This is a genomic window from Hoeflea marina, from assembly GCF_003182275.1.
Classification (GTDB): Bacteria; Pseudomonadota; Alphaproteobacteria; order Rhizobiales; family Rhizobiaceae; genus Hoeflea; species Hoeflea marina.
Window position 1 is genome coordinate 1 of record NZ_QGTR01000008.1, and the last position, 57,671, is coordinate 57,671.

Here is a 57,671-nt window from a genome sequence, read left to right on the forward strand (position 1 = left end):
AAAATTGCCCTGGGACATACCGGCCTGGATCCGGTGACGGTGATCACGCTTCATGCATCCCGGTCTAATGGCATTGCCCGCCGACCGGTTCACCGCTGGTTACTGAGTTCTAAAGATCTATGGTTAATCCATGGTTAATGCAAACACCAATCATTCGCAGTCCGCCTGTGTGACATTTCGCCCACCTCTGGTTCTGGGCGGATGGAGCGAGGCTGGAACATTTCCGGACGAAGTGAATTTCACTTCGCCGCAGGACAGCGCGACCAAGCAGAAGCTTTGGGCGCGTCTGCGATTCAATGAATGGCAGGAGCGCTCTGAGCGGCCGCCGCATCGGCCCGTGACGGGCAGCGGCGGCGCGGCGCGCATCGTCGGGCCGCAAGGCGGCGGGCTCGGGTAAGGGGACCGGCGCCGAGCGTCGGGGACCGCGGGCAATCGGTTCCGGGAGCGTCGACCGCAGCGGCTGGCCGGTTGCTCAACGCAGAAGCCCCGCCGTGATGGGCGGGGCTCGATTGGCGGGCGGTGCGGATCCTGCGCCGGGATTACCGGCGAAGGATGGACCGGTTACAGATTTTCGAGGTTGATGCCAATGGTGATGGCGCCGATGGCCTCGCCGGTGGCCGGATCGACGATGGTCTCGCTGACCTGCGACTGCAGCGCCTGGGTCGATTCGTCCGTCTCCACCTCATCGACGAAGACTGCACCGGGACCCATGGCGAAGGTCTTCTGCCATTTGGCTTCGTCGCCCTGCCAATAGTCCGAGGTCACATCGCTCTGGCCCACATTGAGACCGTGCGCATCGGTCACGAACACTTCGGTGATCATGTCGCCGGACGCCGCCTTCTTCTCGCTGAGGAACTTCGACAGCGCATTTCCGAGGACCGCATCGACCATCGGCTTGCTGCCGGCTGTCGCCTGGGCGCGCCAGTCCTGGTCGAGCTTGTCGATGTCGGCCTGGGTGATGCTGGCATTGGCGGCATTCTGGGCCTTGATGGCGTCAACGACGGTCGCGTCCGAGAGCCACGGATCGATGTTGGCGGCGACATACTCCTTGATCGGCGCGACATGCGCCTCTTCGGCGAGCGCCACACCCGCTGTGAAACAGTAAAGGCCGGCAGCGGCGATGGATGTGGCAAGCTTCATGTTCAGCATAGTGATATGTCCTTTTGATAGGTTTCTAGGGAGTTCGGCATGCTTGTAGAGTTCAGAATTCGCTCCATGCGTTGCTGTCCTCGGCCAGCGCGGTGTTGCCCGCGACCGACAGCCTGGGCGCGGCGGCGCGGCGTGTTGCCGGCGTCGCTGCGGACGCCGTCGCGACTGCAGCGGGTCGCACCGGTGCGGTGGCGACGACCGGCCTAGGAGCGTTGGAGGATGCAACGGTGAAGCTCTGGACGATCTGCGACAGGCGCTGGCATTCGGCGCCCAGACCCTGGGAGGCGCGGTGGCTTTCCTGAACCATCCCGGCATTCTGCTGGGTCATCACATCCATCTGGTTGATGGCCGTGTTGATGTGGGAGAGGGCCACGGCCTGTTCACGGGCCGAGGTGCTGATGGCATCGATCGTCGAGGAGACCTCGATCACCTGTGTATCGATCAGGGTAATGGCCTCGCCGGTCCGGTTGACCAGCGACACGCCGTTCTTCACCTGCTTGTCGGATTCCTCGATCAGCTGCTTGATTTCCTTGGCGGCATTGGCGGAGCGGCCGGCAAGTTCGCGGACTTCCTGCGCCACCACGGCGAAGCCACGGCCGGCCTCTCCGGCGCGGGCCGCCTCGACCCCGGCATTGAGCGCCAGAAGGTTGGTCTGGAAGGCGATCTCGTCGATGACATTGAGGATCTGCGCGATCTTGATCGAGGACTGCTCGATGCGGCTCATCGCATCGATGGCCTGCCGCACCACGTCGCTCGACATCTCGGTGCTCTTGCGGGTCGACCCGACCAGTCCGCCGGCTTCGACTGCCTTGGTGCTGGCAGCCTGCACCGTGGCGGTGATCTGGTCCAGCGCGGCGGCGGTCTCCTCGAGCGACGCGGCCTGCTGTTCGGTGCGCCTTGCCAGCTGGTCCGTGGATTGTTCGATGTCGCTCGACGAGCGGGAAACCGAGCGCTGCGCGTCGTCGATGGTGGCAACGGTGTCGGAAAGGGCGACGATGGCCCGGTTGAAATCGTCGCTCAGCTTCTGGAAGTCCGCGCCGAGATCCGGCACGCGCACCGTCAGGTCGCCCGAAGCCAGGCCTTCGAGGGCCCGGCCCAGTTCGGCCACGACGGACTGCTGCGCCCGCATCGCGCCCTGGGTCGATTCGGCGTTCGAGAGCCGTTCGCTGTCGAGCTGCACGCGCTGATGCTCCATCTCGATGTCTGCCTGCTCCTTGGCCTTGGCCGCATCGCAGAAACCGGTGAGAGCACGGGCGATGACGCCGACCTCGTCCCCTTTGCCGGCATGCGGAACAGCGCTGTCAAAGTCGCCCTGCTGCAGGCCGATGATGCGGCGATTGATGTCGGCCAGCGGCCTGCCGACGAAGCGGCTCATGGCAAACAGCAGCAGCGCCACGGACACGGCAAGAATGGCGACCTGGAAGCCGATGCTCTTGAAGGCGAATGTCATTGCCGAGGCTGAAATCGCATCGGTTGTCCAGACGGTGCGGATCTGGCCGAGCGAGGCGCCGTCCTTGTCGGCCGGAAGCGGGGCGGCAACGTGAATGTGCCCGTCAAGCTCGCTCACCTCGGCGGCCTCGCCGGCGAGTGCCGCGGGCGCGGCGATCGAGCCGGAGACTTGCTCGCGGAAATCCCCGTCCCGCGCCCAGCTGTCGACCAGCACCCCGTCCTTGTTGAAGGCGGAAAATCCGATCAGGGCCAGTCGTGGATCGCTTTCATAGACCTGATAGGCGGCGCGGATCGCATCGACTTTGCCCCACTTGACGCCGCCGGACGCCTGCGCGCCTATCAGCACGGTGTCCTTCGACCAGTTGCGGATCGCGGTGGTCTTCTGCAGCGACTCCGACATCCCGCTGGTCACCAGCCCCATCACCAGCAGGCCGATGAAATTCACCACCACGATGGCGATGGCCACCTTCTTGGTGATGCTGATGCTGCTGCCGGCTCCCGCCGCCTGTGTCGAAACTTTCTTGGTCATCTGTCAGTCCCTGGAATATAGGCCGGAACCCCGACCTGTCGCCTCTTGCAAGCCCCTCGCCCGCGGGTTGGATTTCCCGCGGCTTGAACAGAACGGCCATCTTTTCGCGTTCAGGTTCACATCGGGTTGCTTAAGGAACTCATAAAGGCCGATGGCGAGATCGAACCACCAATTCATCTGTCGGACAGCAGGGTGCATCGGGTGACGTGTCAGCCACCCTTTGGTCGTTGATCGACAGGACTTTTCATCCTAATGTTTTAATTGATGATTTTCGAGCGGTGAGGGGAAAGGTCGACGCCGCCTCAGCGGCAGGCGGCCGTGCGGGATCACCGCAGGAAACGACTCCGGAGCCGCCATGCGGCTCCTCGATGGCAGGACGCAATCACTGGAATCGGGGTGCCCTCATCATGAGGCGACCACCGATCTCACCTTGAAGAGCGGCCAGCTGCCGCTTCAGGCATGCGCCGAAACCGTCATGTCGGCGAGAATGTCGGCGGCGATCCGGAACGATCTGAGCCTTGCGTCGTGATCATGGATCTGGCCTGTGAGGATGAGCTCGTCGGGCGAATACCGGTCGATCAGCTGCGCCAGTTGGGTCCGCACTGTGCCCGGGGACCCGACCGCCGAAATCCGCAGCGCCTCGTTGACGCCGGCGCGCATATGCGGCCCGATCTCCGCATCGATGTCATCGACCGGGCGCGGCAGCTTGCCGGGCATTCCGCTGCGTAGCCGCGCGAAGGCGAGCTGCATGGTTGTGCGCAGATAGGCGCCCTCCGCGTCCGTGTCGGCGGCGAAGACATTGACCGCCAGCATGAAGTGCGGCTGGTCGAGATGCACCGACGGCTTGAAATAGCGCCGGTAGATCTCGGAGGCTTCCTCCAGCGCCGCCGGAGCGAAATGCGAGGCGAACGCGTAAGGCAGGCCGAGATGGGCGGCCAGTTGCGCCCCATAGAGCGACGAGCCGAGGATCCAGATCGGAACCTTGGTACCTTCGCCGGGATGGGCGCGGACAGCCGCGCCCGGCTGCCGGTCACCGAGGTAGCCCATCAGTTCCACCACGTCCTGCGGAAAGCCGTCCGCCTCCTGCAGACCGCGGCGGAGAGCCCGCGCCACCGCCATGTCGCCGCCGGGCGCCCGGCCGAGACCGAGATCGATGCGTCCCGGATGGATGGTGGCAAGCGTCCCGAACTGCTCGGCGATCACATAGGGCGAATGGTTGGGCAGCATGACGCCGCCGGCGCCGACGCGGATCGTTCTGGTGGCAGAGGCGATGTGGCCGATGAGCACCGATGTGGCGGCGCTGGCAATTCCAGGCATGTTGTGGTGCTCCGCCAGCCAGTAGCGGAAATAGCCCCATTCCTCGGCGTGGCGGGCCAGATCGACCGAATTGGCGATCGCGCCGCCGGCATCGGTACCTTCCGGCACCGGGGCCAGATCGAGAATGGAATAGCGCATCGGAATGTCCTCACTGGGCCGCGCGAGCCACGCCCGGCCTGACATGCCGGGGTGACATGCCGGGGGGCGCCTGCGGTTGATGATCCTGGCGGCGGAGATGCCGGGCCGGCCTCCGTCGCGTCTCGGTCATAGATAAGATGCCGCGCGCCGATTGAAAGACCCGGTTGCCGCGCGGCTGGATTTATCCGTTGATCATCATGGATTTGCCCCGGTGCCGCCCACCGGCGCCAACGGGAGGGGTGCTGGGCGGCTCCGCTCCGGCCGACCGCGGTCGCGGCTGCAGGGCGCCCTCTCAGGCGCCGCCGGCATATTGATCGTCGTTGACCTGCTCGAGCCAGTCGACGGGCTTTCCGTCCAGTGCCTCCTGGATGGCGATGTGGGTCATGGCCGTGTTGGGCGACGCGCCGTGCCAGTGCTTTTCGTGCGGCGGAATCCAGATCACGTCGCCGGGATTGATGGCCACCAGCGGTCCGCCCCAGGTCTGCGCCAGACCCGACCCCCCAGTGACGATCAGGGTCTGGCCCAGCGGATGCGTGTGCCAGGCGGTGCGGGCGCCCGGCTCGAAGCTGACGCTCGCCGCGCGCACGCGCGCCGGCTCCGGCGCCTCGATCAGCGGATCCTGGCGCACCTGCCCGGTGAAGTATTCCGCCGGCGGCGTCACCGACGCGCGCGAACCGTTGCGCTTGATATCCATGGGGGCTCCTCCGTGTCTGGGCGCGGGGTCCATCCTCCGCGCCAGGCCCATCCTGTCACATCCGGAGCCGTCCTCAACCCCTCAACCGTACCAGGCGGTCCGCGGCGCGGACGCCGCGATCGCTGGAGCATCCGGACGAAGTGAATGCCACGTCGTCGCGAGACAATGCGACAGATCAGGAACGCGGAGCGCCTCTGCGATTTCAGCGAGAATCAGAGCCGCTCAGGTTCCTAGATCGCCAGGTAATCATGCCTGAGCTGCTCGTTGTGCAGCACCTCGTCGGCGGTGCCGTCGAAAACCACTTCGCCCGATTCCAGAATCACCGCGCGATCTGCAAGCTTGAGGGCCCGAACCGCATTCTGCTCCACCAGGATGGTGGTGATGCCCTGTCGCTTGATGATGTTGAGCGTCTTTTCGATCTCGTCGACGATGACCGGGGCAAGACCCTCGTAGGGCTCGTCGAGAAGCAGGACCTTGATGTCCCGCGCCAATGCCCGGCCGATCGACAGCATCTGCTGTTCGCCCCCCGAAAGGGTGACGCCTTCCTGCTTGCGGCGCTCTCCCAGCCGCGGGAACAACTCGTAGATCCGCTCCACCGACCAGCCGATCGGCGGGGCGATCTGCGCCAGCTGGATGTTTTCCTCCACCGTCAGCCCGGGGATGATGCGGCGGTCCTCCGGCACCAGCGCCAGGCCGGCGCGGGAGGCCTCGTGCGAGCTCATCAGGTGAAGCGCCTGATGATCGAGCCAGACTTCGCCGCTGGTCATCAGCGGCGAGCCGATCTGCGCGATGGCGCGCAGCGTCGAGGTCTTGCCGGCGCCGTTTCGTCCGAGCAGCGCCAGGATCTCGCCCTCGTGCACGTTAAAGCTGACGCCCTGGACGATGTAGCTCTCGCCGTAATAGGCGTGAATGTCATGGACCGACAGAAACGCCGGCGCGGTAGCCGCATGGTTGGCGTCCCTGGAAAAGTCCGGACGCGCAGTCTGCTTGCTCTTGTCGAGTTCGATCTGGCTCATGCTGCGGCCTCTCCCAGATAGGCTTCCTTCACTTTCGGATGACCCTTGATGTTCTCGGGCGTGTCCTCGACCAGCGGCGAGCCCTGCGCCAGCACCGTGATCCGCTTGGCCAGCGAGAACACCACATGCATGTCGTGCTCGATGATCACCATGGTGATGTCGCGGCTTTCGTGGATGTGGTTGAGCAATTCGATCGTGTTGTTGGTGTCCGCCCTGGCCATCCCGGCGGTCGGCTCGTCGAGCAACAGGAGCTTCGGCTCCTGGACAAGGCACATGGCCATCTCCAGGCGCCGCTTGTCGCCGCGCGAAAGCGAACTGGCCGTCATGCCGCGCTTGTCGATCATCGCCACATCGGAGAGCATCTGCTCCGCCTTTTCGATGATGCCTTTTTCGCTGGCGATCGATTCAAGCGCATGCAGCCGGAACGTCCCGTCGCGCTTGGCAAAGCAGGGAATCAGCATGTTCTCGAAGACAGTGAGATCGCCGAAGATCTCCGGCGTCTGGAACACCCGTGAAATCCCCATCTGGTTGATTTCGTAGGGCTTGCGGCCGAGCACCGACTTGCCGTCGAACATCACGGTTCCCGTGTCGGGGACCAGCTTGCCGATCAGCACGTTCAACAGGGTCGACTTGCCGGCGCCGTTGGGGCCGATGATCGCATGCACCGTGCCCTGGGCGATATCGAGATTGACGTCGCCCAGCGCCTGCAGGCCGCCGAACCGCTTGTTGACATTAGAGACTTCGAGAATTCCCATATCTGATATCTCCGCCGATCAGTTGACGTGCGCTGTCGGCTTCGGATGATGCTGCGCATCCTTGCCGGGCGTGTTGCGGTTCCTGCTCCTGCCGGTGACCAGCCGCCAGATCCGGTTGCCGCCTTCGATCAGCCCGCCGGGCAGGAAGATCACCACCATCATGAACAGCAGGCCGAGCGTCAGCGACCAGCCCTTGCCGATGAAGGGGTGCACCATGAAGACGATCGCGTCTTCCAGCCCGTCCGGCAGGGCCGCGAACCATGTGTGCAGGATGTCATCGTTGATCTTGGAGAAGATGTTCTCGAAATACTTGATGAAGCCCGCTCCCAGGATCGGCCCCATCAGCGTGCCGGCGCCGCCGAGGATGGTCATCAGCACCACTTCGCCCGATGCCGTCCACTGCATGCGTTCGGCGCCGGCGAGCGGGTCCATCGAGGCCAGCAGTCCGCCGGCGAGCCCGGCATACATGCCCGAGATCACGAAGGCGGCCAGCGTGTAGGGACGCGGGTTGAGTCCGGTATAGGTCATCCGCGTCTGGTTGGTCTTGATCGCCCGCAGCATGATGCCGAAGGGTGACCGGAAGATCCTCAGCGACAGGTAGAACACGATGATGGCGATGATGGCGCAGAAATAATAGCCGTTGTTGAAGGTGAACTGCCAGCCGCCGACATCGATCTTGGCGCTCTCGTTCATGACGATGCCGAAGAAGTGCGGGCTGTTGGGGCTGCCGGCGCCCATCAGGATCTGCGGATCGTCGGTGTAGACCTGCAGGCCGGTCTCGCCGTTGGTCAGCGGCGTGAGCACGGAATAGGCCAGATTGAATGACATCTGGGCGAAAGCCAGCGTCAGGATCGAGAAGTAGATGCCCGACCGGCGCAGCGAGATGTAGCCTATGAGAAGTGCGAACAGCCCCGCCGTGACCACCGCGAGCAGCAGGCCGGGCACCACGTTGTAGCCGAGCAGCTTGTACATCCACACGACGGAGTAGGAGCCGACGCCGAGGAAGGCTGCGTGGCCGAAGGAGAGGTATCCGGTCAGTCCGAACAGGATGTTGAAGCCGATCGCGAAGATTCCGTAGATCGCGAAGCGCTGCATGAGGTCCGGATAGCCGGCGTTGAACTGCGCCAGGACCGACCCTTCCGGGAACGGCTGCAGCAGGATCGGCGTCATCAACGTCAGAAAGATGACGACGACAAGGAAGGTGGTGTCTTTCTTGCTCAGTCCCAGCATGGATTATTCCTCCATCACGCCTTTGCGACCCATCAGACCGCGGGGGCGGGTCAAAAGGATGATGATTGCAATGAGATAAATGATGATCTGGTCGATGCCGGGGATCAATGACTTGACTTCGTTCATCGAGGCAAAGCTCTCGACGACGCCGAGCAGGAAGCCTGCCAGCACCGCGCCCGGCAGCGACCCCATGCCGCCGACCACGACGACGACGAAGGACAGCACCAGGAAGTCCATTCCCATGTGATAGTTGGGCGAGTTGATCGGCGCATACATGGCGCCGGCCATGCCGGCCACCGCTGCGGCTATGCCGAACATAATGGTGAAGCGCTTGTCGATGTTGATGCCGAGCAGGCCGACCGTCTCCCGGTCCGCCATGCCGGCGCGGACGACCATGCCGAAGGTGGTGAACTGCAGGAAGGCGAACACTGCGGCGATGATGACGGCCGAGAAGGTGAAGTAGACCAGCCGCCATGCCGGGTAGATGATGGTGTTCTGGGCATAGCCGATCAGCACGCCGAAATCGATCGAGCCGCGGAAGGCGTCCGGCGCGGGCGTCGGGATCGGATTGGCGCCGTAGAAATACTTGATGATCTCCTGCAGCACGATCGCCAGTCCGAAGGTGACGAGGATCTGGTCGGCATGCGGGCGCTTGTAGAAATGCTTGATCAGGCCGCGTTCCATGATGAAGCCGAGTGCCAGCATCACCGGAATGGCAAGCAGGATGGAGAGCGGCACCGACCAGTTGATGATCGAACCTCCGAGCTCCGGACCGAACAGGGATTCCACCATCGGCGTCCGGATCTGCGCCGGATTGCCGAGAAAGTCGAGTTTCGTCGGGTCCAGCGTGACCTTCGAGATGTTGAGCATCGACTGCATCGCCACCGCGCAGAAGGCGCCGATCATGAACATCGCGCCATGGGCGAAGTTGACCACGCCGAGGGTGCCGAAAATGAGCGTCAGGCCGAGCGCGATCAGCGCATAGGCGCTGCCCTTGTCGAGCCCGTTGAGAAATTGGAGAATGAGAGCGTCCATGGTGCCAACCGATCGATCAAGCGTAACCAGCGAAGACTTGAAGGCAGGGTAAAGACCGCCGCGCCGGTCCCGAGGGGCCAGCGCGGCAATTCATGCCTCGATACAGACCGCTTACGCGCCCGAATTGCACTTGCCGAGGTTACCGCCGGCAAACATTTCGTTTTCTGGTTCGTAGGTCACCTGGGCGACCGGCGTGACTTCGACGATGTCCACGAGGTGGAATTCGTCCTGGGGATTTTCCGCGCCGCGCACGACGAGAACATCCTTGAAGCACTGGTGGTCTTCCTTGCGGTAGAGCGTCTTGCCGTTGCCCAGTCCGTCGAATTCGAAGCCTTCCAGCGCCTCGACCACACCGCAGGGGTCGAATGTGCCGGCGCGTTCGACGGCATCGGCATAGAGCAGCGTCTGGGCATAGCAGGTCTGGGCGGCCTGCGACGGCGGGAAGCCGTACTTCTCGCCGAACGACTTGACGAACGACTTCGTGCCTTCGTCCTCGAGCTTCCAGTCCCAGTTCTGCGAACCGACGATGCCTGCAATGTTCTTGCCCGCACCCTTGGCCATCAGCTCCGAATAGAGCGGAACGACGATTTCGAAGTTCTTGCCGTTGACCTGCTTGTCGCGCAGGCCGAACTGCACGGCCTGGGTCAGCGAGTTGACCATGTTGCCGCCGTAGTGGTTGAGCACCAGCACGTCGGCGCCCGAGTTGAGCACGGGCGCGATGTAGGACGAGAAGTCGGTCGCGGCCAGCGGGGTGAGCACCTTGTTGACCGTCTTCCAGCCGAGGGCTTCGGTGGCGGCGATCATCGAGGCTTCCTGGGTCCAGCCCCAGGTGTAGTCGGCGGTCAGGTGATAGGCCGAGCGGTCTGTGCCGTAGAGGCTCTTGAGCACGGGTCCGAGCGCTGCCGCCGACATGTAGGCGTTGAAGAAATGGCGGAAGCCATTGGCCTTCTTGTCCTTGCCGGTGGTGTCGTTGGAGTGGGTCAGGCCGGCCATGAAGATGACGCCGGCTTCCTGGCAGAGGCCCTGCACGGCGACGGCCACGCCGGAGGACGAACCGCCGGAGATCATGATGGCGCCGTCCTTCTCGATCATCGACTTTGCCGATGCGCGGGCTGCGTCGGACTTGGTCTGCGTGTCGCCCGACACATAGGCGACCTTCTTGCCCAGGATGCCGTTGCCCTTGAGCATCTTCGAGGAGAAGGTGCCGATCATGCCGCCGTCGCCCTCGCCGTTGAGGTGCTCGACCGCCAGCTGGAAAGCACGCAGTTCATCGGCGCCTTCGTCGGCATAGGGACCGGACTGCGGCACGTTGAAGCCGAGCGTCACGGTGGCGCCCTTCGGTTCATTGACATAGGCGTAGGCGTTGCGCGTGAAAATGGTCGGCAGCGCCAGGCCGGCGCCGATGGCCGCACCGGACTTGATCAGGCCGCGGCGGTTGATTTCAAACTTGGACATTCGATCCTCCCTCTTGAGAACGCTGCAAGGCTCCCGACCCCACAGAGATGCTGTGACTAGCCCACGCACACCAACATGAGTTTTGGTCTTCACGCTATGCAACTATGGTATATTTCGCGCGACCAGCGGAGACTTGCGGCAAGCCGGAGCAATGCGCTGCTTCAAAGCTGGCGCGTGAAGGCGCAACTCTTCGCACTGCTCCGAAGTATCCGGTCAATCCTCGTCGGTGTCCTCCCGGATGCGCGGCGGCCGCGCGGTGGAGCGCCGGGCAGGCCGCTGCCTGGCCATGCTCAGGCTCTCGGAGTTTTCGGCTTCCTCGGCCACCAGCTTGCGCCAGCGCTCAAGCCGTTCGGCATCCATCTCCCCGGCGGCGATGGCCGCGCGCACGGCGCAATCGGGCTCGTCGCCATGCTGGCAGTCGGTGAAGCGGCAGGACTTCGCCAGATCGGTGATCTCGGCGAACACCCTTCCCAGGCCTTCCTTCACATTGGTCAGCTGCAACTCGCGCATGCCCGGCGTGTCCAGAAGCCAGCCGCCGCTCGACAGGCGATAGAGCTCACGTCGTGTCGTCGTGTGCTGGCCCTTGTCGTCGTTCTCGCGGATCCCCCTGGTGGCCGCCCGTTCGGACCCGATGAGCGAGTTGATCAGCGTCGACTTGCCGACGCCCGACGATCCGACAAAGGCGACCGTGCGGCCATGGCTGCACCAGGGCAGCAGCCGCCTGGCCGATTCGGGATCGCGGGCATCGAGCACCTCGACCTCGAGCCCGGGCATCAATTTCGCCGCGGTCTCGACGAACGGCGCCACGTCGTCGACCAGATCCGCCTTGGTCAGCACGATCACCGGGGTCACGTCGGCCTCGCGGGCGACGGCGAGATAGCGCTCGAGCCGGGCGACATTGAAATCGAGATTGCAGGAGGTGACCACGAACAGCGTGTCGATGTTGGCGGCGATCAGTTGCACCATGCGTCCCTTGCCGGGCGCCCAACGCTTGAACAGGCTCAGCCGCGACAGCAACCGCTCCGGTCTCATGGTGTCGGGATCGACGAGCAGCCAGTCGCCGACGGTGGCCTGCGCGGTCTCGCTGCCCTCGATGCTGAGATAGGGCGGGACGGTGGTTTCGACCGCGGCGCCGGAGACGAGCAGCCCGTTGCGGTTGACCGCCATCACCCGGACCGGAATCAGCTCGGCTTCGGTCTCATCCGCAATCTGGGCGGTGAAGAATGTCCGCCAGCCCAGGTCGGCGAGCGCCTGCGGATCGCCGCCGGTGGTGCCTTCGGTGGACATGGCGCCGGTCGTCGGTCCCGCATCCTTTTCCGGACGCTTCATCGCATGGGTCTCATGGGCACGAACCACTCCTGTTGACAGCGCCCAGAGACGGAATCGGCACCGGCCTGTCAAGGGCAATGGCGCCATTGATCGCCATCGACTTGCCGGACCGTCAGACACTGAAGACCGCGTTGGGCGCTTGCGGAGATCCTTATGAACGGGCCATACATGATTCCGGGATGGCCGGGGCTCGCCGTCGCCTGGCGTCGGGCAGCAACATCTGGTCAAGGAGACGCCGCCGTGAGTGCAAGCAAGCCTTTCAGAAAGCCTCTTCGCAAGGCGAAGAATTCTCTGCGCCGGCTCGTCGGATTGCCGCCGCGCCGCGACGAGTACTATATCGATTTCATCATTCGGCGCGGCGCGAACCTCGAGTTCCAGTACAACGATGCCCACCAGTCCCGGCAGGAGGCGATGATGCATCTCCTGCTGGAAGCCCTCAAGACGATCAAGTACGAGGCGCGGACCAACAGGAGACTGACCTGCTAAACCTCCGATCGCCCGCCCGCTGAGTCGTCACGGCCGGCGATGAGTTTCTCGGCGGTTCAGGGATCGGAGACCATCATCGCCGTCCCCGACTTCAGCTTCTGGAACTGGCCTGAAGTGGGGATCGATGATTACACGCGATTGATTGGGGAAATGGCCATGGCGGGAGACCAGCCGCCCGCCGACCAGCGCCTGTTCTGGATCGGCAACAGCGCAACCAGCCCTGTTCGCGAACGGTTGATGGAGATAGCGCTCGGCGATCCGCGCATCCACGCCATCGACATCACCTGGATCAAGCAGGAAGGACCGGAGCGCTGGGCCAGCGACCGGAGGATGGACACCCAGGCGGCGCAATATGTCAGCCTGCCGGACCACTGCCGCTACAGGTACCTGCTCGACATCGAGGGCATCGGCTATTCGGCGCGGCTGAAGATCCTGCTGTTTTCCGGGCGCCCGGTGTTCATCCAGGACAGGCCCTGGAAGGATTTCTTCTTCGACTGGATGGAGCCTTTCCAGCATTACATCCCCGTCGCCGGCGACCTCTCCGATCTCGGCAGGCAACTGGACTGGGCCGAGGCCCATCCGGAGGAGTGCGCGAGGATCGCGGCCAACGCTCTCGAATTTGCACACCGCCATCTGACCCGGGAGGCGGCCATCCTCCATCTGCGCAAGGTCATCACGGATCTGTTGCGCTGATTTTTTGCCGCCCCTGCCGCATCAGTCTCTGATGACGCGGGCGGCAAATTTCTGGAACTGCTTGAGGATGAACGAGCCAGGCCCCCTGCTGGTCCTGGCGTCATGGATGCGGCGTGCGCCCCTGACCCGCGTCAGGTGCTTTTCGACAGACCGGCTGTCGACGAGTTCGTCGGCCGCCGGGAAGACAAAGGCCATCGCATCGGTGCGATTGCGGAAGCGGCTGAGATCCTTTCCATGCATGCCGCGGGAGTAGGGAATCAGAAACGCCTCGTCCTTGCCGACGCTGTAGGAAGATGTCCCGGCGCCGACGGCGCGGCTGTGGATGGCCGCGATCTCATCGAGCACGAAACTGCGCGCCGGGCGATGCTGGATCACCTCCGCGAACCGGGCGATCAGCGGCTCGAGGCCCCAGCCGACCGTGATGTAGCCGTGAATGTGCAGCAGCGGCAGGACGCACCGTTCGAAGATCTCGCCGCTGTAGCAGGGCATCATGATTTCCACGACGCTCGTGGCATGGCAGACGGCATCATAGAGGCGATGCGTGTGCTCCCACCCGGGCGAGAAATTCTCGTTGGCCACCGCCGGCTGGAATATGTCGGCGCCGATGTCCCGCGCCAGCGCGAAGGCCCTGGCGATGTCGGTCGCCCCGCCGGGAAATTCGAGGTCGTCATCGGGAAGGAAGACATAGTCATAGCTCGAAAACGCGGGCAACCGCTGCTCGCGCGCGATCCGTCCGAGTTCGCGCACCAGCGCCCATTTCTGCCCCTGCATCGGGAAGAACCGGTCGCAGGTCTGCCGGAAGCGGGCGGCCGTGCCCGCGTCGCGGCCCCAGTGACACACCCACAGCTCGAAATCCCGCTCCGAGGCATAATGCTCATGCAGCGAATCGTCGCCGGCCATGACGATGACGAGATTTTTCATGCCAGTCCTCCTCACCGACGCGGTTCCTGGAGCATGTCCAGACGAATCGGATTTCACTTCGTCGTGGGACAATGCGACAGATCAGAAGCCTGGAACGCCGCTGCGATTCAATGAAAAGCAGAAGCGCTCCAGCTTCGCTTCCGACGCGGTCCCGCCTGTCTCCGAACCGCTACTATCGCGTTCACGGCAAAGCAACAGCCATGACTCGCCATTGCGGCCTCCGTCCGCCCATGCTCCGCCGCGCGGCCGGAAGCGGGCCGGGGCGCGGTCGAATTCCGGGCACCCCGTACCCGAACCTTCCGACCTAGAGCCGCGCTTTGATCTTCGCCAGCAGCCGCGAGATCCTGGAATGCATCCGCCAATAGGTCGCGCCGAAGCGGCGGACCCGATTCAGCTCGGCGAACTGGCGCAGTTTCTGTCCGACGCCGTCGGCTCCGACCGTGCAGTTCGCATGATAGGCCACGATGTCGGTGGCGGGCGGCCAGCCCTGGGATCTGGCGGCAAACTGCAGCGGCAGATAGGCCCATTTGCCGGCTGCCTGCTTGCGGATGAGACGGTTGATGGCATCCTGATCATTGAGTCCGGGGGTCGACCGCATCATCGCCAGGGCATCCCGGAAGAGCTGCTCCACCGCCGCATTGCAGCGCATGAGAATGAGCCCCGCATTGACGTCATCGCTTCCGCCGACATGCTCTTTCTGGAACCAGATATCGATGTCCTGGTCAGTCAGAAGCCCGGCGATGATTGGGAGCGGGTCGCCGAAATAGACGATGTCGACATCGCTCCAGATGATGGCTTGGCCGGCGTTGGCGGCAATGCTGTCGAGCACCAGCCCGATCTTCGCCTCGATGCTGCGAAGAAAATCCGGCGCGCCGAAATCACCGCTCCCGACGATTTCGAAACGGGTGGAATGGTCTTCGAACTGTACGGGCAGCGACGGCAGAAAGTACTCGCGATACAGCATCTCGTGAGACGGTGTATAGCAGGAATATATCTTCATCGCGCCCCCCCGGAATGCAGTCAGGCGCATGCCTGTCAGCCCCATCGCCATCGCCTATACAGACTTGGTTCTGGAATCAAGGATGAAGCTTCTGGCCGACGGCGTTGCAGCGGGCCGGCGGTCGCCGCGCGCCCTGACCCGTGGGCGGCGGTCAGGCATGCATCCGTGCATGCCATTCGGCCGCCGTTTCGATGATCCGCGCAAGTTCTGTGAACCGCGGCGTCCATCCGAGCTCTGTCCGGGCCCGCGTCGCATCGGCGACCAGCACGGCCGGATCGCCCTCTCGCCGGGGCCCTTCGACGACAGGGACCTTGCGGCCCGTCGCCGTCTCCACTGCCGCGATGACGGCGCGGACCGAATGGCCGCGATTGGTGCCGAGATTGTAGGCCCCCGATCCACCGCCGCCCGCCAGCCTCGCCAGCGCCTTGACATGGGCCTCGGCGAGGTCGCCCACATGCACATAGTCGCGAACGCAGGTGCCGTCCTCCGTGTCGTAATCGGTGCCGCAGATCGTCACCGCCTCGCGGAGCCCGCGCGCGGCATCGAGAACAAGCGGAATGAGGTGGGTCTCCGGTGTGTGGCACTCTCCGAGCCCGGCTTGCGGACAGGCGCCCGCCGCGTTGAAATAGCGCAGGGCGGTCCAGCCGATCCCGTGCGCGCGGGAGAAGTCGGCCAGCATCTGCTCGACCATCAGCTTCGACCGCCCGTACGGATTGATCGGATTCTGCGGCGTCGCCTCCGTGATGGGCAGCGACCGCGGGATGCCGTAGGTCGCGCAGCTGCTCGAAAACACCATGCGGGGAATGCCATTGTCGCGCATCGCCTCGAGCAGCGTCAGCGTTCCGGCGACATTGTTGCGATAGTACCGGCCGGGATCGGCCACCGACTCTCCCACATAGGCGAAGGCGGCGAAATGCAGCACGGCCTCGGGCCGGTGCTGACGGATGACGGCGTCGAGGCGATCGCGGTCGCCGATGTCGCCGCGCTCCAGCGGTCCCCATTTGACGGCCCACTCATGGCCGAAGACGAGATTGTCGTAGACAATCGGAAGCAAGCCCGCCTCGGCAAGCGCCCTGCAGGCATGCGATCCGATGTAGCCGGCGCCGCCGGTGACAAGCACCCGCGCACTGCCTGCAGGTGCTTTGACCGGTTGGGCTTTGCTCATAAGGGGTCCGATCCGCCGCGATGGCGTTGGGGTGGGACCGAAGGAGCCTGATTCGCCCGCCCGGTGACGCTTGGTCGTCCAGATTGCGCGATACCGCGGGGGGAAAGCAAGCAGGCGCACACAATGGAAATGCGGGACAACCGCCCCTGCCTGCCGATCAGCCGAGATATCGTCTGGCGCTGGTTTTCTCCCTCCTTTATGGTCCGCCCGCGGGCTGACGCCGACCGGGTCCACGGTTTCGAAGCCGGCTTTCGCGGAACGGAGTTTGCATGGACATCCTCGACAAGGCCGATCTCGTGATCGTCGGAGCCGGATTCTACGGCGCCACCATCGCCGAGCGCGCCGCCAACGAGCACGGCCTCAAGGTGGTCATCGTCGAACGCCGCGGCCACATCGGCGGCAATGCCTATTCCGAGACCGATCCGGACACGGGAATCGAGGTGCACCGCTACGGACCGCACATCTTCCACACGCCGAATGACGCCGTCTGGTCCTACCTCAACCGCTTCACCTCGTTCACCGACTACACCCACAGGCCGTTTTCCGTCTTCCGCGGCCAAGCCTATTCGCTGCCGATCAACCTGGCGACGATCTGTCAGTTCTTCCGGAGGCAGTTGTCCCCCGACGAGGCCCGGGCGCTGATTGCCGGACAGGCGGCCGAAATGGCGGGACGGGAGCCGGACAATCTCGAGGAGAAGGCGATCTCGCTGATCGGCCGTCCGCTCTACGAGGCCTTCATTCGCGGCTACACGAAGAAGCAGTGGCAGACCGATCCGCGCGACCTGCCGGCATCGATCATCTCACGCCTGCCGGTGCGCTACACATTCGACAACCGCTACTTCTCCGATCCGCATCAGGGCATGCCGCTGAGCGGCTACACCGCAATCTTCGATCGCATGCTCGATCACGAGAACATCCATGTGCTTCTCGATTGCGACTGGTTCGAGCTTCGCGATTCGATCCCCAGGGCGGTTCCGACGGTCTACACCGGCCCGATCGATGCCTATTTCGGATTCAGTGAAGGCCGTCTGGGATGGCGCACCTGCGATTTCAGCCGTTCCGTCGTTGCCACCGGCGATTACCAGGGCACGGCGATGATGAACTATGCCGATGAGGAGACCGCGCACACGCGCATCGTCGAGTACCGCCACTTCCATCCCGAGCGCGATTACCCCGTCGACCGCAGCGTCATCGTGCATGAATATGCCCGCAGCGCCGGAGCGGGCGACGAACCCTACTATCCGATCGACACGCTCGCCGACAAAGCCCTCTACCTGCGCTACCGCGCGCTCGCCGACCGGGAGCCGAACGTGCATTTCGGCGGCCGGCTCGGCACCTACCGCTATCTCGACATGCACCAGGCCATCGGCGCCGCGCTCAAGGAGTGGGAGCGCTTGAGAACCTCCGAGTTCGCTCACGGCCGGAAGGCTCCGGCCTGACCGGTGCCTTCCGGCCGGTCAGGCAGGCGGCCGGGCTCGATGGTCAGGCGCCGTAGCCGACGATGCCCTTGATCTCGAGGAAGTCGTGGATGGCCCAGTCGGCGTATTCGCGGCCGTTGCCCGATTGCTTGTAGCCGCCGAAGGGAGCGAACGTGTCCCAGTCGGGATAGTTGAGATAGACCGAGCCGGCCCGCATGCGCGTGGCGACCCGGCGGGCATGCTCCAGGTCCTGCGACTGGATGTAGGCGGCGAGGCCGTAGACCGTGTCGTTGGCGATCTCGATGGCCTGCTCCTCGTCGTCATAGGGCAGGATCGACAGCACCGGCCCGAAGATCTCCTCTCTGGCAATCCGCATGTCATTGCTGACATTGCCGAAGATCGTCGGCCGCACATAATAGCCGCGGTTGAGATGCTCCGGCCGGCCCGGCCCGCCGGTGACCAGCGTCGCCCCCTCCTGGATGCCCGCATCGATCAGCGCCTGGATCTTGTCGAACTGCAGCCGGCTGACGACGGGTCCGAGAACGGTCTCGGTCGAACGCGGATCGCCGACGACGAAGCCTTCCGCCGTCTTCCTGGCGATTGCCAGGGCCTCGTCGTGCTGGCCGCGGCTGACCAGCATCCGGGTCGGCGCATCGCAGGACTGGCCGGAATTGCCGAAGCAGCCCTCCACACCCTTGCGGACGGCAATCTCGAGATCGGCGTCGGGCAGGATGATGTTGGCGGACTTGCCGCCCAGTTCCTGCGCCACGCGCTTGACCGTGTCGGCCGCCGTCTTGGCGACGATGATGCCGGCGCGGGTCGAACCGGTGAAGGAGACCATGTCGACATCCGGATGGCCGGCCATCACCTGTCCGACATCGGGACCGTTGCCGTTGACCATGTTGAACACGCCCTTCGGCGTGCCGGCAGCCTCCATCACCTCGGCAAAGACGATCCCGCTGATCGGGGCGATCTCGGACGGCTTGAGCACCACGGTGCATCCGGCGGCGAGCGCGGGCGCCACCTTGCAGACGATCTGGTTGAGCGGCCAGTTCCACGGCGTGATCAGGGCGCAGACGCCGATCGCCTCCTTGACCACCATGGTCGTGCCGCGCAGCTCGGAAAACGAATAGTCCTCGAGCGCCTTGATGGCGGCCTCCATATGCGCCCGGCCGGCCCAGGCCTGCGCGTCGCGCGCCCAGCTGATCGGCGCGCCCATCTCCTGGCTGACGGCCTGCGCGATGTCCTCGAACCGGTCGTTGTAGACCTCGAGGATCCGCCTGAGCAGCGTCAGGCGCTCGGTTCTGGTGGTCACCGAAAAGGCCGGAAAGGCCGCCCGGGCGGCCGCCACGGCGCGGTTGACGTCGGCGGCCGAGCCCAGCGATATCCGCGTGTAGGCCTCTTCCGTCGAGGGATCGATGACATCGAGCAGTGCCGGCACCGCCGGGTCGACCCACTCGCCGTTGATGTAGAATTTGGTGTGGTTGCTCATGCGATGCTCCTGGATTGAATTCGGGAATGCGGATCTGGCTCGGCCCGCGGGACCGCGGCGGACCGCAGCGGCCGCGCCGCGCGCCTTGCCTCGTCTGCCCCGGGTCGACTGCCGCCGTCCGGGGTGTTCGCCGCGCAGTCTAGGGCATCGGCGGCGAAAGACCATGCCGGCAAGCCATCTTGCTGCGGAAAACCATGGGCGCCCCGGTCCGGCGGCGGCAACCGCACGGCCGTCGTGGGGCCATGCGGTTGCCGCGGTGGCCGAAGGATCGCGAAGCGGTGGAACTTTATAAATGACTCATGCTAGCCTGACGCCATGATTGAGCAACCGACATGCCTGCCCGGCGGGACCAGCCCGTGATCTCCATGCATCACAACCTCTATCTGGTCGCGCTGTCGATTCTGGTCGCCATCCAGGCGAGTTATGTCGGGTTGAACCTGGCGCTTCGGATACCCGCGGCCTTCGCCATTGATCGCCGGCTGCTGATTGCCGCCTCCGCGATCACGCTGTCGGTCGGCATCTGGAGCATGCATTTCATCGGCATGCTGTCCATGGGGATGGCCTCGAAGGTCGACTATCTCGTGCTTCCGACCCTGCTGTCGCTGCTGCTCTGCGTTCTGGTCACCGGCATTGCCGTCTATCTGGCCAGCCTGCGTTCCCGGCACCTGCTGGCGGTCGCCGCCGGCGTGATGGGTCTGGGCATCACCACGATGCATTATGTCGGCATGATCGCGCTCAACTCCAGCGCCCGCATGACCTACGATCCCGCCTATGTCGTGGTGAGCTTCGCCATCGCCGTTACGGCATCGGGCCTGGCGCTGTGGCTGGCGTTCTCGGCGGAGCGCCGGCCGCCGCTGTTTCTCTGCGCCACCTTTCTGGGCTGCGCCGTTTCTGGAATGCACTACACCGCGATGGCAGGCACCGCGTTCGACTTCTCGATCGCCGGCCAGACGGTGCCGACCTCCTTCATCTCCAGCGACACGCTGGCCGTCATCGTCAGTTTCGTGGCCTTTGCGATCTCCGGCATCTTCATGCTGACGCTGGTGCCGATGCGAGCGGCGGCAGACAGGGGAAATCCGACCCCCAGGACGCCGCAGGACGGCGCCGACGATTTCCACGACGCCGGGCTCCCGGGCGGCGCCGCTGCCGATCCCCGCGCCGGCAACCCCGCCGGCCTGCTCGATGCCGCAGCGTCCGGTCTTCTGCCGATCGAGAAGAACGGCAACCGGTTTCACATCGCCGCCAATGAAGTGGTCTCCGTGCACGCCAATGCCCATTACACCTATGTCTTCAACGGACGCGACGACCTCTTCTGCCCGCTCTCGATCACGGAGATCTTCGAGCGGCTTCCCAAGCCGGCCTTCTACCGCACCCATCGCAGCTACATCGTCAATCTCGAGCATGTCGGCCGAGTGAAGAAATCCGGCGACGCCGCGGTGGCGGAACTCGATTCGCCGGTGCGGCGGACGGTGCCGATCAGCCGTGCCCGCGTCGCCGATCTCAGGCAGGAACTCGCCGCCCATCAGTCGCGCCGGCACTCCGGAGTCCTCTGAGTTACGTCAACACTGTTGACGCAGTTCGTGCAGCCCGACCGTATTTCATGCATATATGCGGTGTTCGTGCGCCGGCGGCTGGCCCGCGCCGACGCAATACCCTCTCATCTTGTCACTGGTGAAGACCGAACGCGCTCCCGCTCCGGCGGAGGGACGGGCAGCGTCGCTTCATCTGCCAAGCTTTGGGAGGAGCGAGAATGATACCTGGCGCATTCGACTATCATCGACCCGCAACCATCGAAGATGCCGTTACCCTGCTGGCCAGCCTTGGCGAGGAGGCGAGCATCCTCGCGGGCGGCCACAGCCTGATCCCGCTGATGAAGACCCGGCTGGCCTCGCCCGATCACCTCGTCGATCTTTCCGGGATCGGCAATCTCAAGGGCATCACCGTCGCGGGCGGCGACATCGTCATCGGCGCCATGACGACGCAGTTCGAGCTGATCGCGTCGGAGGACCTCGCCCGGCACATCCCGATCATCGCCGAAACCTCGCGGCTGATCGCCGATCCGCAGATACGCTACAAGGGGACATTCGGCGGCAATGTCGCCAATGGCGATCCGGGCAACGACATGCCGGCGCTGATGATGGCCCTCGGCGCGACCTATCGCGTCCACGGCCCGGATGGCGGCCGCGACGTCGCCGCGCGCGAGTTCTACCATGGCGCCTATTACACCGCCCTCGAGCACGGGGAGATCCTGACCTCGGTGCGCATCCCCGTCCCCCCGGCGGGACACGGCTACGCCTACGAGAAGCTCAAGCGCAAGGTCGGCGACTATGCCACCGCCGCCGCCGCCGTCGTCATCACCATGGCGGGCGGCACCTGCACCAGCGCATCCATCGGCCTGACCAACGTCTCGGAAACCCCGCTCTGGGCCTCGGAGGCCTCCGCGCTGCTCGTCGGCACCCGCCTCGACAAGCCCTCGGTGGACGCCGCCCTGGCCGCGGCCGAAGCGATCACCAACCCTGCCTCCGACATGCGGGGGCCGGCGGAATATCGCACCAAGATGGCCGGCATCATGCTCAGACGCGCACTTGAGCGGGCCCGGTCCCGCACCGAAGCTTGAGGGGGAACTCCGATGACGAAATCGCATATCGAACTGACGATCAACGGCAGGACGGTGGAGGCGCTGGTTGAACCGCGCACGCTGCTCATCCATTTCCTGCGCGAACAGCAGAACCTGACCGGCGCCCATATCGGCTGCGACACCGGTCATTGCGGCGCCTGCACCGTCGACATGGACGACATGTCGGTGAAGAGCTGCATGACCTTCGCTGTCCAGGCCCACGGCGCCAGCATCACCACCATCGAGGGTGTCGCCAACGCCGATGGCACGCTCAGCGCCCTGCAGGAAGGTTTTCGCATGATGCACGGCCTGCAATGCGGCTTCTGCACGCCCGGCATGATCCTGCGGGCGCACCGGCTGCTGCAGGAAAATCCCGCGCCCACCGAAGACGAAATCCGCCACGGCATTTCCGGCAATCTCTGCCGCTGCACCGGCTACGTCAACATCGTCAAATCCATCCAGTATGCCGCCGCGAAGATCAACGGCACCCCGTTCCAGGAGGCTGCAGAATGAACGACCAGACCAGGATTGACCAGGACCGCGCCGAGCGCACCGAAAAACTCCAGGGCATGGGCTGCAAGCGCAAGCGCGTCGAGGACATCCGCTTCACCCAGGGCAAGGGCAGCTATGTCGACGACCTGAAGCTGCCCGGCATGCTGTTCGGCGACTTTGTCCGTTCGCCGCACGCCCATGCGCGCATCAAGAGCATCGACACCAGCCGCGCCAAGGCCTTGCCGGGCGTCATCGCCGTGCTCACCGCCGCCGACCTCAAGCCGCTGGGGCTGCATTACATGCCGACGCTCGCCGGCGACGTGCAGGCGGTGCTGGCCGAGGAGAAGGTGCTGTTCCAGAACCAGGAAGTGGCCTTCGTCATCGCCGTGGATCGCTACATCGCCTCCGACGCCACCGAGCTCGTCGACGTGGAATACGAAGCGCTGCCCTGCATCGTCGATCCGTTCAAGTCGATGCTGCCCGACGCGCCGATCCTGCGCGAGGACATTCAGGACAAGATGACGGGCGCCCACGGCCCCCGCAAGCACCCAAACCACATCTTCGAATGGATGATCGGCGACAAGGAGGCCACCGACGCGGTCTTCGCCAATGCCGATGTCACCATCAAGGAAATGCTGGTCGACCACCGCACCCATCCCTCGCCGCTCGAGACCTGCCAGTCGGTGGCGTCCTTCGACAAGGTGAAGGGGGAACTGACGCTGTGGGGCACGTTCCAGGCGCCGCACGTCATCCGCACCGTCGTCTCGCTGATCTCGGGGCTTCCCGAGCACAAGATCCACGTGATTGCGCCCGACATCGGCGGCGGCTTCGGCAACAAGGTCGGTGCCTATGCCGGCTATGTCTGCTCGGTGGTCGGCTCCATCGTGCTCGGCGTGCCGGTCAAGTGGGTCGAGGACCGGATGGAGAACCTCTCCACCACGTCGTTTGCCCGCGACTACCACATGACCACCGAGCTTGCCGCCACGAAGGAAGGCAAGATCCTCGCCATGCGCGTGCACGTGCTCGCCGACCACGGCGCCTTCGACGCCTGCGCCGACCCGTCGAAATGGCCTGCCGGTTTCATGAATATCTGCACCGGCTCCTACGACATTCCGGTGGCCCATCTCGCCGTCGACGGTGTCTACACCAACAAGGCGTCGGGCGGCGTGGCCTACCGCTGCTCGTTCCGGGTCACGGAAGCCGTCTTCGCCATCGAACGGGCGGTCGAACTGCTCGCCCACAAGCTCGGCATGGACGCCGCCGAACTGCGCATCAAGAACTTCATCAAGGCCGAGCAGTTCCCCTACCAGTCCGCGCTCGGCTGGGAATATGACAGCGGCGACTATCACACCGCCATGAAGAAGGCGATGGACACCATAGGCTACAAGGAGCTGCGCGAAGAGCAGGCCAGGAAGCGCGAGGCCTTCACCCGCGGCGAAACCCGCGAGCTGATGGGCATCGGCATCTCCTTCTTCACCGAGATCGTCGGCGCGGGTCCGGCCAAGAACTGCGATATTCTCGGCATCGCCATGTTCGATTCGGCGGAAATCCGCATCCACCCCACCGGATCGGTGATCGCCCGCATGGGCACCAAGAGCCAGGGACAGGGCCACGAGACCACCTACGCCCAGATCATCGCCACCGAGATCGGCATTCCGGCCGACGACATCATGATCGAGGAAGGCAACACCGACACCGCCCCCTACGGTCTGGGCACCTACGGCTCGCGCTCCACGCCGGTGGCGGGTGCAGCAACCGCCGTGGCCGCCCGCAAGATCAAGGCCAAGGCGCAGATGATCGCCGCCCACATGCTGGAAGTGCATGAAGGCGACCTGGAATGGGACGTCGACCGTTTCCGGGTGAAGGGGCTTCCGGAGAAGTTCAAGACGATGAAGGAAATCGCCTGGGCCGCCTACAACAGCCCACCCCCGAACATGGAGCCGGGCCTGGAGGCGGTCAATTACTACGAACCGCCGAACATGACCTATCCCTTCGGCGCCTATTTCTGCGTCATGGACATCGACGTCGACACCGGTGTCGCCAAGACGCGGCGCTTCTACGCGCTCGACGACTGCGGCACCCGCATCAACCCGATGATCATCGAGGGCCAGGTGCATGGCGGGCTGACCGAAGCGTTTGCCTGCGCCATGGGCCAGGAAATCCGCTACGACGAGCAGGGCAATGTCATGGGCGCGTCGTTCATGGATTTCTTCCTGCCCACCGCGGTGGAGACCCCGCACTGGGAAACCGACCACACCGTCACACCCTCGCCGCATCACCCCATCGGCGCCAAGGGCGTGGGCGAAAGCCCGCATGTGGGCGGGGTGCCGTGCTTCTCCAACGCCGTCAACGACGCCTATGCGTTCCTCGGCGCCGGGCACATCCAGATGCCGCACGATGCCTGGCGTCTGTGGAAGGTCGGCGAGAAACTGAACCTGCACCAATAGGATCAGCAAACCGGTGAAAATTCCACAGGAAGAGATTGCCATGCAACTGGCAGCGGTCGGGTACATTCCCGACCGCGACCTGGCCACGGCGTTGTGGCTGATGGAGAGCCTCCGGCGACCGCTGCTGCTCGAGGGCGAAGCCGGAGTCGGCAAGACCGAGGTGGCGCGCGCCCTGGCGCTGGCCCACGACACAAGGCTGATCCGCCTGCAATGCTACGAGGGCCTCGACCAGAGCGCGGCGCTCTACGAGTGGAACTACCAGCGCCAGTTGCTGGCCATCAAGGCGCGCGAGGGCAGCGACGCCTCGGCGGTCGAGGAGCACATCTTCAGCGAGGCCTATCTCCTGGAACGGCCGCTGCTGGCCGCCATCCGGCAGGCGAAGCCCGCCGTCCTGCTCATCGACGAGGTCGACCGCGCCGACGAGGAGTTCGAGGCGTTCCTGCTCGAGCTGCTCTCCGACTTCCAGGTGTCGATTCCCGAACTGGGGACGATCACGGCCACCACCATTCCCCGCGTCATCCTGACGTCGAACGGCACCCGCGAACTCAGCGACGCGCTGCGCCGCCGCTGCCTCTATCATTATGTCGATTATCCAGATGTCGACCGGGAGGCCCGGATCATCCTGTCGCGGCTGCCCGGCATCGACACCGATCTGGCATTGCAGATCGCCACCATGGTCGGTCTCATCCGCAAGGAGGACCTGCGCAAGTCGCCGGGCGTCGCCGAAACGCTCGACTGGGCGGCGACGCTTGCCGGGCTGGAGGTCCGCCATCTCCGCGATGAGCCGGAAACGGTGCACGAGACGCTGATGTGCCTGATCAAGACGGCCGAGGACAAGTCGCGCATGACCCGCGAAGTCTCCGACCGCCTCATCGGCAGGGTGGCCTGAGATGAGTCTGGCGATCGCCGCGGAAAACCCCCTTGGCGCCGGCGTCCGGACGAAGCTCAACGGCTTTGCCCATATCCTGCGCGACAACGGCTTCGTCATCGGGCTGGCCGAGACCCGGGATGCCCTGGCGATGCTGAGCGGACACGACGCGGCCCGGCCCTCGCGCCTGCGCCCCGCTCTGAAGGCGCTGTTCTGCGGCCGGCAATCGGACTGGCAGAAATTCGACGAGATCTTCGACGCCTATTGGCTGAGCCGCGGCATGAAGTCGGCGACCCGCATCTCCGGCGCGCCGCAGACAACGCCGCAGGGCCTGCAGTCGCTGGCGGCGGGGCAACGCGGCCTGGGTGACAGCGATCAAGCCGACCATGTCGAGCGCGGCGAAGGCAGCGAGGTTTCCGAGACCGGCCGGTCCAGGCGCGAAGGTGCCTCCCGCACCGAGCTTTTGTCGCGGACCGATTTCCGCCACCTCACCCAGCCCGAGGATCTGGCCGCAGCCCACGAGCTTGCCGGGCGCCTTGCCATGAGCATGCGCGCCCGGCTGACGCGCCGGATGCATGCGCGCCGCTCCGGCCAGAGGCTCGACCTCAGGCGAACCATCCACAAGAGCATCGCCCATGGCGGCACCCCGATCGAGCTCGTCCGCCGCAGGCGCAAGGACAAGCCGTTGCGGCTCGTGGTGCTGCTCGACGCCTCCGGCTCGATGAGCCTGTATTCGGCCGTCTTCCTGCGCTTCATGCATGGCGTGCTCGACAGTTTTCGCGAGGCCGAGGCGTTCGTCTTCCACACCCGCCTGATCCACATCTCGCCGGCTCTCAAGGAACGCAATCCGCAGCGCGCCATGGAACGGATGTCACTCTTGGCCCAGGGCACCGGCGGCGGAACACGGATCGGGGAGAGCCTCGCCACCTTCAATCGCTGGCATGCCAAACGCTGCATCCATTCGCGCACCTGCGTGATGATCGTCTCGGACGGCTACGACACCGGACCGGCGGAGAATCTGGGGGCGGAGATGCAGGCCCTGCGTCGCCGCTGCCGCCGCATCGCCTGGCTCAATCCGATGATCGGCTGGCAGGGCTATCAGCCCGAGGCCGCCGGCATGAAGGCGGCGCTGCCCTATGTCGATCTGTTTGCGCCGGCCCACGATCTCGACAGTCTCAAAGCTCTTGAACCCTATCTGGCGAAGATATGACCATGCCGCGGCAGTCCGACATTCTCGATCTGATCAGCAACTACAGATCGAAGGGCGAGCCCTTCGCGCTGGCCACCGTGGTGCGCACCGTATCGGTCACCGCGGCGAAGGCCGGCGCCAAGGCGGTGATCCTGGCCGATGGCAGCATCACCGAAGGCTGGATCGGCGGAGGCTGCGCCCGCGGCGCGGTGCTCAAGGCCGCGCGCGAGGCGCTGGCCGACGGGCAGTCGCGGCTTGTCAGCATCCAGCCCGACGAGCAATTGTCGGAGCACCGGGTCAAGGCCGGCGAGATCCGCGACGGCGTCGTCTATGCCAAGAACATGTGCCCGAGCCAGGGAACCATGGATGTGTTTGTCGAGCCGGTGCTGCCGCGGCCGCACCTGACGGTCTGCGGCGCCTCCCCGGTGGCGGTGGCACTCGCCGACCTCGCCCGCCGCATGGGGTTCTTCGTCACCGTCTGCGCCCCCGCGCCCGAGCACGCCGGCTTCGGCGAAGCCGACCGGCTGGTCGACGGCTACGCCATTCCCGTCGACGGCAGCGAGCGCGACTATGTGGTGATCGCCACCCAGGGCCGCGGCGACAGCCTGGCGCTGAAGGCGGCCGTGCAGGCGCCCTGCAAGTACCTGGCCTTTGTCGGCTCGCGCAAGAAGGCAGCCGCGCTCAAGGCCGACCTGACGGCATCCGGGGTCGCATCCGAGCGGCTCGAGCACATCCATGCCCCGGCGGGCCTCAACATCGGCGCCATCACGCCCGACGAGATCGCGTTCTCGATCGTCGCCGAAATGATCGAGATCCGCCGTCGCGGCCAACGCACACTCTGACAAGGACATATCAAGATGGAAATGAACGGCTCCCAGCGCATCGAGGCTTCCCGCGAGCAGGTCTACGCCGCATTGAACGACGTCGAGGTGCTCAGGCAATGCATTCCCGGTTGCGATTCGATCGAGAAGACGTCGGACACCGAGATGAACGCCAAGGTGACCTTGCGGGTCGGGCCGGTAAAGGCGAGCTTCACCGGAAAGGTGACGCTGTCCGATCTCGATCCGCCGAACGGCTACACGATCAGCGGCGAGGGTTCGGGCGGCATGGCGGGCTTTGCCAAGGGCGGCGCCAGGGTGGTGCTGGTCCCCGACGGCGAGGCGACCATGCTCAACTATGCGGTCTCGGCCGAGATCGGCGGCAAGATCGCCCAGCTGGGCAGCCGGCTGATCGACGGAACGGCCAAGAAGCTGGCTGGCGATTTCTTCTCGAAGTTCAGCCAGATCGTCGGCCCGCAGCCGGCCGGCGACGACGCGCCGGCTGCGGAGGTCGCCGAAAAGAAGGGCTGGGTCGGTCGCCTGCGCGATTCGCTTTAGATCATCTCCGGACGACGTGAATGTCACTTCGTCGCGGGACAATGCCCCTATCAAGAACCGGGAGCGCGTCTGCGGTTCAACGAAAATGGAAGCGCCCTAGTCTGAATGCAGCTTCTGCCGCAGCTCGGTCTTGAGGATCTTGCCGTAATTGTTCTTGGGCAGCGCCTCCTCGAACCGATAGGTCCTGGGCCGCTTGAAGCCGGCGATATGGGCACGGCAATGGGCGTCCAGCTCCGCCTCGCTCACCGAACCGGGCTCGGTCAGCACGACGAAGGCCACCACCTCCTCGCCCCATTCCGGGTTCGGCCGGCCCACCACCGAAACCTCGGTCACGCCGGGATGCGAGAGCAGCGCGTCCTCGACCTCGCGCGGATAGATGTTGGTGCCGCCCGAGATGATGACGTCCTTGGAGCGGTCGCGCAGCGTGAGATAGCCGTCGGCGTCGAGGCTGCCCATGTCGCCGGTCCACAGCCATCCATCGCGCAGGGTGGTTGCGGTGGCCTGCGGGTTGTCCCAGTAGCCGGCCATCACCGGCGAGCCCTCGGCGATGATCTCGCCGATCTCTCCCGCTGCCCGGTCATTGCCCTCAGGGTCGACGATGCGGATGCGCACGCAGGATTGAGCGGTTCCCACCGAGCCCAGCCGTTCCTTCCACGCGGGATGGCTCCGATCGACGATCGCTCCACGCGGCAGCGCGCTCAGCGCCATCGGGCATTCGCCCTGGCCGTAGATCTGCACGAAGCGGTCGCCGAACTGATCGGTGGCCGTCTGGATGTCGCTGAGATACATCGGCCCGCCGCCATAGACGATGGTGCGGATACCGTCGCCGCGATAGCCGCTCTGGCGCGCGAAGCTCAACAGCCGGCTGATCATCGTCGGGGCGGCGAACATCGTCACGCTCTTGAGCCGTGGCGCCAGGTCGCAGAGTTCGGCGGCATCGAAGCCGCCCGATTCCGGCACCACGTGGCGGCTGCCGCGCAGCACATGCATGAAATTGTAGAGCCCTGCCCCGTGCGAGATCGGCGCCGCGTAGACGGCGGCGTCTTCGGCAAGCACGTCGTCGACGTCGACGAAATAGGCATAGGTCATCGCTTGCAGATTGGCGAAGCTCAGCATCACGCCCTTGGGCTTGCCGGTGGTGCCGGAGGTGTAGAACAGCCAGGCGAGGTCCGTGCCTGCCCTCGGCTCCGGCGAGGCGAGCGGCGCAATGAATGCGTCAGCCAGCGGGCCGTCATGCGTATCGACGATCAGGCATTCGGATTCCAGCACTGCGGCCAGTTCAGCTTCACCGCCGGAAACGAAGACCATGCGGCTGCCGGAATTGGCGAGAATGAAGGCTGCCTCGCGCACATGCAGCTTGGCATTGACCGGAACGGCCACGGCGCCGCAGAACCAGATGCCGTAGAGCAGTTCGAGATAGTCCGGCGCATTCTTCATGAACAGCGCCACCCGGTCTCCCGGCCTGATGCCGTGGCCGGACCTGAGCGTGGCGCCGATGCGCGCCGCCCGCTCGGCGAACTCAGCATAGGTGGCGACGACGCGCTCGCCCGAGAGCAGCGCCGGCGCTTCGGGAGATCGGCGCGCGGTCCGCACCAGCCATTCGGAAACATTCATGCCGCGCCCTTTCAATGTTGCTGGCGGAGCTGTGGCGCCAGGCCTTGCCCGGCCCCGTCGGACAGGCAACAGGCGGACAGCTCGTTATCGATCCATCGACTTTGCCCGTTTCACGAGCCCCGGCGCAACACGCCGAGGCGCTCTTTCTGCATGTCAGACGGCTCCGTAGCCGCCGCCGCCCGGGGTGATCATGAACACCTCGTCGTCGGGCTGCATCTGCCGCTTGCGGGTGTCGACGATGTTTTCGCCATTGATCTGGAACACCCCGGCAGCACCGTCCCCGCCGCCGAACAGGCCCTCCGGCGCATTCGACAGCCGGCTCGGAATGGTGTTGAGCAGCCACGGCGAGTTGGTCCGCATGCGGTAGCCGATGCGCTGGCCGTCGCCGCCCGGCTGCCTGCCGGTGCCGCCGGTGCCGCGTTCGAGTTCCTTGCAGGTGAACGCGATCGGATAGGAGGCTTCGAGCACCTCGACCGGCACGGCGGACACGCCGGTCGGATAGCAGATGGCAGACAGGCCCGGCTTGGTGGCGCGTGCGCCCATGCCGCCCGAATAGTTGAACATCGAACTTGTGAAGGGCTTGCCCGCCGCATCGCGTCCCTGCACCTGGATGGTCCAGACCGCGCCGGAGCCTTCGGCAATCACCGCGTCGGGCACCACCTGCGCCAGCGCCTTGAGGATCGGGAACGGCACATACATGCCGACCACGTGGCGGGCATTGACCGGCGACGGATAGCGCGCGTTGACGACGCAGTCGTCAGGCAGCTTGATCCGGATCGGCGCCAGCGAGCCGGCATTGTTGGGCAGGTCGGGATTGAGCGTCGAGCGGATGGCGAAGGTGGCATAGGCGTGGGTGTAGGCCGGCACCACATTGATGCCCATGGCGCTCGGTCCCGACGAGCCCTCGAAATCGATGGTGATCTCGCCGGCTTCCGCGTCCACCGTCACCGCGGTCTTGAGGTCGATGACCTCGCCGCCGGGCACATCGAACTTGGAGGCGCCGTGATAGGTGCCGCTCGGCAACTTGCGGATGGCTTCGCGGGTGGCCTTCTCGGACCGCTCGATGATCTCCTGAGACAACTCGGCAATGTCGTCGAGGCCGTAGCGGTCGCAGAGCGCGTTGAGCCGCTCGGACGCGATCAGGCCGCTGGAGACCTGGGCGCCGAGATCACCCATCAAGGCATCGGGCGTGCGCACGTTGCGCTTGATGATGTCGAACAGGGTCTTGTTCGGCCGTCCCTGCTCGTAGAGCTTCATCACCGGGATCCAGAGCCCCTCCTCATGGATGTCGCGGGCGCCCGAGCCGATGCCGTAGCCGCCGATGTCGGAGTGGTGAATGGTCGAGCCGGCATAGGCGATGATGCGGTCGCCGCGAAAGATCGGCGACAGGATGGTGATGTCGAAGAAGTGGCCCGCCGACATCCACGGATCATTGGTGATCAGCACGTCGCCGGGCTTGAGCTCAGTCATGTCGGTATGGGCGAGCAGATTGCTCGCCGCCGCTGCGAGCGAGTTGATGTGCCCCGGCGTGCCGGTGACGGCCTGCGCCACCATCCGCGCCTTTTCGTCGAACAGGCCGTTGGCGAGGTCGCCGGCTTCCCGCACGATCGGGCTGAAGGCGATGCGCTGCAAGGCGCGCGCCTGCTCGCTGACGATGCCGATGAGATTGCTCCACAGGATCTGAAGTTCCACGCCGTCCATCAGAGGGCTCCCTTTGTCTTGTCTGCCACGATGCTGCCGCTCTCGTGCAGCGTCGCGGTCCAGTTCTTGAGAATGAAGATTGTCGTCTCGCGCTCCTCGATGATCGCGGGACCGGCAATGCGGTCGGACGCCGTCACGGCGGAGCGCTGGTAGACCTGCACCTCCTCCGGCTTTCCGTGAATGTGGACGATGCGGCTGGAGCGATTGGGCACCGACGCGCTCGTCGCCTGCTTTGCCGCAGGCCGGTCGGGCTGCAGGCCGCTGGCTGTCACCAGCCAGTTGACCATCTCGATGCCCATGCCGGCGAGCTTGAGCCCGTACTGGCGGTGGTACTCGGCCTCGAACAGGTCGTGGATGGCCGCGGTGTCGCGGCTCTTGCGGACATCGTCGGGCAGGCTGATGCGGACTTCCGACTGCTGGCCCATATAACGCATCTCGACGGAGTAGCCGAAGCTCGCGTCCGCTTTCGGAATGCCGGCCTCGGAGAGCGCGGCGCCCCCCTCCTCCACCATGGCCGCCAGCACGACGTCGACCTTGTCCCAGTCGAGATCGGCCAGCGGCGAGACCAGGCTGCGCACCAGATCGATCTGCGCCGGGGTCACCAGCGTGCCGAAGGCGGAGAGCACGCTCGCGAGCGGCGGGTAGATCACCTTGGTGGAATCGGTGAGATTGGCGACCATGCAGGCATGCACCGGGCCGGCGCCCCCGAAGGCCAGCAGCGGCAGGCCTCGATAGTCGATGCCCCGTTCGGTTGCATGGGTGCGGGTTGCAGCCGCCATCTGCTCGCAGACGACTTCGAACACGCCCCAGGCAGACTGGGTGCGGCTGAGACCGAGTTTGGCGCCGAGCCGGTCGAAGGCCTGTCCCGCGGCCTCGGCATCGAGCTTCATGTCGCCGCCGAGGAAGCGGTCCGGATTGAGGATGCCGAGCATCACGTCGGCGTCGGTGACGCAGGCATGGGTGCCGCCGCGGCCATAGCAGGCCGGTCCGGGCATGGAGCCGGCGCTTTCCGGCCCGATCTTGAGCAGGCCGAGATCATCGACCGAGGCGATGGAGCCGCCGCCGGCGCCGATCTCGATCATGTCGATCGACGGCACGGTGATCGGCATGCCGCTGCCCGGCTTGAAGCGGTAGCGGCGGTCGACCTCGAAGGTGCTGGTGACCAGCGGCTCGTGGCCCTGCACCATGCAGGCCTTGGCGGTGGTGCCGCCCATGTCGAACGAGATCAGGTCGGGAATGCCGAAGATGCGCGAGAAATGGCAGGCGACGAGCGCTCCGGCGGCGGGGCCCGATTCGATCATGCGGACCGGAAAGCTGCTGGCGCGCTCGGCGCCGATGACACCGCCGTTCGACAGCATGATCAGTGGCTGCTGGACGAAGCCGCGATTGCCGAGTTCGGCGATCAGCGCCGAGAGGTAGGGCCGGGTCATGGGCACGGTGTAGGCGTTGATGGCGACGGTGGAGGCGCGGGGATATTCACGCATCTGCGGGGCAATCACGCTGGAGAGCGAGACATAGATGTCGGGCGCCTCCTCGGCGAAGATCCGGCCTACTTCTTCCTCGTTGGCGCCGTTGCGGTAGGAGTTGAGAAAGCAGACGGCAACCGACACCACACCCTTGGCGCGACACTTGGCAATCACCTCGAGCACTTCGGTGCGGTTGATCGGCGTGCCGATGCTGCCGTCGGCAAAGGCGCGCTCGCGCAGCGTGAAGGTGCGCTCGGCGGGCACCAGCGGCTCGGCGAACTCGATCTGCGGATCGTACATGTCGTAGCGGTGTTCCTCGCGGATGTAGAGGATGTCGCGGAACCCCTCGGTCAGCAGCAACGCCACCGGCGGTCCCTTGCGTTCTATGAGCGCGTTGGTGACGATGGTGGTGGCGTGGACGACAACGTCGTCGACGTCGGCCGGGCCGATGCCCGCCTTGCCCAGCACCAGGTCGACGCCGCGGAAAAAACCCTCCAGCAGGTCGTTGTGGGTGGTCAGCGTCTTGTCGACGAAGCTGCGGCCGTCGGATGCCAGCAGCACGGCGTCGGTAAAGGTGCCGCCGATGTCGATGGCAAGCGCGTAACGTGTCATATCGGGTACTCCGTGCATCCCAGATCGGCGGAGATCGCTCTCGCCGCGTGTGTAACGGCCGCGCATTGCGCTGCCGAAGGTTCAGGCTTGATGTCTTGCACCGAGCCGGCGATGGTGATGGTGGCGACGAACTGGTTCTGCAGGTCGAAGATCGGCGCCGAGACGGCGTTGACGCCGCGCAGCGTCTCCTCGGGCGCCACCGCCCAGCCGGTCAGGCGGGCGCGTTCGATTTCCTTGCGGAGCCGGTCGATGCTGGTGTTGGTCAGCGACGAGAAGGCTTCGAGTGGCTGGTCCTTGATGCCATCCCAAAATTCCGGTTTCCCAAAGGCGAGAGCCAGTTTTCCCTGCGCCGAGGCGTGGAAGGTCAGCAGAGCTCCCGGCTTGGTGATGATCTGCACCGGCGAATCCATGCGCACGATATCGACCACGCGCATGCCGCCGTCCTCCGGGATCGACAGCGTCGTCGTGTGTCCGGTCTTGTCGCGCAACTGCATCATCACCGGGCGGGCGACGCTGGTCAGTTGCGTGCCGTCGGCGATCGCCTGGCCGACATGAAACAGCTTCAGCGTCAGCCGGTAGCGCTCGGTCGCGGGGTCCTGGCGGACATAGCCGAGGCTGACGAGCGTCTGCAGGTAGCGGTAGATCCGGGTCCGCGGCATGCCGAGCCGCTTGGCGAGGTCGGTGACGCGGACGCTCTCGCTCATCGGCGCCATCTCCTCGATGATGCGGAAGGCGGCCTCGGTGGACTGGTTGGTCGTCTTGCTGTCGGTCATGAGCTCAGCCTTTGAAGAACAGTGGCAGGGCAAGCGTGAGGAACGGCACGAAGGCCACGAGGGTGAGAATGATCAGGCAGATGCCGATCATCGGCAGCACTGCGCGCGCCACCTTCTCCAGCGACACCTGGCCGATGGCCGAGACGATGAACAGGCACAGTCCCACCGGCGGCGTGATCATTCCGATCATCAGGTTGAGCACCACCATGATCCCGAACTGCACCGGGTCGATGTGCAGCAGCGGGAAGATCTCGTTGAGGATCGGCATTGCCAGCACCAGGGCCGCAAGCGGCTCCAGAAACAGGCCGAGCACCAGCAGCACGCCGTTGAGCAGCAGGATCAGCACCCAGGGCGAAGAGCTGATCTGCAGCAGCTGCGCGGCGATCGCCTGCGGGATGTTCTCGATGCCGAGGATGAAGGAGGTCATGCTGGCCATGGCGACGATGAGCATGACGCCGGCGGTCATGGTTGCGGTCTCGTAGAACGCTGCCAGGATCTTCCTGAGGCTGAGCGTCCGGTACAGCATCGTCCCGACGGCCAGCGCATAGACGGCGGCGACGGCTGCGGCCTCGGTCGGCGTGAAGATGCCGCTGCGGATGCCGCCGACGATGATCACCGGCAGCAGCAGCGCCGGCAGCGCCTTGAGCGCCAGTCCGCGCCGTTCCTCCTTGGAGACTTCCGGCGGCAGCGGATGCCCCTCGCGACGCGCCTTGACCAGCACATAGACGATGAGCAGTCCACAGAGCAGGAAGGCGGGCACGATGCCGGCCAGGAACAGGTCGGCGATCGAGGTGCCGGTGAGCACCCCGTAAAGGATCAGCGACAGCGACGGCGGCACCAGCGGCCCGAGGATCGACCCGGCGGCCGTCAGCGCTGCGGCGTATTCGGGTGCATAGCCGTCGCGGCGCATCGAGGGGATCATGACGCTGCCGATGGCCGAGGCTTCGGCGGTGGCCGCGCCGCTGACGCCGGAGAACATCATGCTGGCGACCACGTTGACCGCCGCCAGTCCGCCCTGCACCCGGCCGACCAGCAACTGCGCGAAGCGGACGATCTGCCGCGTCAGGTCGGCGGAGTTCATCAGGTTGCCGGCGAGGATGAAGAAGGGAATGGTCAGCAGCACGAAATTGTCGATGCCGGCGATCATCTTCTGTGGGAAGCCGATCAGCAGATGGGTCTGGTCGTTGATGACGAGATAGGTCAGCGACGCCAGGCCGAGGCTGAAGGCCACCGGGATGCCGATGACCATGAAGCCGAGAAAGGCGATCAGGTAGAGGGTCATTGCGCGGCACTCCCGGTGCGAAATGTCACATCGCCGAGCGTTTCGCCTCGGACGATGGCCCGGCCGTAGAGGCCGATGTCGATGAGAATGCGCAGGCCGAGAAGTCCCATCCCCAGCGGCAGCGCGAAGTAGACCCAGAACACGCTCGGCGCGACCGGTGCGGACGGTCCGAAGATGTCCTCGTAGATGAAGCGCAGCGCCGGGATCGGCTGGCCGCCGGCCAAACCGGCGTAGATGTAGCCGTAGTAGACCAGCGTGAAGCACAGCACGACCGCGAACAGGCCGCCGACAATGGCCAGCACCAGCGCGCCGACCCGCGGCAGCGAGGTGGACAGGAAGGACAGCGCCGCGATCTCGCCGCGCTCATAGGCGAAGATGACGGCGAGGAACGAGACCCAGATCAGCATGTAGCGGCAGAGCTCCTCCGACCAGAGCAGCGAGGAATTCAGACCGTAGCGCCAGATGATCTGGGCGCTCATCACCGCGAGCAACCCGATCATCAGCGCGGCCAGAACCGCCTGCAGGCCGGTTCGGAAGACGCGGTGGAAGAGTGTGACAGTCACGGCGGCGACTCCGGTTTCCGCGTCAGACTCGCGGCATGCTTCATCCGATCGCCAGGCAGGGCGTGCCGGGCAGGTGAAAATTCATCGAACTTGAACAGACTTGGCTACAGGAAATCGGGTTCCTGGTATTCGGTCAGGTGCAGGTAATCGGCCCGCACCGGTGCGAAGACATCGAGATTGACCGCGACCTCGTCGCCGATCGCCTCGCCGCAATGGATGACATCGGGCGGAATGCGCACCACTTCGCCGGGGCCGACTTCGACCACGTCGTCGCCGATCTCGAAGCGAACGCGGCCCGAGAGAATGAAGGCGAGCTGCTCGAAGGGGTGGGAATGGGGTTTCTTCTCCATGCCCGGCTCGAGCCAGTTCATCACCATCATCGCGCTGTCTCCCCGGAAGGCGGTTCGCGAGACACCCTCGCGAACCTTTTCCCTGGGCAGACGGCTCCACTGGTAAACCTTGGTCGCCGTCGCCATCGGATCATTCTCCCTTGGCGTAGGCGTCGAGGAACTTGGCAATCAACGGGTCCTTGCCCTTCCAGCTCTCGACCACCGGGGCGGTCAGTTCCTTCATCTTGTCGAGATCGCTCAACTCGGTGATGGTGACGCCATTGTCCTTGAGGAAGGTGATGGTGTCGGCTTCCTGGGTGGCGGCCAGCGCGTAGGCTTCGGTCGTGGTCTCGCGACCGGCTTCCTCGACGGCCTTCTTGTCGGCGTCGCTGAGCTTGCCCCACGCCTGGGACGACAGCATGACGGCGCCGGGCCAGAAATAGTGCCCGGTCAGCGTCACCTTCTTGGCGGCGTTGTAGAGGCTCTCGGACTGGATCGAGGACAGGTTGATCTCGACGGCGTCGATGGTGCCGGTCTCGAGCGCCGAATAGACCTCGCCATAGGCCATGCCGATCGGATTGACGCCGATGGCTTCCCAGATCGCCTTGTGCAGCGGGATCGGGACGATGCGGGTCTTCAGGCCGGCGAAATCGGCGACGCTGGAGACATCCTTGTCCTTGGCCAGGAAGTGGCGCAGGCCGGCGTCGACGAAGCCGACGCCCTTGATCGACTTGGCGTCGAGGGTGGCGAGCAGTTCGTCACCGAGCTCGGACGTGAGCACGGCAGAGAGCTGCTCGTAGCTCTTGACCGCGAAGGGCTGCTGCAAGGCGTCGAAGGATCCGGCGCCGACCACCAGCGGCAGCGTCGCGGTCGAGACCAGCGCGCCGTCGATCAGGCCGATCTGCAGACCTTCGAGCAGTTGCTTGTCGTCGCCGAGCTGGCGATCGCCATAGACTTCGACCTTGACGTTGCCGTTTGTCTTCTCGGCGACCTTCTTGGCGAAGATCTCGAGTCCGGTCTGGAAAATGTGCTTGGACGAGGCGGCGTGCCCCATCTTCAGGGTGACTTCCTGCGCGGACGCGGAAAGTGAAAACGCCAGCAACGCGCTGCCCGCAAATACGGCCAATCTCTTCATGGTGACTCCTCCCATTCTGTTTCGCTATTCGAAACAGTCATGCACAGAGTGAAACAAGTTTGAAACCTTGTCAATATCCGCCTGGGGCGGAAACCGAATCCCGCACTCCGCGGCGTGCCAAGGGCGGCGGCGTGCGGATCCCGACGCACCGTTTCGGGATCCAGCCCCCCGCGAAAGAGCGATCCTTCAAAGTGTGGCGGTGGCGCGGCCGGGGATGCAGGCGCTGCAGCCCAGCCTGCCCCCACCGCCGGAGGCAGGTCCCCTGCCCCTCAGGCCGTGGACTGGGGCGCATCAAGGATCGGGAACAAACCGGGCGCCCGCCGATTGGGGACCATCGAACGGCTCTCGAGCCGCAAGGAAGGAATGAGATGGAAAACGTGCTCTGGGTCTTCGCCGTCGCCGTCGGGCCGTTGCTGCTCGGCGCCCCGATCATCAACGCCCTGATGCGGCAGCGGCTCCTGACCCGCCGCGAACAGGCGGCGCAGGACGAGAAGGTCCACGAATTCTACGACGAGGACCACCCGGACCGGTGGGAGCGGTTGTGCCGCGCGGGATGACGGCCGATCAGGCGTGCAGCGGACGGACAGACGAAGGAATCATTCCCAACGAAGTGCCGCACGGAGCCGTCGCCATCGCGGCAGCCGCCATTGCCGGCTGTTTTTCGCGTTCCTGTGGCTGGCCGAGGAGCAGACGATGGCGCCGGCGAGCGTCGACGAGACCCAGCCCAGCGCCACCGGCGGCATCAGCGGCGGATGATGATGACGCAGCTTTCCGGGCTCTCGCATGGCCGGACGTCGGCAGTCGCACCTCTGCCCAGCGCTTGAGCGACGGCAGACCGGGAGACGATCAATCCTCGCGTCCGCTCGACGCGCACGTCCGGACAATCGGAAGGCATGCCGTCCTGGTCGGGAAGGATCTCGGGGTCGGGGCCCGGCGGGGAGCGGATATCACTCAGCTGACCCGGTCGCTGAACATTTCCCGGAGCGCGACCTTGTTGATCTTGCCGGTGGCCGTGTGCGGGATTTCATCGACGAAGGCGACCTCGTCCGGGATCCACCATTTGGCGATCTTGCCCTCCATGAAGGAAAGGATCGGCGCCGCCTCCCGCTCCGCCCCCGCCCGCGCCACGACGATCAGAAGCGGGCGTTCGTCCCATTTCGGATCCGCGATGCCGATGACGGCTGCCTCGGCGACATCGGGATGAGCCACGGCCAGGTTTTCCAGATCGATGGTCGAGATCCATTCGCCGCCCGACTTGATGACGTCCTTGGCCCGGTCGGTGATCTGCATGTAGCCGAGTTGATCGATATGCGCGACATCCCCGGTCTCGAACCAGCCCTGGCTGTCGAAACTGTCGGCGCCCGTGCCACCGTAATAGGACGAGGCAACCGCCATTCCGCGCACCTTGAGCCGGCCGAAGGTCTTGCCGTCCCAATCAAGTTGGCGTTCCTCGTCGTCGACGAGCTTCATCTCGACACCGAACGGCGCAAATCCCTGCTTCTGCTTGAGGTCGTAGAGCTGATCGCCCGCGAGACCGCTGTTCTCGGGCTTGAGCGTGGTCAGGGATCCCACCGGCGACATTTCGGTCATTCCCCAGGCATGGATCACCTCGACATCGTAGTCCTTCTCGAAGGCCATCGTCATCGCCCGCGGCGATGCCGATCCGCCGATGACCACGCGCTTGAGCCAGGGCAGCGTCTTGCCGGTCTGGCGCAGATACTCGAGCAGCATCAGCCAGACGGTGGGAACGGCGGCCGTCAGCGTCACCCGCTCGCTGTCGAGCAGTTCCCAGATTGCCTCGCCATCCATGCGCCCGCCCGGCATCACCAGCTTCGCGCCGGCCATCGGCGCGGCATGGGCGATGCCCCAGGCATTGGCATGAAACATCGGCACCACCGGCATGACCGTGTCGCGGGAGGAAATCTCCATGGCGTCGGGCCGCGTCACCATCATCGCATGCAGCACATTGGAGCGGTGCGAATAGAGCACGCCCTTGGGATTGCCGGTGGTGCCCGAGGTGTAGCACAGCGCCACCGCGTCGGTCTCCTCGGCCGGCAGCCAGTCCAGCCCGACCGTTGCCTCCGCGATCCAGTCCTCGTAGGCGACGGCGCCGGACAACGACGTCCGGGGCATGTGGGCGGCATCCGTCAGCACCACGATCCGCCGCAGGCCAGGAACCAGCGGCGCGATCTTTTCCATCAGCGGCACGAAGGTGAGATCGACGAACACCATGCGGTCGTCTGCATCGTTCATGATCCAGGCCAGCTGTTCGGGAAACAGCCGCGGATTGAGCGTGTGGCAGATCATGCCCGCGCCCATGACGCCGTACCAGGCTTCGACATGGCGGCTGGTGTTCCAGGCGAGCGTCGCTATTCGGTCGTCACGGTTGAAGCCGTCGGCCGCCAGACGGGTCCTGACCTTGAGCGCGCGGGCGCGGATGGCGGCATAGCTGGTGCGGACGATGGGACCTTCGACCGAGCGCGAGACGACCTCGCGGGCGCCGTGCTGGATGGCCGCGTAGTCGATAATCCTGTGGCAAAGCAAGGGCCATTCCTGGATCAAAGCGCGCATGGGACCTCCGGTATGAACTGCAACTGACAGGGGTGGCGACCGGACCCTCCACCGGGGGCCGGTCAGCTTCCAATGAGGTTCGGAAGGGCCGTAACCAGCCCCGGAAAGGCGATCATCAGCCCGACGACGACGAAATCGATCACCAGGAACCACCAGATTCCCCGGAAGATCTGGGTGGTGGACACCTGGTTGCCCACCACGCTCTTGACCACGAAGACGTTCAGCCCCACCGGAGGGGTGATCATGCCCATTTCCAGGAGCTTGACGATCAGCACCCCGTACCAGATGAAGCTGGCTTCCGAGGCCGCCATCACCGGCAGCACGACCGGCAGCGTCAGCAGCATGGCGCCGATGGGCTCCAGGATCAGGCCGAGCAGCATGTAGAGGCAGGTCAGGCCGATGGCGAGCATCCACGGCTCGGCGCCGAAACCGACAATGGTCTCGGAAAGCACGCCGGCCACATCGCTCAGCGACAGAAACCGTGTCAGCAGGTTTGCGCCGATGGTGATGACGAAGATGCTGGCCGTGGTGACCGTGGTTTCGACGATGGAATTCCAGATCACTCCGCGGTTGAGGGTGCGGTTCATCGCGGCGACCGCGAAGGAGGCCATGGCGCCGACAGCGCCGGCTTCGGTAGCGGTGAACAGGCCGCTGAACAGGCCGCCGAACACGATCCCGATCAAGAGCAGCGTCGGCCAGGTCTCCCGCATGGCGTCGCGCCGCTCCTGGCGGGTGATCGGCGTGGCGGAACTCGGGGCCAGCGAGGGATCGAGCTTCACCCGGACGATGATGACAAAGATGTAGGAGATCGCGGTCAGAAGTCCCGCGCCGACTCCGCCGAGGAACAGCAGGCTCACCGGCGTCTGGGTGAACACCCCGAACAGAATCAGCAGGATGCTGGGCGGTATCAGCGCCCCTATGGTGCCCGCGGCGGCGATGCAGCCGGTGGCGAGCTCGGGCTTGTATCCCAGCCGCAGCATTTCCGGGACCGCGATCCGGCCCATCGCCGCCGCGCAGGCCACCGAGGAACCGGTGACCGTGGCAAAGCCGGCCGCGCCCACCACCGAGGTGATGGCCAGGCCTCCGGGCAGCCCCGACAGCCAGACACGGCAGGCATTGAACAATCCCTTGGTCAGGCCGGCATGGAAGCAGATGAAGCCCATCAGGAGGAACATCGGAATGGATGTCAGCGTCCAGTTGGCGACGAAATCGTACACCACGGCCGACAGAATGCCATAGGCCGCCCGCTCTCCGAGCAGCACGAGGATGCCCACGAAGGACACCGACGCCAGTGCGACGGCGATCGGAATGCGGGCAAGAATGAGCAGGACGGCCACCGCCACGCCCGAGAAACCGATCATCAGGTCAGTCATGATAATGCTCTGGGGAAGTGTAGAGGGGATCGGCCGCGCCCAGCCCGTCGCTTCCAGGTCGGAAGAGCGCAAGAAGCCTGTAGACGAGAGCGAGCACCATCAGCCCGAAGCCGATGGGCAGCATGAAATAGCACGGCCAGGTGAACAGCCGGACGCCCTGGCTGAAGATGAAGGCGCCGATGCGCTGCTTTTCCAGCGCATCCAGGAATGTCTGATGCGCGAGCACCGAATAGGTGATGATGGACAGGATCCATGCCAGCACGAGGAGCCCGCGCTGCACCGGCAGCGGCAGGATCGAGGTCACCACCTCCACAGAGATATGGGCATTCTGCTTCTCGGCCAGCGCCAGCGGCAGGAAGGCCAGTCCCACCAGGTAGTAGTTGGAGACGATCTCGACCGTGGCCGGAAAGCCGTTGGAGATCGCATATTTCAGGACAACGTCCAGAACCACGTGCAGCATCATCGCCATGACGAGGATTGCGGCAATCACCTGCGTGGCGTCGAGCGTGCGGGAAAGCAGGCGACCAAGCCTGAAAAACAGGGAGTGTGGACCGGACATACGGCTGACCTTTATGACAGATGGCCGGCGAGCCGCGGATGCGGCCCGCCGAAACCGTGATCTACATGCCGTAGGTCGCCTTATCGATGCTTCCGAAGACATTCTCGCGGTAGAGATCGGCCACCTGGTCCTGATTGGCGGGGTCGATCTTGGCGACCAGCCCTTCCCACTTGGCAACCAGTTCCTGGAACCGGGCGATCTTGGGCGCGGCGCCAGTGACGCCGAATGTTTCTTCGTTCAGCGCCGCGATGGCGGGAACGTCCTTTTCGACGAATGCCTTCGTCGCATCGACAACATCCGGGTCGGGGGTGACGACTTCGACGCCGAGCTTGGCGACACCGCCATTGGCGAAGGCCAGATCTTCGCTGTAGGTCGCAGCCGCCGCGCGGCCGATCCCCTCGACTGCCGTGTCCATCACCGCGACGCGGGTCTCGGCATCCCATTTGCGCCAGAGGTCGAGATTGGTGTCAAACAGAGCGTTGATGTAGAACGTGCCGAGCGGCAGATCCGTGACATATTTCGCCACATCCTTCAGGCTCAGCGTCACCAGCGCCTCGTAGGGATGCATGTTGGCGTCGATCGTGCCCTGCGAGAACCCCTGGTAGATGTCGCCCGCGGGAAGGTTGACCTGCACGCCGTCCATGGCCTCGGCCCAGCGTCCATAGGCCGAGAAGCTGCGGATCCGCTTTCCCTTCAGATCGGCGAGCGACTTGAGCGGGGTCTTCGAGATCACCCGGTAGGGCGGGGTCGAACCGAAGCCCAGGAACACCTGCCCCTGATTGACATACTCCGCCGCGCATTCGGGATCGGTGAAGCAGTATTCGCTTGCCGCACCGGCCATCACCACCAGGTTCGATCCGAGCATGCCGAGATCACCGATGAGATTGGATTCCTTGAGCTCGGCGCGGTGATAGGCCGCCACAACATAGCCCATGTCCGCAATCCCGTCCCGCACGCCGGAAAAGGTCTCGGTGAAGTTGAGCAGCGACGAGCCGGTGAACAGCTTCGCGTCGAGCTTGCCGTCCGTGCGCTCCGGGATCTTTTCGGCGAAATACTTCATCGCCGAGACGACCGTGAAATTCTCCGGCACGCCGATGGCGAAGCGCAGCGTCTCGGCCCCCACGGAGCCTGTCATCAGTGCCGCGCACGCACAGCCAAGCGCAATCCTCTTGAGATTCCTGAGCATTCCATCTTCCTCCCTGGCCGCGATCGGCGGCTTCCTCACTCAAATTCAGGTAACCACAAATGTCGGGGGCAGACAAGCAAAAAGTTATCTGACGAATATCATTTCATCTGATGAACCAAATCTGCAGCCCGGCCGCAGGCAACCCCTCACCATGTGTCGATCCGCGACCCGGTCCGCGGAGCCCGGCCGACGCCGGCGGCGCTGAGTACGGAGCGGATGCGGCTGCGCGTCTCGGCCGGGTCGATCACGTCATCGATCTCCAGGGTGCTGGCGACGTTGAGCGCCTTGCCCTTCTGATACATCTGGTCAACGAGCTTGCGGAACAGCGCGTCGCGCTGTTCGCCTTCCGCTGCGGCGGCAAGATCGGCCCGGTAGGCAAGCCTGACCGCTCCCTCCAGCCCCATGCCGCCGAACTCACCGGTCGGCCAGGACAGCGAAGCCGCGGGGGCATGAAAGCTGCCGCCTGCCATCGCCATCGCACCCAGGCCATAGGCCTTGCGAAGCACGATCGTCACCATCGGCACGGTGAGCGCCGCGGCGGTGACGAACATCCGCGACACGTGCCTGACGAGCGCGGTTTCCTCTGCCCTGGGCCCGACCATGAAGCCCGGCGTGTCGCACAAGGTGACGATGGGAAGCCCGAAGGCCTCGCACACTTGCATGAACCGCGTCGCCTTGTCGGCGCAGTCGGCATCGATGGCGCCGCCGAGGGCCAGCGAATTGTTGGCGATCACGCCGATGGCTCGTCCCTCGATGCGGATGAGCGTGGTGACCAGGCTCGGCGCGAAGCCGCGCCGCAGTTCCATCGTCGTGCCTTCGTCGGCCAGCAGCTCGATGACCTTGCGCACCTCATAGGCGCGAAGCCGGTTTTCGGGCACGACCTGCCGCAGCGCTGTCTGATCCGGGGCCGTCCACTCGGGCAGCGTTCCCTGGAAGTAGCCGAGATAGCGGCGGGCGGCCGCCACGGCTTCCGCCTCGTCCTCGACCAGCACGTCGATCACGCCGTTCGGGCCCTGGACGGATGTGGGTCCGACCTCTTCGGGCCTGAACACGCCGAGACCGCCACCTTCGATCATCGCCGGACCGGCCATGCCAATGTTGGAATCGCGCGTCGCGATGATGACGTCGCAGCATCCCAGCAGGGCGGCGTTGCCGGCAAAGCAGCGGCCGGTCACCACTCCCACCAGCGGCACAAGCCCGTTGAGCTTCGCCAGCCGCCGGAAGGTCATGGAATCCAGTCCGCTGACGCCCGTATAGTCGGTGTCGCCGGGCCTTCCGCCGCCGCCTTCGGCAAACAGCATCACCGGAATGCGCCACTGCTCCGCCAGCTGCAGCATGCGGTCCTTCTTGTGATGCGAATTGATTCCCTGGGTTCCGGCCAGCACGGTGTAGTCATAGGCAAGCGCCATGCACCGCGCCGCCTGCTCCGCGAAGACGTCGCCGTTGACCTGGCCCACGGCGGCGAGCAGCCCGTCCGCCGGACTGATCCGCAGCAGCTCCTCGACGCTGCGGCGCGACTTCTGCGCCGCGTAGGTCAGGCTGCCATACTCCTCGTAGCGGCCGCCGTCGAAGAAGCCGGCGAGGTTCTCGCGCACCATCCGCTTGCCCGATCGGGTCCGGCGCTCGACGGCCTCGGGACGGGCGGCGTCGAGAAGTCCGTCCTTCCTCTTGAGGAGCTCGGCCAGTTCCGGACGGATGGCGGCGGGATCGCCGGCCGCAACGGCCACACTGCCGGCCATCCAGTCGTCTTCAGGATCGAGATAGGCCATGACGGCGCCGAGTTCGATGCTGTCGCCGACCGCGCACCCGATATGGCAGACGCGGCCCGCAAGCGGGGTCAGCACCGGCATCTCCATCTTCATCGCCTCGATGATGCCAATCTGCGAGCCGGCGGACACCAGCTCGCCCATGCCGACATCGATCCGGACCACCAGTCCCTGCATCGGCGCGCCGATGGCGAGGGCATCGGGGGAGAGATCCGGCGGAATCTCGGCATGGCCCGACGGGGCTGCCGCGCCGGCCTCCCTGTCAAGGGCTGCCGGACGCCGCGCATCGGAGACGTCCGTCGCCAGGATCCGTGCCAAGTGCGTCTCGATGAAGCGCGTGTGGAAGTCGCCCGCCCGGATTTCCGGCTGCGCCAGCAACTGGCGCAGGAACCCGGCATTGGTCTTCACCCCCTCGATTCGGGTGTCGCTGAGGGCGCGGTCGGCCCTGGCGACGGCGTCGGCGAAATCGCCGGTGCGGGAGCGGACGATGATCTTCGCCAGCAGGGAATCGAACGCCGGATTGGTGCGGTAGCCGGTGTAGCCGAAACTGTCGACCCGGATGCCGGGACCGGACGGCAGGTCGAAGGCGCTGAGCACGCCGCCCGAAGGAAGCACGGACCCGTCAGCCTGCAATTGCTCCATGTTGACCCGCAACTGGATGGCATAGCCCCGGGGCTCCGGGATGCGATCCTGAACCAGTCCGAGATCGTCGAGGCTCGCGCCCATGGCGACCCTCAGCTGCGCCTCGACGAGATCGTGGCCGGTGACTTCCTCGGTGACCGTGTGTTCGACCTGGATGCGCGGATTGGCTTCCATGAAATGGAACCGAGGCGGCGCAGTGTCGGTCTCGACCAGGAATTCGAAGGTGGCGAGCCCGCGATAACGGGTCTGCCGCGCCAGCCGCAGCGCCGCATCGAGAATCGCCTGCCGCAGCCCCGGCTCCACCACCAGCGACGGCGCGATCTCGACCAGCTTCTGGTGACGGCGCTGCAGGCTGCATTCGCGGTCCCAGAAGTGAACGGCATTGCCGCTCCCGTCGCCCAGAACCTGAACCTCCACATGCCGGGCGCTGGCGATGAATTCCTCCACATAGACCGCATCGTTGCCGAAGGCCGCCTGCGCCTCCGAGCGGCAGCGCTCATGCGCCTCGGGCAGCTCCGCGGCGGAGCGCACGACGCGCATGCCGCGTCCGCCGCCGCCGGCCACCGCCTTGATCATCGCCACGCCGCCCTCGCCAAGCGAGGCGAAGAAGGCCCGGGCCTGCTCCAGCGTGGTCGCGCCCTCGGTGCCGAGCGGGATCCTGACGTCGAGCGAGGCGGCCAGAGTGCGGGCCGAGACCTTGTCGCCGAACAGCCGCAGCACCTCGGAGGACGGTCCGACGAACGTGATGCCCCTGTCCTCGCACAGCCGGGCGAAATCCGGGTTTTCGCTCAGGAACCCGTAGCCGGGGTGAATCATGTCGCAGGTCTCGGCCTCCGCGGCGGCCATGACCGCCTCCATGTCCAGATAGGCGGCCGGGCCGCGCCCGGGCAGGACCACGCAGGCGTCTGCCTTGAGCACATGCAGGCTGGTCTGGTCGTCGACCGAACAGACGGCGACGCTGCGCATGCCCAGCGACGCGGCGGCGCCGGCAATCCGGATCGCGATTTCGCCGCGGTTGGCGATGAGCAATGACTTGCGATGTGACATCGTTCGGTCTCCAGAGGCGCGCGGCATGAACCGCCGCCCGATTGTTCAGATCAGTCGAAGGTGCCGGTTGTGCCGGCGCGCTCGACCAGCAGCGCCGCGGGCTCCCAGCCGGGAAACCGTGACTCCGAGTGAAATCCGCGGATCCGCTCGAGGATCGGCGCCAGCCCCACCCGCTCGGCGTAATGCATCGGTCCGCCCTTCAGGTCCGGGAAGCCGTAGCCGCGGGCATAGACCAGGTCGATGTCGGAGGCGCGCTGGGCATGGCCCTCCTCGAGGATTTTCGCACCTTCATTGACCAGCGCATAGACGCAGCGCTCGACGATCTCCCGGGCGTCGATGGGCCGCTTGCGGACGCCCGCGCCCGCCCGCATCTCCTCGAGCAGGCCCGCAAGCTCGGGCGAATCCCGGCCCTGCCGCTCGCCCTCGGCATAGAGATACCAGCCCCTGCCGGTTTTCTGGCCGAACCAGCCGCGCTCGGCCGCCGCGTCGGCGATCTCCGGAAACCGGAAGGACGGGTCGGCGGCAAGGTGACGCTTGCGGTTGAGCCAGGCGATGTCGTTGCCGGCCATGTCGGACATCTCGAACGGGCCCATGGCGAAGCCGAAGCCGCGCAACGCCTCGTCCACCTGGCGCGGCGTGGCGCCTTCCATCAGCAGTTCGTTGGCGCGCAGAAAATACTGGTCGATCATCCGGTTGCCGATGAAGCCGTCGCAGTTGCCGGCCACCACGCCGATCTTGCCGAGCTTCTTGGTCACGGCCATGGCTGTCAGCAGCGCGGAGGCGGACGTGGACGGCGTGCGCACCACCTCGACCAGCCGCATGATGTGGGCGGGCGAAAAGAAGTGCATGCCGAGAACACGACTTGAATCGCGCGTCACCGAGGCGATCTCGGCAATGTCCAGGAACGAGGTGTTGGAGGCAAGGATGGCGTCCGGCCCGACAAGCGAGTCGAGTTCGGTGAAGACGGCCTTCTTGACCGCCATGTCCTCGATCACCGCCTCGATCACCAGATCCGCGTCGGCCAGTTCCGCGAGTGCGGCGGCGGGCACGATGCGCGCCTGCGCGGCTCCAGAGGCGGCGCTGTCCATCTTGCCCCTGCGCTCGGCCGACGCATAGGCCTTGGCCCGAGCCGTTTGGCTGCGGGCGAGCGACTCCGCGCTCGGATCGTAGAGGCGCACCCGGTAGCCCGAATTGGCAAACGCCATGGCGATTCCGGTCCCCATGGTGCCGGCGCCGACCACGCCGACCGTGCCGACGGCGCGCGCGGCGGCGGTCGAATCCACGCCCTGCACCCGCCCCGCGGCGCGCTCGGCGAAGAACAGGTGCTGCAGCGCGATCGCCTCGGGCGATGCCGCCAGCTCGAGGAACGCAGCATGGTCGCCGGCCTCGGCCTCGGCGGCGGATGCTGTGATCGAGCGGGCGACGCTCTCGACGATCGCCTGCGGTGCCGGGCCGCGCGCCACGGCGCGGGCCCGTTCCATCGCTGTGGCCAGGGCGGCGTCCGCATCTCCGTCAAACCGCACCGGCCTGTCACGGAGCCGCGGCAAGGGATCGCCGGCCTTGAGAAGATCCGCCGCCACCTCGATCGCGCGCGCCGACGGCTCGCCGTCCGTGACGGCATCGGCCAGACCGAGTGCGGCCGCCTCCGTGCCGGTGATGAACCGCCCGTCCATCATCAGTTCCAGCGCCTTGCCGGCCTCGATCAGCCGCGGCAGCCGCAGCGTCCCGTGCGCGCCGGGCATGACCCCAAGCTTGACCTCCGGAAGGCCGAGAAGCGCCTGGCTCGAGGCGACGCGTGCATGGCAGAACAGCGCCAGTTCCAGACCGCCGCCGAGCGCCACGCCCTCGATCGCCGCCACCGAGGGTTTTGCCGCCGCCTCCAGCAGCCGGCCGATGTCGATGATGCTCGGAAACGCCGTGGCGTCCTCGGTGTTGAACTCGCGCACGTCCGCCCCGCCGCTGAAGCGGCCTCCCTCGCCCGACAGCACCAGACAATCGATCCGGTCATCGGCAAGCGCTGCCGAGACCGCCGCGTGGATGTGCTTGCGCATGGCCAGCGACAGAGCGTTGACGGGCGGATTGGACCAGGTGATGCGGGCGGCGTTCGGCGTGGTCTGGGACTGGGTCATGATCTGGCCTTGATGCAGTGGCGTGCGGTTTCGGGCGACGGAGTCTTGCCGCGCGGGGTCAATTGCGCTGGATGCGGAGCCCCGCCGCCTCCCGGTCCCAGACGTCGCCCCGGGAGCGTCCGACGCTGCGCAGGATGTGCTTCTCGATCTTCTGGGTCGGCGTCTTGGGCAGGTCGGGGAGAATCCGCACGTAGCGCGGTATCATGAAATAGGTGAGGTTCTTGGACAGGAACCTGATCAGGTCGGCCGGATCCAGCGAGGCGTTGTCCCTGAGCGAGACCACGACCATGACCTCGCTTTCGCTGATTTCGCTCTCGGTGGCCACCGCCGCCGCTTCGCGGATGGCGGGATGGGCCATCACCGCGGCCTCGACCTCGAAGGACGAGATGTTCTCGCCCCGCCGCCGGATCGCGTCCTTGAGCCTGTCGACGAAGAAATAGTAGCCGTCCTCGTTCCTGCGGAACACATCGCCGGTGTGGAACCAGCCGTTGCGCCAGGCCCGCGCGGTGGCTTCCGGGTCGTTGTAGTAGCCGTGCATCATCGCCCAGGGCCGATCGGTCCGGATGATCAGCTCGCCGGTGTCGCCCGTGGGGACTTCGCAGTCATGGGCGTCGACGATCCTGAGCTCGACCCCGTCGCGCGCCCTGCCGCAGGTGCCCGCCACCGGCGGATTGGCCTCCGACACGATCGGCAGGGAGACTTCCGTCATGTTGAAGGAGGTGTAGATGTCGATGTTGAAGCGCTCCCTGAGCGCCGGCGCATCGTCGTCGAAGGGCTGCTGGATGATGTAGCGCAAGTGGCCCGCCTTCTCCGCGGGCACCTCCGGCTGCGACAGCAGATAGCGCGTCATCACGCCGAGCAGGATGGCGAACGTCGCCCGGGTCGCGGCGATGGTTGCCCAGAACTGGTCCGTCTTGAAGCGCTCGATGACCGCCACCGAGCCGCCGAGCGAGAGCATCAGCATGCAGGGCAGGATTCCGGCGATGTGATAGATGGGCAGGTTGACCAGATACCGGTCACTGGCATCAAGGAAATAGACCGCCCTTCCGGCGGTGACGACATGCAGGTAGGAGCACATCACCCCTTTCGACGGGCCGGTGGTGCCGGAGGTGTAGATGATGCATTGCAGGTCGAAGGGAAGAATGGCGCGCGCCGGCGCGTCCGGCGTCTCGCCGGCGCCGTCGAGCACGCGGGCGTCGAGCAGCCTCACGCCGTCAACGATCGCCGGCGGCTGCCCGAAGGTCACGATCGTCTTGAGGCCGCCGGTGGAGACATGCGTGAGCGGCTCGACCATGTCGGCGGCGCAGACGAGGACCTCGGCGCCGGAATTGGAGATGACGCGTTCCAGCAGTCCGCCGCGATAGGCCGGGTTCACATGCACGGCCACCGCGCCGATATAGTTGGCGCCGAACCACACGCGCAGCGCGTCCGGCCCGTTCGGCAACGCGATCAGCACCCGGTCGTCCTGCCGGACCCCCAGCGCCTGCAGGCCGGCCGCCGCCCGCCGCGTCTGCCGCAGGGTTTCGGCGAAGCTCCATTCCGAGCCGTCCTGGAAGACGGCGTAGACCGCATCGGGGGTCCGCTCGGCGTTTCGCTCGAGCATGGCGCTCAGCACGCAGTCCTCCGGCGGCAGGATGCGCGGGTCAGTGGTGGTGTGGGTCTGCATGACGGTTCGCTTCCACGCTTGATGATCCGGACGGTCTGGACCGGTCGCCGGCTACTCGGCGACGATGACGGCCGGTTCGAACATGGGCACCCGATGGCCGCCGTCCGACTCGACGAACACGACGCTCACCGGCATTCCGATCCGGATGTCGTCGGCGGCGCAGCCGACGATGTTGGTCATCATCGTCGGGCCTTCACTGAGCGTCACATAGGCGATCGCATAGGGCACCTTCGCCCGCCGCATGATGCTGTAGGAATAGACGGTGCCCGCCCCCTCCGCCTGCTCGAGCACGGTGTCGGCGGACAGGCAGCGCGGGCAGCGCGCCCGCGGGTAGAAATGGGCTTCGCCGCAGGTCCGGCAGCGGCCGATCATCAGCCTGTGGCTGTCGGCCGCCTGCCAGTAGCCGACCGTCTCGACGGTCGGTTCAGGGGCTGCGGGAATGCGGTCTCCGAGACGGTCGGTCATGTCAGTGGCGCTCCAGAATGAGGGTGGCAGCCGCATGGCGCGTGCCGAGCGAACCGCCCATTGCCTGCGCGAGCGCCAGGCGGCAGTCCTTCACCTGCACCTGCGGCGCGGCCTCGCCGCGCAACTGGCGCACGGCCTCGATGATCTTGGTCATGCCGCCGCGATAGCCCGGATGATTGTTGCACAGTCCGCCGCCATCGGTGTTGACCGGCAGCCGCCCGACGCCCGAGATCAGCCCGCCGTCGGCGACGAACCGGCCGCCCTGCCCCTTGGCGCAGAAGCCCAGATCTTCGAGCTGGGTGATCACGGTGATGGTGAAGCTGTCATAGATCGATGCGTAGTCGATGTCGGACGGGACGATGCCGGCTTCCGCGAAGGCGTCGGCGCCCGAGAAGGCGGCCGCGGAGAAGGTCAGGTCGATGCGGCCGCCGTTCTGGTGCTTGACCGCCTCGCCGTGGCCGAGAACCTTGACCACCGGCCGCTTGAGCCCGGCCGCGATGTCGGGGCTGACGACGACGATCGCGCCGCCGCCGTCGCTGACGATGCAGCAATCCATGCGGTGCAGCGGATCGGCGATCATCGGCGAGCCCAGCACCTCCTCGACGGTCACCACCTTGGGCAGCATCGCATGGGGATTGTGCTGGGCGTGGTGCGAGGCGGCGACCTTGACCCAGGCCAGTTGCTCGGCGGTGGTGCCGAAATCATGCATGTGCCGCATGGCGGCGAGCGCGTATTCGTTGACGAGTTCGGCGCCATAGGGAAGCTCGAACTGCAGGTCGGGCGTCGACGGCGGGAAAGGCCGGGGCGCCACGCCGCCGGCGGCCGCATCGGCGCGCGGCCGGCCCGCCATGGAAATCACCGCCACCTTCATCTTTCCCGCTGCGATCGCCTCTGCCGCATGCGCGACCTGGGAGAGATAGGTGGCGCCGCCGCTTTCGGACGCTTCAACGTGCCGGACGCTGAGGCCGAGATAGTCCAGCATCGACAGCGCACCCAGCCCGGGGGCGTCGCTGTCGCAGAAGAAGCCGTCGACGTCGTCCTTGCCGAGACCCGCATCGGCCAGCGCCCCGGCGATCACGTCACCGTGCAGCGCAGCCAGGGAAATGTCCTTGGCATTGCGGGTGGGATGCTCGTAGATGCCTGCGATGCAGGCCTGGTTGCGAATGCTCATCGGGTGTTCCTTGCGCACCGGGCGGGAGGGAACACGGCTGACGCCGACGCCGCAAGACACCCCTCCCGTCGTGTCTTGCCGGCACGATAGAATGCCGGATCTTTTCGTGTCAACAGACAAAATGAGTTGTGTCACGCAATACGCACGGGCCGATGCGGCCCTCATGCCGTCCCCGCGACAGAGCCCCGACAATCCCCCTGTATGTTATCTCATGAAACTACTTTTGCGTATTGACACATTTTTGCGGCTTGGCTATCTCTTGGGAGAGGATACGGGGAGGAGAAATTGATGACAACTTTCAGGGTTGGCAATGTCACCGTCCGCCGGATCGAGGAGGTTCTCGAGCTCGGTTACCCTCCCGAATTCATGCTGGTCGGCTTCGATCCCGCCATGCTGGCGCGCTATCCCGTCGCCGCGGACAGCCGGTTCTACGATTCCGCCAGCGGCCGCTCCTTGAGCAGCATCCATTCCTGGCTTGTCGAGATCGACGGCAAGACCATCCTGATCGACACCTGCTCGGGCAACGGCAAGGCCCGCGCGCTGCCGATCTTCCAGCGCTTCCACATGCTTGACCTGCCCTATCTGGACAATCTCGCCGCCGCGGGCGTTTCGGTCGAGGATGTCGACATCGTCTTCTGCACGCATCTGCACATCGATCATGTCGGCTGGAACACCCGCCGCGATGGCGACCGCTGGGTGCCGACCTTCCCCAATGCGCGCTACATCTTCGGCCGCGCCGAATACGAACACTGGACCGGCGACGGCAAGGGGCCGCTGGTGTTTCCGGACAACGCCGCCGTCATCGAGGACAGCGTGCTGCCGGTTGCCGAAGCCGGCATGATGGAGCTCATCAATGCCGGCCAGGAGATCGTTCCGGGCCTGCGCGTGGAAGCAGCACCTGGCCACACCATGGATCAGCTGATCGTCAAATACGAATCCGCCGACGGCTGCTTCGTCATCTCGGCCGATGTCCTCCACCACCCGGTGCAGGTCTACGAGCCCTTCATCACCAGCCGGTTCTGCGAATATCCGGACCTGGCCGAAAAGACCCGGCGCGACCTGCTGGCCTATTGCGCCGACCGCGATGCCCTGCTGCTGCCGATGCATTTCGGCGCGCCGCATGCCGGTCGCGTCGCACGCACCGCGACCGGATACGAGTTCCGGCCGGAGACGGCGGAAGCCGCACCGGCCGGCCTGGAGATCATGCAGTCCTGACCGCCGGGTGACCGCGCCAGCGCGCCGGACCGGGAACGCAGACTGCCAAGAGAGGAAGTAAGGACCATGGGCTATACAATCACCGAGAAGATCCTCGCGCGGGTATCGGGTCTGGATCATGTCAAGGCAGGCGACGAGGTCATGGCCAAGCCCGACTTCATCACCGCCTATGATTTTCCCGGATACACCGATGTCTACTTCAAGCAGATGAAGGAGGACTTCGGCATCGAGCGCGTGGCCGAGCCCGAGCGCATCGCCATGTTCATCGACCACATGGTGCCCGCAGCCACCCCCAAGGAGGAAGAGCTCCACATCGGCACCCGCAAATGGTGCGCCGAAAACAACGTGCCGCTGTTCGAGCGCAAGGGCATCGGCCACCAGGTGGCCTCGGAAGTCGGCTACGCGGTCCCCGGCGCCTTCGTCGTCCATTTCGACGGCCACATCAGCCAGCTCGGCACCTTCGGAACGCTCGCCATGGGCATCCGCCGCAACCTGCTGGAAGCGCTGGTCAACGAGAAGATCTCGATCAAGGTCCCCCACACCGTCCGCGTCAACCTCACCGGCACGCTGTCGAAGGGCGTTCTCGCCCGCGATGTGTTTCACCATCTGGTGCGCGAGATGGGGCCTGCCTCCTGCCGGTTCCAGGTGCTGGAGCTCGGCGGCCCGGGCCTTTCGCAGCTGACCACCGAGGGACTGCAGACCATCACCGGACTTGCCATGTTCACCGGCGCCGTCACCGCCATCGTCAACCCGGACGAGCCGCGCCTGGCCTATGCGCTGCCGCGCGCGCGCAAGAAGCTCGACCCGGTCTACAGCGATCCGGACGCGGACTACGCCAAGGTCTACGAGATCGACCTCACCGCGCTCGAGCCGCTGATCGTGATCCCGCCCACCCCGGCCAATTCGCGCAACCTCACCGAATTCCTCGGGCTCGAGCTGACCAACGGCTATCTCGGCTCCTGCGCCTCGGGCCGGCTCGAGGATCTCGAGATCGCCGCGCGGATCCTTGAGGGCAAGCAGGTGGCGCCGGGCTTCCAGCTCAATATCGTGCCCACCAGCAACGAGATCATGGTGGCGGCCGGCCGTGCCGGCTATCTCGCCACCCTGACGGAGGCCGGAGCCTTCGTCTCGGCGCCGAGCTGCGACTACTGCTTCGGCCGCATGGGAGCCATGTCGGCCAACCAGCGCGCGGTGTCGACCGGCACGCTGAACGTGCGCGGCCGCATGGGCAGCCCGGATTCCGAAATCTATCTGTGCAGCGCGGCGACCGTCGCCGCATCGGCGCTGGAAGGCAAGATTGCCGACCCGCGCAAGTATCTGTGAGGACACGGACATGGCGTTGGAAAATCTGCGCGGGCGTGTGGCCTTCATCTTCGAGGAAGTCAATTTCGACGTCGACCAGATCGTCGGGGTGAAGAACATCAAGATCACCGACATCGACGAACTGGCCGCCGCCGCCATGCAGTCCTACGATCCGGACTTCCGCACCGCCGTGCGGCCGGGCGATATCCTCGTCGGCGCCGACAATTTCGGCTACGGCCATCCACACTATCCCCCGATGCGCGCCATGCGCCACATCGGCATCGCCGGCGTGCTGGCCGAATCCTTCTCCCCGGGCTACTGGCGCGGAGAGATCTCGATGGGGTTTCCGCAGGCCACCTGCCCCGGAATTCTCGGCATGGTCGAGCGCTGGGACGAGATCGAGATCGACTGGGCGGCCAACGAGGTGCGCAACCTCACCCGCGGCGGCAGCCTTCCCATCGACCCGCTTTCCAATGCGGACCGCGCCATGCTCGATGCCGGCGGATTGATCGGCTACCTCCAGGGCAAGCGGCAACCCGCGGCCTGAACCATCTCAAGAACAGGAAGATCCCATGTCCCACGGTCCAAGCAACGACTATCGTGAACGCGTCCTGGCCCAGAAAACCGTCTGGGCCGCCGGCGCCTATGATGCCTTCTCGGCCAAGATGATCGAGCGCGCCGGCTTCGACGCGGTCATGACCAGCGGTTTCGGCGTCTCCGCCTCGCTGCTCGGCATGCCCGACGCCGAACTCTACACCATGACCGAGAACGCCGGCGTCGTCCGCAATGTCGCCAACGCGGTCAAGATCCCGGTGATCGCCGACATGGACACGGGCTACGGCAACGCCATCAACGTCATGCGCTCGGTGCGGGAATTCGAGGGCGCCGGCACCTCGGCCATCATCATGGAAGACCAGGTCGCGCCCAAGCGCTGCCCGATCTGTGTGAGCGGCGTGGAAACCATCGGCCTTGAGGAGGCCGTCAAGAAGATCGAGGCGGCGGTCGAGGCCCGCCGCAATCCCAACATGCTGATCATCGCCCGCACCGATGTCGATTCGGTTCCCGAGGCCATCCGCCGCGCCAAGGCCTATGTCGCCGCCGGCGCCGACGTCATCCAGCCGATCAGCAACACCTTCAAGGATCTGGCCGGGCTCAAGACGCTCCGCGCCGAGGCCGGCGTGCCGCTGTCGCTGCAGATTCTCGGCTGGCTTGAGCGCGACCTGACGCCGGACGAGATCGCCAGCGTCGCCGGAATGGCGACCTTCGCGCTCGTGCCGCTGATGACCGCCGCCGCCGCACTTGAGAAGAACCTGGCCCAGCTGGCCCGCGACAAGACGTCGAGGAACCTGCCGCTCGCGCGCATGGACCATCACGAGTTCATCGGCCTGATCGGTTTCCCCGAGATCGAGCAGCTGCAGCTCCGGTTTCTCGAGCAGGCCTGACTTCCCCGGCGTGCAGGGTCCGTCCAGTCGGCGTCAGGCCGGGCGGATCCGGCATTGCCGCCTGCCGAAACTCGCTCTGTCGCTGCACGATGCGACAGAGCGGGACCGCCGAACGCCTCCATCAAAGGCGGGGTCGCTGCAGGCGCCGAGTGAAGTTCCGTGTGAAGCTCTGGAAATTGGCTGGGTCACGGGGCCGGCCGGAACGGCCCCCGGTCTGCGCCCACAGATCCACCCATTTCGGAGGTGGCCCCGAGTGACCCCTTCGAGACTGGGAAACGGCAACCTCCAGAGGCGTCATCGCACCGGGTATTTGCCGGTTGGGCCGGAAAGCGGGCCGGGTGCCGGCCTTCATCGGCGCTCGGCAGGCCCGAGCGGGGCGCTCTTCAGCCGAGATAGGCTTCGAGCACTTCCGGGTTTTCGCGCAGCGCCTGCGGTGTTCCCTCGACGACGATCTCGCCGCGCTTGATGACATAGCCGTAGTCGCAGACCGACAGCGCGATGGCCGCATTCTGCTCCACCACCAGGATGGTCTGGCCCTGCCGGTTCAGCGCCACGATGGCTTCGAACACCACATCGACGATCGACGGCGCCAGTCCCATCGACGGCTCGTCGAGCAGCAGCACGCGCGGCTCGGTCATCAGCGCCCGGCCGATCGCCAGCATCTGCTGCTCGCCGCCGCTGAGCAGGCCGGAGGGCTGGGTCCGCCGCTCCTTGAGGCGCGGGAACAGGTCGAAGACGCGCGCCAGCGTGTCGCCCGTCCCCTTGCGGCCGGAGAACCGGCTCAGCAGCAGGTTTTCCTCCACCGTGAGCGGAGCGACCACCATGCGGCCTTCCGGCACCAGCGCCAGCCCCGCCCTGACGACATTGTGCAGCGCCAGCCTGGCGATGTTGCTGCCGTCGAGCATGACGCTGCCGCCGATCGGGCGGTGCAGGCCGGCGATGCTGCGAAGCGTGGTGGACTTGCCGGCGCCGTTCGACCCCAGGATGACGCTGAGCGACCCCGACGCCACGGTGAAGCTGATGCCCCGGACGGCGCGGATTGCGCCATAGCTGGCAGTGAGATCAGAGACCGAGAGCATCGCGCTTCTTTCCGAAATAGGCAGTCTGGACGTCGGGATTGTCGATGCAGGTCCTGGGTGTTCCCTCGGCCAGCAGCTGCCCGAAATTGATCACCGTGCAGGTCTCGCAGAATTCGGTCACCAGGCTGATATTGTGCTCGACCATCAGGATGGTCAGCCCGCTGTCGCGCAGTTCATGCACGAGCTTGCCTATCTCGCTCGCCTCGGCGTGGTTCATGCCCGCCGTCGGCTCGTCGAGCAACAGCATCTTGGGATCGGACCCCAGCGCGCGGGCGATCTCGATGCGCCTCTGTTCGCCGTAGGACAGCGTTTCCGCCAGTTCG

General features: G+C 65.5%; 48 protein-coding genes and 1 pseudogene (1 of these 49 running past the window's edge). 16 read left to right on the plus strand and 33 right to left on the minus strand.

All coding sequences use genetic code 11. The features are described 5' to 3' along the window. Positions 1-561: 561 nt before the first annotated feature. The 10 genes from DFR52_RS22550 to rsgA all read right to left on the minus strand — a co-directional run bounded on the left by DFR52_RS22550 (position 562) and on the right by rsgA (position 12,096). Complete coding sequence (locus DFR52_RS22550) at positions 562-1,149, minus strand: hypothetical protein (protein ID WP_245415455.1); 588 nt, start codon at positions 1,147-1,149, stop codon at positions 562-564. Between the two features lie 52 nt (positions 1,150-1,201). Further along, entirely contained in the window at positions 1,202-3,127 is a 1,926-nt protein-coding gene (locus DFR52_RS22555; RefSeq protein ID WP_110034345.1) for a methyl-accepting chemotaxis protein, read from the minus strand. 453 nt (positions 3,128-3,580) lie between these two features. Next, entirely contained in the window at positions 3,581-4,582 is a 1,002-nt protein-coding gene (locus DFR52_RS22560) for an LLM class flavin-dependent oxidoreductase (protein WP_110034346.1), read from the minus strand. Positions 4,583-4,874: 292 nt separating this feature from the next. Continuing rightward, positions 4,875-5,276 carry a (R)-mandelonitrile lyase gene (locus DFR52_RS22565; protein WP_110034347.1) on the minus strand — a complete coding sequence of 134 codons (402 nt, stop codon included), beginning with the start codon at positions 5,274-5,276 and terminating at the stop codon, positions 4,875-4,877. A gap of 230 nt (positions 5,277-5,506) precedes the next feature. Further along, positions 5,507-6,292, minus strand: coding sequence for an ABC transporter ATP-binding protein (locus DFR52_RS22570; protein ID WP_110034348.1), 786 nt, complete (start codon positions 6,290-6,292; stop codon positions 5,507-5,509). Beyond that, positions 6,289-7,047: an ABC transporter ATP-binding protein gene (locus tag DFR52_RS22575; RefSeq protein ID WP_110034349.1), complete on the minus strand. Its 759-nt coding sequence runs from the start codon at positions 7,045-7,047 to the stop codon at positions 6,289-6,291. The genes DFR52_RS22570 and DFR52_RS22575 overlap by 4 nt, the downstream gene beginning before the upstream one ends. Before the next feature lie 18 nt (positions 7,048-7,065). Beyond that, on the minus strand, positions 7,066-8,277 hold the full coding sequence (locus DFR52_RS22580) for a branched-chain amino acid ABC transporter permease (protein WP_110034350.1): 1,212 nt from the start codon (positions 8,275-8,277) through the stop codon (positions 7,066-7,068). A 3-nt stretch (positions 8,278-8,280) separates the two neighbouring features. After that, complete coding sequence (locus DFR52_RS22585) at positions 8,281-9,312, minus strand: branched-chain amino acid ABC transporter permease (RefSeq protein WP_110034351.1); 1,032 nt, start codon at positions 9,310-9,312, stop codon at positions 8,281-8,283. A gap of 111 nt (positions 9,313-9,423) precedes the next feature. Further along, positions 9,424-10,767 (minus strand): substrate-binding protein, encoded by a 1,344-nt coding sequence (locus DFR52_RS22590; protein WP_110034352.1) that lies wholly within the window; start codon positions 10,765-10,767, stop codon positions 9,424-9,426. Positions 10,768-10,980: 213 nt separating this feature from the next. Next, positions 10,981-12,096 carry a ribosome small subunit-dependent GTPase A gene (gene rsgA, locus DFR52_RS22595; RefSeq protein ID WP_245415456.1) on the minus strand — a complete coding sequence of 372 codons (1,116 nt, stop codon included), beginning with the start codon at positions 12,094-12,096 and terminating at the stop codon, positions 10,981-10,983. Between the two features lie 240 nt (positions 12,097-12,336). On the opposite strand from rsgA, the gene DFR52_RS22600 reads away from it, so the two are divergent. Together DFR52_RS22600 and DFR52_RS22605 are read left to right on the plus strand one after the other, a co-directional pair. Beyond that, a complete protein-coding gene (locus DFR52_RS22600; protein ID WP_110034353.1) occupies positions 12,337-12,582 on the plus strand; it encodes a hypothetical protein in 246 nt (81 codons plus the stop codon). Between the two features lie 30 nt (positions 12,583-12,612). Continuing rightward, positions 12,613-13,275, plus strand: a pseudogene (locus DFR52_RS22605) (glycosyl transferase family 90); the annotation flags it as partial. Between the two features lie 21 nt (positions 13,276-13,296). Here DFR52_RS22605 and DFR52_RS22610 read toward each other — a convergent pair. The 3 genes from DFR52_RS22610 to galE form a co-directional block, all read right to left on the minus strand. Further along, positions 13,297-14,196, minus strand: coding sequence for a hypothetical protein (locus tag DFR52_RS22610; protein WP_110034355.1), 900 nt, complete (start codon positions 14,194-14,196; stop codon positions 13,297-13,299). A 304-nt stretch (positions 14,197-14,500) separates the two neighbouring features. Continuing rightward, a complete protein-coding gene (locus DFR52_RS22615) occupies positions 14,501-15,196 on the minus strand; it encodes a putative nucleotide-diphospho-sugar transferase (protein ID WP_158285024.1) in 696 nt (231 codons plus the stop codon). A 151-nt stretch (positions 15,197-15,347) separates the two neighbouring features. Then, complete coding sequence (galE, locus tag DFR52_RS22620; RefSeq protein WP_110034357.1) at positions 15,348-16,361, minus strand: UDP-glucose 4-epimerase GalE; 1,014 nt, start codon at positions 16,359-16,361, stop codon at positions 15,348-15,350. Positions 16,362-16,630: 269 nt separating this feature from the next. Between galE and glf the strand changes: the two genes are divergently transcribed. Then, complete coding sequence (gene glf, locus DFR52_RS22625; protein WP_110034358.1) at positions 16,631-17,800, plus strand: UDP-galactopyranose mutase; 1,170 nt, start codon at positions 16,631-16,633, stop codon at positions 17,798-17,800. A 43-nt stretch (positions 17,801-17,843) separates the two neighbouring features. Here the strand turns inward: glf and DFR52_RS22630 are convergent, their stop codons facing one another. Beyond that, positions 17,844-19,271 carry an aldehyde dehydrogenase family protein gene (locus tag DFR52_RS22630; RefSeq protein ID WP_110034359.1) on the minus strand — a complete coding sequence of 476 codons (1,428 nt, stop codon included), beginning with the start codon at positions 19,269-19,271 and terminating at the stop codon, positions 17,844-17,846. Positions 19,272-19,636: 365 nt separating this feature from the next. On the opposite strand from DFR52_RS22630, the gene DFR52_RS22635 reads away from it, so the two are divergent. The 8 genes from DFR52_RS22635 to DFR52_RS22670 all read left to right on the plus strand — a co-directional run bounded on the left by DFR52_RS22635 (position 19,637) and on the right by DFR52_RS22670 (position 28,260). Continuing rightward, positions 19,637-20,824 carry an MHYT domain-containing protein gene (locus DFR52_RS22635; protein WP_245415460.1) on the plus strand — a complete coding sequence of 396 codons (1,188 nt, stop codon included), beginning with the start codon at positions 19,637-19,639 and terminating at the stop codon, positions 20,822-20,824. A gap of 197 nt (positions 20,825-21,021) precedes the next feature. Beyond that, entirely contained in the window at positions 21,022-21,888 is an 867-nt protein-coding gene (locus DFR52_RS22640; RefSeq protein ID WP_110034360.1) for an FAD binding domain-containing protein, read from the plus strand. A 12-nt stretch (positions 21,889-21,900) separates the two neighbouring features. Beyond that, complete coding sequence (locus DFR52_RS22645; protein WP_110034361.1) at positions 21,901-22,401, plus strand: (2Fe-2S)-binding protein; 501 nt, start codon at positions 21,901-21,903, stop codon at positions 22,399-22,401. Continuing rightward, positions 22,398-24,827 (plus strand): aerobic carbon-monoxide dehydrogenase large subunit, encoded by a 2,430-nt coding sequence (locus DFR52_RS22650; RefSeq protein ID WP_110034362.1) that lies wholly within the window; start codon positions 22,398-22,400, stop codon positions 24,825-24,827. Before DFR52_RS22645 ends, DFR52_RS22650 begins: the two co-directional genes overlap by 4 nt. A gap of 40 nt (positions 24,828-24,867) precedes the next feature. Next, on the plus strand, positions 24,868-25,716 hold the full coding sequence (locus DFR52_RS22655) for an AAA family ATPase (RefSeq protein ID WP_110034363.1): 849 nt from the start codon (positions 24,868-24,870) through the stop codon (positions 25,714-25,716). Between the two features lies 1 nt (position 25,717). Further along, entirely contained in the window at positions 25,718-26,905 is a 1,188-nt protein-coding gene (locus tag DFR52_RS22660; RefSeq protein WP_110034364.1) for a vWA domain-containing protein, read from the plus strand. A gap of 2 nt (positions 26,906-26,907) precedes the next feature. Continuing rightward, complete coding sequence (locus DFR52_RS22665; RefSeq protein ID WP_110034427.1) at positions 26,908-27,726, plus strand: XdhC family protein; 819 nt, start codon at positions 26,908-26,910, stop codon at positions 27,724-27,726. Positions 27,727-27,741: 15 nt separating this feature from the next. Then, positions 27,742-28,260, plus strand: a complete 519-nt coding sequence (locus DFR52_RS22670) for an SRPBCC family protein (RefSeq protein ID WP_110034365.1) — start codon at positions 27,742-27,744, stop codon at positions 28,258-28,260. Positions 28,261-28,356: 96 nt separating this feature from the next. Here the strand turns inward: DFR52_RS22670 and DFR52_RS22675 are convergent, their stop codons facing one another. The 8 genes from DFR52_RS22675 to DFR52_RS22710 form a co-directional block, all read right to left on the minus strand. Continuing rightward, positions 28,357-29,874, minus strand: a complete 1,518-nt coding sequence (locus DFR52_RS22675) for a class I adenylate-forming enzyme family protein (protein WP_110034366.1) — start codon at positions 29,872-29,874, stop codon at positions 28,357-28,359. 153 nt (positions 29,875-30,027) lie between these two features. Further along, the gene (locus DFR52_RS22680) at positions 30,028-31,575 is read right to left on the minus strand and encodes a hydantoinase B/oxoprolinase family protein (protein WP_110034367.1); all 1,548 of its coding nucleotides are present in this window, start codon (positions 31,573-31,575) and stop codon (positions 30,028-30,030) included. Continuing rightward, entirely contained in the window at positions 31,575-33,653 is a 2,079-nt protein-coding gene (locus tag DFR52_RS22685; RefSeq protein ID WP_158285025.1) for a hydantoinase/oxoprolinase family protein, read from the minus strand. The genes DFR52_RS22680 and DFR52_RS22685 overlap by 1 nt, the downstream gene beginning before the upstream one ends. After that, positions 33,650-34,426, minus strand: coding sequence for an IclR family transcriptional regulator (locus tag DFR52_RS22690; protein WP_110034369.1), 777 nt, complete (start codon positions 34,424-34,426; stop codon positions 33,650-33,652). Before DFR52_RS22690 ends, DFR52_RS22685 begins: the two co-directional genes overlap by 4 nt. Positions 34,427-34,430: 4 nt before the next feature. Beyond that, a complete protein-coding gene (locus DFR52_RS22695) occupies positions 34,431-35,708 on the minus strand; it encodes a TRAP transporter large permease (protein ID WP_110034370.1) in 1,278 nt (425 codons plus the stop codon). Beyond that, positions 35,705-36,271 carry a TRAP transporter small permease gene (locus DFR52_RS22700; protein ID WP_110034371.1) on the minus strand — a complete coding sequence of 189 codons (567 nt, stop codon included), beginning with the start codon at positions 36,269-36,271 and terminating at the stop codon, positions 35,705-35,707. Before DFR52_RS22700 ends, DFR52_RS22695 begins: the two co-directional genes overlap by 4 nt. 104 nt (positions 36,272-36,375) lie before the next feature. Then, positions 36,376-36,747, minus strand: a complete 372-nt coding sequence (locus DFR52_RS22705) for a cupin domain-containing protein (protein WP_110034372.1) — start codon at positions 36,745-36,747, stop codon at positions 36,376-36,378. A 4-nt stretch (positions 36,748-36,751) separates the two neighbouring features. Next, entirely contained in the window at positions 36,752-37,735 is a 984-nt protein-coding gene (locus DFR52_RS22710) for a TRAP transporter substrate-binding protein (protein WP_158285026.1), read from the minus strand. A gap of 368 nt (positions 37,736-38,103) precedes the next feature. Between DFR52_RS22710 and DFR52_RS22715 the strand changes: the two genes are divergently transcribed. Next, complete coding sequence (locus tag DFR52_RS22715; RefSeq protein WP_110034374.1) at positions 38,104-38,292, plus strand: hypothetical protein; 189 nt, start codon at positions 38,104-38,106, stop codon at positions 38,290-38,292. 394 nt (positions 38,293-38,686) lie between these two features. Here DFR52_RS22715 and DFR52_RS22720 read toward each other — a convergent pair whose 3' ends face one another. The 9 genes from DFR52_RS22720 to DFR52_RS22760 all read right to left on the minus strand — a co-directional run bounded on the left by DFR52_RS22720 (position 38,687) and on the right by DFR52_RS22760 (position 52,310). Next, complete coding sequence (locus tag DFR52_RS22720; RefSeq protein WP_110034375.1) at positions 38,687-40,306, minus strand: long-chain-fatty-acid--CoA ligase; 1,620 nt, start codon at positions 40,304-40,306, stop codon at positions 38,687-38,689. A gap of 62 nt (positions 40,307-40,368) precedes the next feature. Continuing rightward, positions 40,369-41,679: a TRAP transporter large permease gene (locus DFR52_RS22725; protein WP_110034376.1), complete on the minus strand. Its 1,311-nt coding sequence runs from the start codon at positions 41,677-41,679 to the stop codon at positions 40,369-40,371. Continuing rightward, on the minus strand, positions 41,672-42,238 hold the full coding sequence (locus tag DFR52_RS22730) for a TRAP transporter small permease (protein WP_158285027.1): 567 nt from the start codon (positions 42,236-42,238) through the stop codon (positions 41,672-41,674). The genes DFR52_RS22725 and DFR52_RS22730 overlap by 8 nt, the downstream gene beginning before the upstream one ends. A 61-nt stretch (positions 42,239-42,299) precedes the next feature. Beyond that, the gene (locus tag DFR52_RS22735; RefSeq protein WP_110034378.1) at positions 42,300-43,424 is read right to left on the minus strand and encodes a C4-dicarboxylate TRAP transporter substrate-binding protein; all 1,125 of its coding nucleotides are present in this window, start codon (positions 43,422-43,424) and stop codon (positions 42,300-42,302) included. Positions 43,425-43,570: 146 nt separating this feature from the next. Continuing rightward, positions 43,571-46,879: an acetyl-CoA carboxylase family protein gene (locus DFR52_RS22740; protein WP_110034379.1), complete on the minus strand. Its 3,309-nt coding sequence runs from the start codon at positions 46,877-46,879 to the stop codon at positions 43,571-43,573. A 50-nt stretch (positions 46,880-46,929) separates the two neighbouring features. Continuing rightward, positions 46,930-49,008 carry a 3-hydroxyacyl-CoA dehydrogenase NAD-binding domain-containing protein gene (locus tag DFR52_RS22745; protein WP_110034380.1) on the minus strand — a complete coding sequence of 693 codons (2,079 nt, stop codon included), beginning with the start codon at positions 49,006-49,008 and terminating at the stop codon, positions 46,930-46,932. Between the two features lie 58 nt (positions 49,009-49,066). Beyond that, on the minus strand, positions 49,067-50,674 hold the full coding sequence (locus tag DFR52_RS22750; protein WP_110034381.1) for an AMP-binding protein: 1,608 nt from the start codon (positions 50,672-50,674) through the stop codon (positions 49,067-49,069). Between the two features lie 51 nt (positions 50,675-50,725). Next, positions 50,726-51,139, minus strand: a complete 414-nt coding sequence (locus tag DFR52_RS22755; protein WP_110034382.1) for a Zn-ribbon domain-containing OB-fold protein — start codon at positions 51,137-51,139, stop codon at positions 50,726-50,728. Between the two features lies 1 nt (position 51,140). Further along, on the minus strand, positions 51,141-52,310 hold the full coding sequence (locus tag DFR52_RS22760) for a thiolase domain-containing protein (protein WP_110034383.1): 1,170 nt from the start codon (positions 52,308-52,310) through the stop codon (positions 51,141-51,143). Between the two features lie 288 nt (positions 52,311-52,598). Between DFR52_RS22760 and DFR52_RS22765 the strand changes: the two genes are divergently transcribed. The 4 genes from DFR52_RS22765 (at position 52,599) to DFR52_RS22780 (ending at position 56,269) form a co-directional block, all read left to right on the plus strand. Further along, positions 52,599-53,525, plus strand: a complete 927-nt coding sequence (locus DFR52_RS22765) for an MBL fold metallo-hydrolase (protein WP_110034384.1) — start codon at positions 52,599-52,601, stop codon at positions 53,523-53,525. 66 nt (positions 53,526-53,591) lie between these two features. Continuing rightward, complete coding sequence (locus DFR52_RS22770) at positions 53,592-54,848, plus strand: 3-isopropylmalate dehydratase large subunit (protein ID WP_110034385.1); 1,257 nt, start codon at positions 53,592-53,594, stop codon at positions 54,846-54,848. A gap of 10 nt (positions 54,849-54,858) precedes the next feature. Next, complete coding sequence (locus DFR52_RS22775) at positions 54,859-55,374, plus strand: 3-isopropylmalate dehydratase small subunit (protein ID WP_110034386.1); 516 nt, start codon at positions 54,859-54,861, stop codon at positions 55,372-55,374. A 25-nt stretch (positions 55,375-55,399) separates the two neighbouring features. Next, entirely contained in the window at positions 55,400-56,269 is an 870-nt protein-coding gene (locus tag DFR52_RS22780; protein WP_110034387.1) for an isocitrate lyase/PEP mutase family protein, read from the plus strand. Between the two features lie 383 nt (positions 56,270-56,652). On the opposite strand, the gene DFR52_RS22785 is transcribed toward DFR52_RS22780, so the two are convergent. After that, a complete protein-coding gene (locus tag DFR52_RS22785) occupies positions 56,653-57,348 on the minus strand; it encodes an ABC transporter ATP-binding protein (RefSeq protein ID WP_110034388.1) in 696 nt (231 codons plus the stop codon). After that, on the minus strand, positions 57,332-57,671 hold the final stretch of the coding sequence (locus DFR52_RS22790) for an ABC transporter ATP-binding protein (protein ID WP_110034389.1). 455 nt of this gene lie beyond the right edge of the window; only the last 340 of its 795 coding nucleotides appear in the window; its start codon lies off the right edge, out of view; its stop codon occupies positions 57,332-57,334. Before DFR52_RS22790 ends, DFR52_RS22785 begins: the two co-directional genes overlap by 17 nt.

Bases quoted from the DNA above. Each gene is read 5' to 3' on its own strand.
- DFR52_RS22670 (WP_110034365.1), top strand. From the start codon at position 27,742: ATGGAAATGAACGGCTCCCAGCGCATCGAGGCTTCCCGCGAGCAGGTC.
- DFR52_RS22570 (WP_110034348.1), bottom strand. From the start codon at position 6,292: ATGAGCCAGATCGAACTCGACAAGAGCAAGCAGACTGCGCGTCCGGAC.
- DFR52_RS22775 (WP_110034386.1), top strand. From the start codon at position 54,859: ATGGCGTTGGAAAATCTGCGCGGGCGTGTGGCCTTCATCTTCGAGGAA.
- DFR52_RS22615 (WP_158285024.1), bottom strand. From the start codon at position 15,196: ATGAAGATATATTCCTGCTATACACCGTCTCACGAGATGCTGTATCGC.
- DFR52_RS22580 (WP_110034350.1), bottom strand. From the start codon at position 8,277: ATGCTGGGACTGAGCAAGAAAGACACCACCTTCCTTGTCGTCGTCATC.
- DFR52_RS22680 (WP_110034367.1), bottom strand. From the start codon at position 31,575: ATGGACGGCGTGGAACTTCAGATCCTGTGGAGCAATCTCATCGGCATC.
- DFR52_RS22725 (WP_110034376.1), bottom strand. From the start codon at position 41,679: ATGACTGACCTGATGATCGGTTTCTCGGGCGTGGCGGTGGCCGTCCTG.
- DFR52_RS22735 (WP_110034378.1), bottom strand. From the start codon at position 43,424: ATGCTCAGGAATCTCAAGAGGATTGCGCTTGGCTGTGCGTGCGCGGCA.
- DFR52_RS22555 (WP_110034345.1), bottom strand. From the start codon at position 3,127: ATGACCAAGAAAGTTTCGACACAGGCGGCGGGAGCCGGCAGCAGCATC.
- DFR52_RS22560 (WP_110034346.1), bottom strand. From the start codon at position 4,582: ATGCGCTATTCCATTCTCGATCTGGCCCCGGTGCCGGAAGGTACCGAT.
- DFR52_RS22715 (WP_110034374.1), top strand. From the start codon at position 38,104: ATGGAAAACGTGCTCTGGGTCTTCGCCGTCGCCGTCGGGCCGTTGCTG.
- DFR52_RS22710 (WP_158285026.1), bottom strand. From the start codon at position 37,735: ATGAAGAGATTGGCCGTATTTGCGGGCAGCGCGTTGCTGGCGTTTTCA.
- DFR52_RS22730 (WP_158285027.1), bottom strand. From the start codon at position 42,238: ATGTCCGGTCCACACTCCCTGTTTTTCAGGCTTGGTCGCCTGCTTTCC.
- DFR52_RS22575 (WP_110034349.1), bottom strand. From the start codon at position 7,047: ATGGGAATTCTCGAAGTCTCTAATGTCAACAAGCGGTTCGGCGGCCTG.
- DFR52_RS22565 (WP_110034347.1), bottom strand. From the start codon at position 5,276: ATGGATATCAAGCGCAACGGTTCGCGCGCGTCGGTGACGCCGCCGGCG.
- DFR52_RS22720 (WP_110034375.1), bottom strand. From the start codon at position 40,306: ATGCGCGCTTTGATCCAGGAATGGCCCTTGCTTTGCCACAGGATTATC.
- DFR52_RS22755 (WP_110034382.1), bottom strand. From the start codon at position 51,139: ATGACCGACCGTCTCGGAGACCGCATTCCCGCAGCCCCTGAACCGACC.
- DFR52_RS22780 (WP_110034387.1), top strand. From the start codon at position 55,400: ATGTCCCACGGTCCAAGCAACGACTATCGTGAACGCGTCCTGGCCCAG.
- DFR52_RS22630 (WP_110034359.1), bottom strand. From the start codon at position 19,271: ATGAGCAACCACACCAAATTCTACATCAACGGCGAGTGGGTCGACCCG.
- DFR52_RS22590 (WP_110034352.1), bottom strand. From the start codon at position 10,767: ATGTCCAAGTTTGAAATCAACCGCCGCGGCCTGATCAAGTCCGGTGCG.
- glf (WP_110034358.1), top strand. From the start codon at position 16,631: ATGGACATCCTCGACAAGGCCGATCTCGTGATCGTCGGAGCCGGATTC.
- DFR52_RS22650 (WP_110034362.1), top strand. From the start codon at position 22,398: ATGAACGACCAGACCAGGATTGACCAGGACCGCGCCGAGCGCACCGAA.
- DFR52_RS22635 (WP_245415460.1), top strand. From the start codon at position 19,637: ATGCATCACAACCTCTATCTGGTCGCGCTGTCGATTCTGGTCGCCATC.
- DFR52_RS22645 (WP_110034361.1), top strand. From the start codon at position 21,901: ATGACGAAATCGCATATCGAACTGACGATCAACGGCAGGACGGTGGAG.
- DFR52_RS22665 (WP_110034427.1), top strand. From the start codon at position 26,908: ATGCCGCGGCAGTCCGACATTCTCGATCTGATCAGCAACTACAGATCG.
- DFR52_RS22705 (WP_110034372.1), bottom strand. From the start codon at position 36,747: ATGGCGACGGCGACCAAGGTTTACCAGTGGAGCCGTCTGCCCAGGGAA.
- DFR52_RS22750 (WP_110034381.1), bottom strand. From the start codon at position 50,674: ATGCAGACCCACACCACCACTGACCCGCGCATCCTGCCGCCGGAGGAC.
- DFR52_RS22740 (WP_110034379.1), bottom strand. From the start codon at position 46,879: ATGTCACATCGCAAGTCATTGCTCATCGCCAACCGCGGCGAAATCGCG.
- DFR52_RS22770 (WP_110034385.1), top strand. From the start codon at position 53,592: ATGGGCTATACAATCACCGAGAAGATCCTCGCGCGGGTATCGGGTCTG.
- DFR52_RS22550 (WP_245415455.1), bottom strand. From the start codon at position 1,149: ATGCTGAACATGAAGCTTGCCACATCCATCGCCGCTGCCGGCCTTTAC.
- DFR52_RS22610 (WP_110034355.1), bottom strand. From the start codon at position 14,196: ATGAAAAATCTCGTCATCGTCATGGCCGGCGACGATTCGCTGCATGAG.
- DFR52_RS22760 (WP_110034383.1), bottom strand. From the start codon at position 52,310: ATGAGCATTCGCAACCAGGCCTGCATCGCAGGCATCTACGAGCATCCC.
- rsgA (WP_245415456.1), bottom strand. From the start codon at position 12,096: ATGAAGCGTCCGGAAAAGGATGCGGGACCGACGACCGGCGCCATGTCC.
- DFR52_RS22785 (WP_110034388.1), bottom strand. From the start codon at position 57,348: ATGCTCTCGGTCTCTGATCTCACTGCCAGCTATGGCGCAATCCGCGCC.
- galE (WP_110034357.1), bottom strand. From the start codon at position 16,361: ATGAGCAAAGCCCAACCGGTCAAAGCACCTGCAGGCAGTGCGCGGGTG.
- DFR52_RS22660 (WP_110034364.1), top strand. From the start codon at position 25,718: ATGAGTCTGGCGATCGCCGCGGAAAACCCCCTTGGCGCCGGCGTCCGG.
- DFR52_RS22675 (WP_110034366.1), bottom strand. From the start codon at position 29,874: ATGAATGTTTCCGAATGGCTGGTGCGGACCGCGCGCCGATCTCCCGAA.
- DFR52_RS22695 (WP_110034370.1), bottom strand. From the start codon at position 35,708: ATGACCCTCTACCTGATCGCCTTTCTCGGCTTCATGGTCATCGGCATC.
- DFR52_RS22640 (WP_110034360.1), top strand. From the start codon at position 21,022: ATGATACCTGGCGCATTCGACTATCATCGACCCGCAACCATCGAAGAT.
- DFR52_RS22745 (WP_110034380.1), bottom strand. From the start codon at position 49,008: ATGACCCAGTCCCAGACCACGCCGAACGCCGCCCGCATCACCTGGTCC.
- DFR52_RS22690 (WP_110034369.1), bottom strand. From the start codon at position 34,426: ATGACCGACAGCAAGACGACCAACCAGTCCACCGAGGCCGCCTTCCGC.
- DFR52_RS22655 (WP_110034363.1), top strand. From the start codon at position 24,868: ATGCAACTGGCAGCGGTCGGGTACATTCCCGACCGCGACCTGGCCACG.
- DFR52_RS22765 (WP_110034384.1), top strand. From the start codon at position 52,599: ATGACAACTTTCAGGGTTGGCAATGTCACCGTCCGCCGGATCGAGGAG.
- DFR52_RS22585 (WP_110034351.1), bottom strand. From the start codon at position 9,312: ATGGACGCTCTCATTCTCCAATTTCTCAACGGGCTCGACAAGGGCAGC.
- DFR52_RS22685 (WP_158285025.1), bottom strand. From the start codon at position 33,653: ATGACACGTTACGCGCTTGCCATCGACATCGGCGGCACCTTTACCGAC.